Annotated in this window: 52 protein-coding genes and 2 tRNA genes (2 of these 54 only partly in view); 34 read left to right on the forward strand and 20 right to left on the reverse strand. The window is 66.7% G+C overall.

What is annotated here, in order from left to right; translation table 11 throughout:
• The 7 genes from HLAC_RS10950 to HLAC_RS10980 form a co-directional block, all read left to right on the forward strand.
• A protein-coding gene (locus HLAC_RS10950; protein WP_015910903.1) for a class II fumarate hydratase crosses the window boundary here: on the forward strand, positions 1-599 show its 3' portion. It extends 811 nt beyond the left edge of the window; 599 of the gene's 1410 nt are visible here — the last part of the coding sequence; its start codon lies beyond the left edge, outside the window; the stop codon is at positions 597-599.
• Positions 600-682: 83 nt separating this feature from the next.
• The gene (locus HLAC_RS10955) at positions 683-1189 is read left to right on the forward strand and encodes an OsmC family protein (protein WP_015910904.1); all 507 of its coding nucleotides are present in this window, start codon (positions 683-685) and stop codon (positions 1187-1189) included.
• Between the two features lie 103 nt (positions 1190-1292).
• On the forward strand, positions 1293-2438 hold the full coding sequence (gene sucC / locus HLAC_RS10960; protein WP_015910905.1) for an ADP-forming succinate--CoA ligase subunit beta: 1146 nt from the start codon (positions 1293-1295) through the stop codon (positions 2436-2438).
• On the forward strand, positions 2435-3304 hold the full coding sequence (gene sucD, locus HLAC_RS10965; RefSeq protein ID WP_015910906.1) for a succinate--CoA ligase subunit alpha: 870 nt from the start codon (positions 2435-2437) through the stop codon (positions 3302-3304). Before sucC ends, sucD begins: the two co-directional genes overlap by 4 nt.
• Before the next feature lie 361 nt (positions 3305-3665).
• Positions 3666-3983, forward strand: a complete 318-nt coding sequence (locus HLAC_RS10970) for a helix-turn-helix domain-containing protein (RefSeq protein ID WP_015910907.1) — start codon at positions 3666-3668, stop codon at positions 3981-3983.
• Between the two features lie 69 nt (positions 3984-4052).
• Positions 4053-5357 carry a tRNA (N(6)-L-threonylcarbamoyladenosine(37)-C(2))-methylthiotransferase gene (locus HLAC_RS10975; RefSeq protein WP_015910908.1) on the forward strand — a complete coding sequence of 435 codons (1305 nt, stop codon included), beginning with the start codon at positions 4053-4055 and terminating at the stop codon, positions 5355-5357.
• A 93-nt stretch (positions 5358-5450) separates the two neighbouring features.
• The gene (locus HLAC_RS10980) at positions 5451-5642 is read left to right on the forward strand and encodes a hypothetical protein (protein ID WP_049933562.1); all 192 of its coding nucleotides are present in this window, start codon (positions 5451-5453) and stop codon (positions 5640-5642) included.
• Between the two features lie 25 nt (positions 5643-5667).
• On the opposite strand, the gene HLAC_RS10985 is transcribed toward HLAC_RS10980, so the two are convergent.
• Positions 5668-7725 carry an AMP-dependent synthetase/ligase gene (locus tag HLAC_RS10985; RefSeq protein WP_015910910.1) on the reverse strand — a complete coding sequence of 686 codons (2058 nt, stop codon included), beginning with the start codon at positions 7723-7725 and terminating at the stop codon, positions 5668-5670.
• 134 nt (positions 7726-7859) lie between these two features.
• Between HLAC_RS10985 and HLAC_RS10990 the strand changes: the two genes are divergently transcribed.
• Together HLAC_RS10990 and HLAC_RS10995 are read left to right on the forward strand one after the other, a co-directional pair.
• On the forward strand, positions 7860-9785 hold the full coding sequence (locus tag HLAC_RS10990; RefSeq protein WP_049933563.1) for a helicase C-terminal domain-containing protein: 1926 nt from the start codon (positions 7860-7862) through the stop codon (positions 9783-9785).
• Positions 9786-10164: 379 nt separating this feature from the next.
• Positions 10165-10356 (forward strand): DUF7317 family protein, encoded by a 192-nt coding sequence (locus tag HLAC_RS10995; protein ID WP_015910912.1) that lies wholly within the window; start codon positions 10165-10167, stop codon positions 10354-10356.
• A 425-nt stretch (positions 10357-10781) separates the two neighbouring features.
• Here the strand turns inward: HLAC_RS10995 and HLAC_RS11000 are convergent, their stop codons facing one another.
• Entirely contained in the window at positions 10782-11888 is a 1107-nt protein-coding gene (locus HLAC_RS11000; protein ID WP_015910913.1) for a 60S ribosomal export protein NMD3, read from the reverse strand.
• A gap of 124 nt (positions 11889-12012) precedes the next feature.
• On the opposite strand from HLAC_RS11000, the gene HLAC_RS11005 reads away from it, so the two are divergent.
• The 5 genes from HLAC_RS11005 (at position 12013) to HLAC_RS11025 (ending at position 16101) form a co-directional block, all read left to right on the forward strand.
• Complete coding sequence (locus HLAC_RS11005; RefSeq protein ID WP_015910914.1) at positions 12013-12366, forward strand: DNA-binding protein; 354 nt, start codon at positions 12013-12015, stop codon at positions 12364-12366.
• A complete protein-coding gene (locus HLAC_RS11010; RefSeq protein WP_015910915.1) occupies positions 12367-12960 on the forward strand; it encodes an alpha hydrolase in 594 nt (197 codons plus the stop codon).
• A 94-nt stretch (positions 12961-13054) separates the two neighbouring features.
• Positions 13055-13510 carry a ferritin-like domain-containing protein gene (locus HLAC_RS11015; RefSeq protein ID WP_015910916.1) on the forward strand — a complete coding sequence of 152 codons (456 nt, stop codon included), beginning with the start codon at positions 13055-13057 and terminating at the stop codon, positions 13508-13510.
• A 101-nt stretch (positions 13511-13611) separates the two neighbouring features.
• On the forward strand, positions 13612-14940 hold the full coding sequence (hisS, locus tag HLAC_RS11020; RefSeq protein ID WP_015910917.1) for a histidine--tRNA ligase: 1329 nt from the start codon (positions 13612-13614) through the stop codon (positions 14938-14940).
• An 84-nt stretch (positions 14941-15024) separates the two neighbouring features.
• Entirely contained in the window at positions 15025-16101 is a 1077-nt protein-coding gene (locus HLAC_RS11025) for a CNNM domain-containing protein (RefSeq protein ID WP_015910918.1), read from the forward strand.
• Between the two features lie 29 nt (positions 16102-16130).
• Here HLAC_RS11025 and HLAC_RS11030 read toward each other — a convergent pair whose 3' ends face one another.
• The 3 genes from HLAC_RS11030 to pdxS form a co-directional block, all read right to left on the reverse strand.
• Entirely contained in the window at positions 16131-16538 is a 408-nt protein-coding gene (locus tag HLAC_RS11030; protein ID WP_015910919.1) for a DoxX family protein, read from the reverse strand.
• Positions 16539-16614: 76 nt separating this feature from the next.
• Positions 16615-17208: a DJ-1/PfpI family protein gene (locus HLAC_RS11035; RefSeq protein WP_015910920.1), complete on the reverse strand. Its 594-nt coding sequence runs from the start codon at positions 17206-17208 to the stop codon at positions 16615-16617.
• Positions 17209-17344: 136 nt separating this feature from the next.
• Entirely contained in the window at positions 17345-18253 is a 909-nt protein-coding gene (gene pdxS, locus HLAC_RS11040; protein ID WP_015910921.1) for a pyridoxal 5'-phosphate synthase lyase subunit PdxS, read from the reverse strand.
• A 173-nt stretch (positions 18254-18426) separates the two neighbouring features.
• Between pdxS and mobA the strand changes: the two genes are divergently transcribed.
• Positions 18427-19116, forward strand: coding sequence for a molybdenum cofactor guanylyltransferase (mobA, locus tag HLAC_RS11045; protein ID WP_015910922.1), 690 nt, complete (start codon positions 18427-18429; stop codon positions 19114-19116).
• A 37-nt stretch (positions 19117-19153) separates the two neighbouring features.
• Here mobA and HLAC_RS11050 read toward each other — a convergent pair whose 3' ends face one another.
• Complete coding sequence (locus HLAC_RS11050) at positions 19154-19729, reverse strand: J domain-containing protein (protein WP_049933567.1); 576 nt, start codon at positions 19727-19729, stop codon at positions 19154-19156.
• Between the two features lie 110 nt (positions 19730-19839).
• Here HLAC_RS11050 and mutS point away from each other — a divergent pair, with 110 nt between their 5' ends.
• The 3 genes from mutS to HLAC_RS11065 all read left to right on the forward strand — a co-directional run bounded on the left by mutS (position 19840) and on the right by HLAC_RS11065 (position 25066).
• Complete coding sequence (mutS, locus tag HLAC_RS11055; RefSeq protein WP_015910924.1) at positions 19840-22710, forward strand: DNA mismatch repair protein MutS; 2871 nt, start codon at positions 19840-19842, stop codon at positions 22708-22710.
• A complete protein-coding gene (gene mutL, locus HLAC_RS11060) occupies positions 22700-24454 on the forward strand; it encodes a DNA mismatch repair endonuclease MutL (RefSeq protein ID WP_015910925.1) in 1755 nt (584 codons plus the stop codon). Before mutS ends, mutL begins: the two co-directional genes overlap by 11 nt.
• Positions 24455-24547: 93 nt before the next feature.
• Positions 24548-25066, forward strand: a complete 519-nt coding sequence (locus tag HLAC_RS11065) for a hypothetical protein (RefSeq protein WP_015910926.1) — start codon at positions 24548-24550, stop codon at positions 25064-25066.
• Between the two features lie 34 nt (positions 25067-25100).
• On the opposite strand, the gene HLAC_RS11070 is transcribed toward HLAC_RS11065, so the two are convergent.
• Together HLAC_RS11070 and HLAC_RS11075 are read right to left on the reverse strand one after the other, a co-directional pair.
• Positions 25101-26321, reverse strand: a complete 1221-nt coding sequence (locus tag HLAC_RS11070) for a mechanosensitive ion channel family protein (RefSeq protein ID WP_170933363.1) — start codon at positions 26319-26321, stop codon at positions 25101-25103.
• Positions 26322-26427: 106 nt separating this feature from the next.
• On the reverse strand, positions 26428-27762 hold the full coding sequence (locus tag HLAC_RS11075; protein ID WP_015910928.1) for a DUF7115 domain-containing protein: 1335 nt from the start codon (positions 27760-27762) through the stop codon (positions 26428-26430).
• A 159-nt stretch (positions 27763-27921) separates the two neighbouring features.
• Between HLAC_RS11075 and HLAC_RS18800 the strand changes: the two genes are divergently transcribed.
• A tRNA-Met gene (locus HLAC_RS18800) sits at positions 27922-28075 on the forward strand.
• A 92-nt stretch (positions 28076-28167) separates the two neighbouring features.
• On the opposite strand, the gene HLAC_RS11085 is transcribed toward HLAC_RS18800, so the two are convergent.
• On the reverse strand, positions 28168-28437 hold the full coding sequence (locus HLAC_RS11085; protein ID WP_015910929.1) for a hypothetical protein: 270 nt from the start codon (positions 28435-28437) through the stop codon (positions 28168-28170).
• A 126-nt stretch (positions 28438-28563) separates the two neighbouring features.
• On the opposite strand from HLAC_RS11085, the gene HLAC_RS11090 reads away from it, so the two are divergent.
• Positions 28564-29058 carry a CBS domain-containing protein gene (locus HLAC_RS11090; RefSeq protein ID WP_015910930.1) on the forward strand — a complete coding sequence of 165 codons (495 nt, stop codon included), beginning with the start codon at positions 28564-28566 and terminating at the stop codon, positions 29056-29058.
• Between the two features lie 203 nt (positions 29059-29261).
• Here the strand turns inward: HLAC_RS11090 and HLAC_RS11095 are convergent, their stop codons facing one another.
• Positions 29262-30362: a zinc-dependent metalloprotease gene (locus HLAC_RS11095; protein ID WP_015910931.1), complete on the reverse strand. Its 1101-nt coding sequence runs from the start codon at positions 30360-30362 to the stop codon at positions 29262-29264.
• A gap of 148 nt (positions 30363-30510) precedes the next feature.
• Between HLAC_RS11095 and HLAC_RS11100 the strand changes: the two genes are divergently transcribed.
• Positions 30511-31575 carry a M20/M25/M40 family metallo-hydrolase gene (locus tag HLAC_RS11100; RefSeq protein ID WP_015910932.1) on the forward strand — a complete coding sequence of 355 codons (1065 nt, stop codon included), beginning with the start codon at positions 30511-30513 and terminating at the stop codon, positions 31573-31575.
• Between the two features lie 121 nt (positions 31576-31696).
• Positions 31697-31771, forward strand: a tRNA-Glu gene (locus HLAC_RS11105).
• 499 nt (positions 31772-32270) lie between these two features.
• On the opposite strand, the gene rdfA is transcribed toward HLAC_RS11105, so the two are convergent.
• Entirely contained in the window at positions 32271-32900 is a 630-nt protein-coding gene (rdfA, locus tag HLAC_RS11110; protein WP_015910933.1) for a rod-determining factor RdfA, read from the reverse strand.
• A 486-nt stretch (positions 32901-33386) separates the two neighbouring features.
• Here rdfA and HLAC_RS11115 point away from each other — a divergent pair, with 486 nt between their 5' ends.
• Positions 33387-34901 carry a phosphoenolpyruvate carboxykinase (ATP) gene (locus HLAC_RS11115; protein WP_015910934.1) on the forward strand — a complete coding sequence of 505 codons (1515 nt, stop codon included), beginning with the start codon at positions 33387-33389 and terminating at the stop codon, positions 34899-34901.
• 411 nt (positions 34902-35312) lie between these two features.
• On the forward strand, positions 35313-36068 hold the full coding sequence (xacR, locus tag HLAC_RS11120) for an HTH-type transcriptional regulator XacR (protein WP_015910936.1): 756 nt from the start codon (positions 35313-35315) through the stop codon (positions 36066-36068).
• Between the two features lie 438 nt (positions 36069-36506).
• Here the strand turns inward: xacR and HLAC_RS11125 are convergent, their stop codons facing one another.
• Positions 36507-37460, reverse strand: coding sequence for a mannonate dehydratase (locus HLAC_RS11125; protein ID WP_015910937.1), 954 nt, complete (start codon positions 37458-37460; stop codon positions 36507-36509).
• Between the two features lie 128 nt (positions 37461-37588).
• Positions 37589-39037, reverse strand: a complete 1449-nt coding sequence (gene xacF, locus HLAC_RS11130) for a 2,5-dioxovalerate dehydrogenase (RefSeq protein WP_015910938.1) — start codon at positions 39035-39037, stop codon at positions 37589-37591.
• Between the two features lie 167 nt (positions 39038-39204).
• Here xacF and gfo6 point away from each other — a divergent pair, with 167 nt between their 5' ends.
• The 3 genes from gfo6 to HLAC_RS11145 all read left to right on the forward strand — a co-directional run bounded on the left by gfo6 (position 39205) and on the right by HLAC_RS11145 (position 42856).
• Positions 39205-40290, forward strand: a complete 1086-nt coding sequence (gene gfo6, locus HLAC_RS11135; RefSeq protein WP_015910939.1) for a D-xylose 1-dehydrogenase Gfo6 — start codon at positions 39205-39207, stop codon at positions 40288-40290.
• Between the two features lie 199 nt (positions 40291-40489).
• Positions 40490-41728, forward strand: a complete 1239-nt coding sequence (locus tag HLAC_RS11140) for a mandelate racemase/muconate lactonizing enzyme family protein (protein WP_015910940.1) — start codon at positions 40490-40492, stop codon at positions 41726-41728.
• A 252-nt stretch (positions 41729-41980) separates the two neighbouring features.
• A complete protein-coding gene (locus tag HLAC_RS11145) occupies positions 41981-42856 on the forward strand; it encodes a fumarylacetoacetate hydrolase family protein (protein WP_049933571.1) in 876 nt (291 codons plus the stop codon).
• 521 nt (positions 42857-43377) lie between these two features.
• On the opposite strand, the gene HLAC_RS11150 is transcribed toward HLAC_RS11145, so the two are convergent.
• A complete protein-coding gene (locus tag HLAC_RS11150; RefSeq protein ID WP_015910942.1) occupies positions 43378-45306 on the reverse strand; it encodes an archaea-specific SMC-related protein in 1929 nt (642 codons plus the stop codon).
• A gap of 673 nt (positions 45307-45979) precedes the next feature.
• Between HLAC_RS11150 and HLAC_RS11155 the strand changes: the two genes are divergently transcribed.
• Positions 45980-46573, forward strand: a complete 594-nt coding sequence (locus HLAC_RS11155; protein ID WP_015910943.1) for a class I SAM-dependent methyltransferase — start codon at positions 45980-45982, stop codon at positions 46571-46573.
• A 13-nt stretch (positions 46574-46586) separates the two neighbouring features.
• Here HLAC_RS11155 and HLAC_RS11160 read toward each other — a convergent pair whose 3' ends face one another.
• The 4 genes from HLAC_RS11160 to HLAC_RS11175 form a co-directional block, all read right to left on the reverse strand.
• Complete coding sequence (locus HLAC_RS11160) at positions 46587-47219, reverse strand: Sjogren's syndrome/scleroderma autoantigen 1 family protein (RefSeq protein ID WP_015910944.1); 633 nt, start codon at positions 47217-47219, stop codon at positions 46587-46589.
• A 76-nt stretch (positions 47220-47295) separates the two neighbouring features.
• Positions 47296-47718, reverse strand: coding sequence for a Fe-S cluster assembly sulfur transfer protein SufU (gene sufU / locus HLAC_RS11165; protein ID WP_015910945.1), 423 nt, complete (start codon positions 47716-47718; stop codon positions 47296-47298).
• Between the two features lie 70 nt (positions 47719-47788).
• Positions 47789-49066 carry an aminotransferase class V-fold PLP-dependent enzyme gene (locus HLAC_RS11170; protein ID WP_015910946.1) on the reverse strand — a complete coding sequence of 426 codons (1278 nt, stop codon included), beginning with the start codon at positions 49064-49066 and terminating at the stop codon, positions 47789-47791.
• 301 nt (positions 49067-49367) lie between these two features.
• Positions 49368-49730 (reverse strand): FkbM family methyltransferase, encoded by a 363-nt coding sequence (locus HLAC_RS11175; RefSeq protein WP_088901234.1) that lies wholly within the window; start codon positions 49728-49730, stop codon positions 49368-49370.
• Positions 49731-49804: 74 nt separating this feature from the next.
• Between HLAC_RS11175 and HLAC_RS11180 the strand changes: the two genes are divergently transcribed.
• Positions 49805-51142 carry an ISH6-like element ISHla10 family transposase gene (locus HLAC_RS11180; protein ID WP_015910948.1) on the forward strand — a complete coding sequence of 446 codons (1338 nt, stop codon included), beginning with the start codon at positions 49805-49807 and terminating at the stop codon, positions 51140-51142.
• Here HLAC_RS11180 and HLAC_RS19980 read toward each other — a convergent pair.
• Positions 51099-51380 carry an FkbM family methyltransferase gene (locus HLAC_RS19980; protein ID WP_079892107.1) on the reverse strand — a complete coding sequence of 94 codons (282 nt, stop codon included), beginning with the start codon at positions 51378-51380 and terminating at the stop codon, positions 51099-51101. The genes HLAC_RS11180 and HLAC_RS19980 overlap by 44 nt on opposite strands.
• A gap of 498 nt (positions 51381-51878) precedes the next feature.
• On the opposite strand from HLAC_RS19980, the gene hemC reads away from it, so the two are divergent.
• From hemC to HLAC_RS11205, 4 genes are all read left to right on the forward strand, one after another.
• Complete coding sequence (gene hemC, locus HLAC_RS11190; RefSeq protein WP_015910949.1) at positions 51879-53036, forward strand: hydroxymethylbilane synthase; 1158 nt, start codon at positions 51879-51881, stop codon at positions 53034-53036.
• Positions 53029-53829 (forward strand): uroporphyrinogen-III C-methyltransferase, encoded by an 801-nt coding sequence (cobA, locus tag HLAC_RS11195; protein ID WP_015910950.1) that lies wholly within the window; start codon positions 53029-53031, stop codon positions 53827-53829. Before hemC ends, cobA begins: the two co-directional genes overlap by 8 nt.
• On the forward strand, positions 53826-54587 hold the full coding sequence (locus HLAC_RS11200; RefSeq protein WP_015910951.1) for a uroporphyrinogen-III synthase: 762 nt from the start codon (positions 53826-53828) through the stop codon (positions 54585-54587). The genes cobA and HLAC_RS11200 overlap by 4 nt, the downstream gene beginning before the upstream one ends.
• A gap of 174 nt (positions 54588-54761) precedes the next feature.
• The gene (locus HLAC_RS11205; protein WP_015910952.1) at positions 54762-55160 is read left to right on the forward strand and encodes a hypothetical protein; all 399 of its coding nucleotides are present in this window, start codon (positions 54762-54764) and stop codon (positions 55158-55160) included.
• A gap of 50 nt (positions 55161-55210) precedes the next feature.
• Here the strand turns inward: HLAC_RS11205 and glmM are convergent, their stop codons facing one another.
• Entirely contained in the window at positions 55211-56572 is a 1362-nt protein-coding gene (gene glmM / locus HLAC_RS11210; RefSeq protein ID WP_015910953.1) for a phosphoglucosamine mutase, read from the reverse strand.
• A 117-nt stretch (positions 56573-56689) separates the two neighbouring features.
• On the opposite strand from glmM, the gene HLAC_RS11215 reads away from it, so the two are divergent.
• Positions 56690-56710, forward strand: partial view of a hypothetical protein gene (locus tag HLAC_RS11215; RefSeq protein ID WP_015910954.1) — the 5' end (the start) only. It continues 582 nt past the right edge of the window; only the first 21 of its 603 coding nucleotides appear in the window; its start codon is at positions 56690-56692; its stop codon lies beyond the right edge, outside the window.

A 56710-nucleotide genomic window follows, 5' to 3' on the forward strand; every position in this document is an offset into this window, starting at 1 on the left:
ACGACGCCATGGCCGAAGCGCACGGCGCGCTCCGCACCATCGCGGGCAGCCTCAACAAGATGGCCAACGACCTGCGTCTGCTCGCCTCGGGCCCGCGAAACGGCCTCGGCGAGATCGAACAGCCCGAGAACCAGCCCGGCTCCTCGATCATGCCCGGCAAAATCAACCCGGTCGTCGCCGAGTCGGTCAATCAGGTCCACAAGCAGGTCGTCGGCAACGACGCCGCGATCTCCGCCGGCGCCGCGCGCGGCGAGATCGACTTGAACCTCTACAAGCCCGTCATCGCGCACAACTTCCTCGAGTCCGCCGAGCTGCTCTCGAACGCCGCGGCGACGTTCGGCGAGCGCTTCGTCGCGAAACTCGAAGCCAACGAGGAGCACTGCGAGACGCGCGTCGAGCAGTCGATGGCGCTGGCGACCGCACTCAACCCCGCGATCGGCTACGACAAGGCCTCGAAGGTCGCGAAGACGGCTCTCAAAGAGGGCAAGAGCGTCCGCGAGGCCGCGGTCGACGCCGGCTACCTCACCGAGGAGGAGGCCGACGAGGTGCTCGACCCCGAAGCGATGACGCACCGAGTCATCCTCGGCGACGACGACTGAGGACGCCGAGAGGGAGACGGCAAGAGGGGACCAGCGACCGAGGTCGGCAGAACACTTTTTGTGAACGCGAGTGAGTGCCACACATGGCTGAGAGTGACTTGCAAGACGATCAGGAACCGCTGAAGAGAGAGTACGACGAGAACCCCGAGGCGGCCCAGATAACGCTGTCAGCGACCGGAGAAGAGCAAGACGACGCTCGGTCGTGTAGCGTGGACATCGGTCGGGCGATCTACGAGGCGGAGTTACACGAGGGCGCCGGCGGCCCCGGCGGGGGCGCCTGCTCGGGCGACCTCCTGCTGGGCGCGCTGGCCGCTTGCTCCCAGTTGACCGCACAGGCCGTCGCCGAGAGCTTCGGCGTCGACGCCGACATCAGCGTCGACGCCAGCGGCGACCTCGATCTCCGCGGGACGATGGGCGTCGACGACGAGGCTCCGGTCGGGTTCGAGGACCTCCGTCTCGACGTCACCGTCGACGGCGACATCGACGAGGACACCCGCTCGGCGCTTCGGAAGTACACCGAGAAGTACTGCGTCGTCTACCAGACGCTGGCGGATCCCCCGGACGTCGAGACGAACTGGACGTTCGACTGAGGGAACACGCCCCGCACTCGGCGGCGTCCGTCGAGCGACGCCAGCCAGCCGTGCGAGCCGAATCGGCACCATTTAAGCCGCAGTCGACCCGGGTTGAAAACGGATGAAACTACACGAACATCAAGCGAAGACTATCTTCGCCGACGCCGGGATCCCGGTACCGGACTCCCGGCTCGCGACGACCGTCGACGAGGCGCTCGACGCGGTCGACGAGATCGGCTACCCGGCCGCGATCAAGGCGCAGGTCCACGTTGGCGGCCGCGGCAAGGCCGGCGGGATCAAGATCGCGACCGACCGCGACGAGGCCGAGCAGTACGCCGAGGAGATCCTCGGGATGGATCTGAAGGGGTACACCGTCGATCAGATCCTCGTCGAACAGGGCGTCGACTTCGTCGACGAACTGTACGTCGGCGTCACGATGGACCGGGGCGAGGGACAGCCGGTTCTGATGGTCTCGACCGAGGGCGGCGTGAACATCGAGGAGGTCGCCGAGGAGAACCCCGACGCGATCGCGCGCGAGCACGTCGACCCCGCGTTCGGGCTCCACCCGTATCAGGCCCGCAAGGTCGTCTACGAGGCCGGCGTCGACGCCGACGTGGCGCTGGACGTGGCCTCGATCCTCACGACGCTGTACGACCTCTACGAGGAGAACGACGCCTCGGAGATTGAGGTCAACCCCGTGATGATCACGAGCGACCGCGACGTGATCGCCGCGGACGCCGTGATGAACATCGACGAGGACGCGCTGTTCCGCCACCCCGACCTCGCCGAGATGGCCGAGGAGTCCTACGAGGACGACTTAGAGCGGAAGGCCGGCGAGTACGGCTTCGACTACGTCCGCCTCTCCGGGAACGTCGGCATCATCGGCAACGGCGCCGGGCTCGTGATGACGACCCTCGATCTGGTCGACTACTACGGCGGCAAGCCCGCCAACTTCCTCGACATCGGCGGCGGCGCGAAGGCCGAGCGCGTCACGAAGGCGCTCGACATGGTCTTCTCCGACGAGAACGTCGATGCCGTCGTGTTCAACATCTTCGGCGGGATCACTCGCGGCGACGAGGTCGCCAAGGGGATCAACGAGGCCCTAGAGCAGTTCGACGAGATTCCCAAGAAGGTGGTCGTCCGGCTCGCCGGCACGAACGCCGAGGAGGGGATGGAGATCCTGAACACGGATCTCGTGGAAGTCGAGGAGACGCTTGAGGACGCGGTCCAGCGCGCGGTGAAGAACGCAGAGGAGGTGACCCAATGAGCATTTTCGTCGACGACGACACGCGCGTCGTGGTACAGGGGATCACCGGCGGGGAAGGCAAGTTCCACGCCGGCCAGATGATCGAGTACGGCACCAACGTCGTCGCCGGCGCGGTGCCCGGCAAGGGCGGTCAGGAGGTCGAAGGCGTCCCCGTCTACGACACCGTCGACGAGGCCGTCGAGGCGGAGAACGCGGACGCCTCCGTCATCTTCGTGCCGCCGGCGTTCGCCGCCGACGCGATCTTCGAGTCGCTCGACACGGACCTCGATCTGGCGGTCGCGATCACCGAGGGGATCCCGACGCAGGACATGGCGAAGGTAAACAAGCGCCTGAGCGAGGTTGACACCCGCCTCATCGGCCCCAACTGTCCCGGGATCATCACCCCCGGCGAGGCGAAGCTCGGCATCCTCCCCGGCAACATCTTCTCGGACGGGAACGTCGGGCTCGTCTCCCGCTCCGGTACCCTGACGTACCAGGTCGTCGACAACCTCACCGAGCGCGGGCTCGGCCAGTCGACCGCCATCGGTATCGGCGGCGACCCGATCATCGGCACCTCCTTCATCGACGCCCTCGACGCGTTCGAGGCCGACGACGACACCGATGCCGTCGTGATGTGCGGCGAGATCGGCGGCGAGGACGAAGAGCAGGCCGCCCGCTTCATCGGCGAGCACATGGACACGCCGGTCGCCGGCTTCATCGCCGGTCGCACGGCCCCGCCGGGCAAGCGCATGGGCCACGCGGGCGCCATCGTCTCCGGCTCCGGCACGGGCACGGCGCAGTCGAAGATCGACGCGCTCAACGACGCGGGCGTCCCCGTCGGCGACACCCCCGAGGAAGTCGCCGACCACGTCGAAGACTTCCTGTAGAACGGCCGGGCGGTTCACCCCGCCGCTTCCGCCTCGCTTTCAGTGCCACCGTTCAGATTTCTAGGTTCAGTTTCGGACATCTGTGTGAAAAGTGAAATTACCCGTAGTCAGGTGTGGCGATGAATACCGGTCCCACTGGCGATCGGGACGGACCGGCGGTCGACGCCTTTCGGGATCGAAGCCGGCCGGAGGGGTATCGCGGCGGGTGCTCGTCGTCGACGGCGCGTGGTTCGAGTTCTGGACCGACCGTTGACGGGGTGCCACCGCGGTGCGGAACGGTATATATAAAACGGTCGTGGACGTGCGGCGGCGGCGCACACCCGGGCCACGGTTATGGTCGACTCGACCGTGTGTACCGGGTATGGACGAAGGTACCCGCGAGCTGCTCGAGCCGCTCCCGCCGAGCGCCAAACTGGTCTACTACGTCCTCGACGAGGAGGGCCGGTTCGACCAGACCGGGCTCGCCGAGGAGACCCGGCTCTCGACCCGAACCGTCCGGTTCGCGGTCGAGAAACTCACCGAGGTCGGGCTCGTCGAGGAGGGGCTCTGCCCCAAGGACGCGCGCCGGTCAGTGTACACTCCCGTCCCCGAGTCGGAGCGGTCGACCGGCTCCGAGCCAGAGGCCGCCTCCGAGCCTGACGCGGAGGCGCCGACGGCGACCGCGGTCGCCGAGGACTGAAGCCACCAGAATTTCTCCCTCCCCGATCCGTCGCGTTTTTGCCCGCGCGACCGGTAGTGAGCCCACTCGATGGCGACGTATCACATCGAAACGTACGGCTGTAGTTCCAACCGGGGCGAGAGCCGGGAGATAGAGCGGGCGCTACGCGACGGCGGCCACCGCCCGGCCGACGGTCCCGAAGACGCGGATGTCGCCATCCTCAACACCTGTACGGTCGTCGAGAAAACGGAGCGGAACATGCTCCGGCGCGCCGAGGAGCTGGAAGACGTAACCGCAGAGCTCGTCGTCACCGGCTGCATGGCGCTCGCGCAGGGCGACGCTTTCCGCGAGGCCGGCGTCGACGCCGAGATCCTCCACTGGGACGAGGTGCCCTCGCACGTGCTCAACGGCGAGTGCCCGACGGTCACCCCAGACGCCGAGCCCGTCTTAGACGGCGTCGTCGGTATCCTCCCCATCGCGCGCGGCTGCATGAGCAACTGCTCGTACTGTATCACGAAGTTCGCGACCGGTCGGGTCGATTCTCCCACTGTCGAAGAGAACGTCGAGAAGGCCCGCGCGCTGGTCCACGCCGGCGCCAAGGAGATTCGGGTGACCGGACAGGACACCGGGGTCTACGGCTGGGACAACGGCGATCGGAAGCTGCCGGAGCTGCTCGACCGGATCTGCGACATCGACGGTGACTTCCGAGTTCGACTCGGGATGGCCAACCCCGGCGGTATCCACGGCATCCACGAGGAGCTGGCCGAGGTGTTCGCCGACAACGAGGAGCTGTACGACTTCATCCACGCACCGGTCCAGTCCGGCTCCGACGACGTACTCGAAGACATGCGCCGCCAGCACCGCGTCGAGAAGTTCCGCGAGGTCGTGGAGACCTTCGACGACCGGCTCGACCACTGGACACTGTCGACCGACTTCATCGTCGGCTTCCCGACCGAGACCGAGGCCGACCACGAGCGCTCGATGGACCTGCTCGCCGAGGTCCGCCCGGAGAAGATCAACGTCACCCGCTTCTCGAAGCGCCCCGGTACCGACGCCGCCGACATGAAGGGGCTCGGCGGGACGATCAAGAAGGAGCGCTCGAAGGCGATGTCCGAGCTGAAGATGGAGGTCGTCGGCGACGCCTACGAGTCGATGGTCGGCGAGACCTTCGAGGTCCTCGTCGTCGAGGAGGGCACCGGCGACTCCGTGAAGTGTCGCGACGGCGCTTACCGGCAAATTATCGTCCAGAACGCGGCGGAGCGCGGCGTCGCAGTGGGTGACTTCCTGGAGGTGGAGGTGACCGGTCACAACACCGTCTACGCGTTCGGCGAGCCGACTGATGGCGGTCGACCCGTCGACGAGGACCCCGCCGAGTCGACCCCGTCGTCGGCGTAAGCTGTCGCCGCGCACGCCGGAATGCACCTCCGATCGGTGGCTGGAATGTCAATTCGACGGAATCTATTTATATCTCACACGAGTGTTAGAAATGTGAAACCAAAGGCCGAACGGCGGTGTCACCTGCTGCTGGCCGTCTCGTTAGTTCTCCTGACCGTCGGCATCGGGTACGATCTGGTCTTCGGCACCAAGTTGGCCGATTTCATGGTCATCATCGCGGGGCTGCTTTTCGGCTGGATCGCGTTCCTCTACTGTTTGGGGAGCACCGAGCTGTGGAGGGAATAAGTCGGCCGCCGCCGTCGGTTTTCGGCTACGCGTCCTCGTAAATGATCTCGATCTCGTCGCCGAACCGATCCAAGATGTTACGCCGCTTCTTTTTCATCGTCGGGGTGAGAAGGTCGTTCTCCTCGGTGAACTCCTCCTTGACGAGCCGGAACCGCTTGATCTGCTCGTACGACTCGAACTCCTCGTTGACGCGGTCGACCTCCACTTGGATCCGCTCGCGGACCCGGTCGTCGCGACAGATCCCCGTGGGGTCCTCGGGGATATCGATCCCGCGGGTGTCGGCCCACGCCGCCAGCTTCTCGAAGTTCGGGACGATCAGCGCGGAGACGAACTTCCGGCCGTCGCCGAGCACGACGCACTGTTCGACGAACTCGTTGGCGGCAAACCGGTCTTCGATCGGACCGGGCGCGACGTTCTTCCCGGTCGAGAGCACGAGCAGCTGCTTGGCGCGCTCGCGGAACGCGATGTACCCGTCCGGTCGGAGCTGGACGATGTCGCCGGTGCGGAACCAGGGGTCGTCCGGGTCGCCGCCGCGCTCCTCGGGCGGGTCGCCCGCCACGACCGCGTCCTCCGGGAGCCGGTCCGGGTCGGTGAACGCCTCGGCGGTCGCGTCCGGGCGGTTCCAGTAGCCGTCGGTCACCTGTGGACCGCGAACCAGCAGTTCGCCGACGTCGCCGGGCAGATCGGCGACCTCCTCGCCGACGACCGCGCCGTCGATCGCGACCTCGGTGTCGACCACCGGCGGACCGATGGTGCCGACCTTCGGCTCCTCGGGCGGGTTGACGCTGATGACGGGGGAGGTCTCCGTCAGCCCGTACCCCTCCAGGATCGGCAGATCCATCGCGTGGTACAGCGCGCACAGCTCCGCCGACAGCGACCCGCCGCCGGAGATGAAGAAGTCGATGTTACCGCCGATCGCCTCGCGAACCGACGAGAAGACGAGCCGGTCGGCGACCGCGCACTTGGCGTTGAGTACGGCGCCCGGTTCGTCGGCCTCGTGGTGGGCCTTCCCCACGCCGACTGCCCACTCGAAGATCCGCTCTTTCACGGGAGACTCGCCTGCCTGCTCGCGGATCGCGTCGTACAGCTTCTCGTAGACGCGCGGGACGCTCGTGGTCGTCGTCGGGCGTACCAGCCCGAAGTCCTCCCGAAGGGTGTCGGGGCTCTCGGCGTAGCCGACGGTCGCGCCCGCCGCGAACATCATGTAGTGGCCCGCCATCCGCTCGAAGACGTGCGCGAGGGGGAGAAACGAGAGCGTCGTCGACTCGGCGCTGATCCCCGGTACGTCGCTGTCGCGGTCCGGGCGATCCGCGAAGCGCCGGTAACACTGCGAGACGTTCTCCCTGAAGTTGGCGTGAGTGAGCCGGACGCCCTTGGGCTGGCCCGTGGTCCCGGAGGTGTAGATGAGGCTCGCAAGATCTCCGACGTCGACCGCGTCGATCCACGACTGGTAGGCGTCCTCGTCGAACGCCTCGTCGCCGAGGGCGTGGACCTCACCGAGGGTGTACACGTCGTCGGTGGACAGGTTCTCTGAATCGGTACCGATCTCCGCGTCGAGGTCGGTCGTGTCCACGTCGTCGAACGTCACGATCGCGTCGAGTTCGTGTTCGAGGTCGTCGACAACCGCGAACACCTCGTCGAGCAACTCGCGATTCTCCGCGACCACGACGGTCGCCTCCGGGTCCTCGATCAGGTAGCGGACCTGGTTCGGCGAGGAGGAGGCGTACACGGTCGTGACCGTCGCGCCCGCGGCCAGCACGGCGAAGTCGGTCTGGGCCCACTCCATCCGAGTCTGCGCGTATAGGGCGACGCGGGTGTCGTCGTCGACGCCGAGTTCGCGGAACCCGGCGGCGAGCCGCCGGACGATTGCGCGCATCTCGGCGTAGGTCACGTCGGCGTATTCGCCCTCCGAGGCGGGCGGGAGCACCCCGCTAGAGACCAGCGAGCGGTCGTAGATACCGCCTTTGTACCGCTGGGCAAGCCGGTCCGCGTTGCGCTCGGCGGACCGCTCGAACATGCGCGGGAGCGTCTCCCGGACGACCACGTCGTCCGCGAACTCCCGCTCCGCCTCTTGCCAGTTCATACCACGACCTTCCGCCGAACCCTCATAAACGATACGGTAGTTCTCTGTTTACTTCGCGGCGCGGTCGCCGGTTCGGCCGGCAGCCGACCGCCATCAAGCGAGGGTTTAATTCCGCGAGCGCGCCAGTGGCAGTCGTGGACCCCGATCGGATCCCCGCCGAGTTCCCCGCCCCGAGCTTTCGAGGGGCACAGGAGCAGGCGCTCGCGGACATCCGCGACGCGTTCGCCGCCGACAACGATGTGGTGTTGGTGCGTGCGCCGACCGGCAGCGGCAAGTCCCTGCTCGCGCGGGCCATCATGGGCGCGTCGGCCACCGTCGACGAGACGGCCCCGAGCGAGGCGACCGGCGCCTACTACACGACCCCGCAGGTGTCGCAGATCGACGACGTAGAGGCGGATGACCTGCTCGACGACTTGGCGGTCATTCGGGGAAAATCGAACTACGACTGCATCCTCCCCGGCGAGCACGACACGCCGGTCAACCGCGCCCCCTGCGTCCGTCAGCAGGGGTTCGACTGCTCCGTGAAACACCGGTGTCCGTACTTCTCCGACCGCGCCATCGCCTCCGGGAACCGCTACGCCGCCATGACCCTCGCGTACTTCATGCGGACCGCCGGCTCGGAGGTGTTCCGCAAGCGCGACGTGGTCGTGATCGACGAGGCCCACGGGCTCGCGGAGTGGGCGGAGATGTACGCGACGATCGAGCTCTCGCCCGGCCGCGTGCCGGTGTGGGACGAGGTTGGCGTCCCCGACGTGGCGGCCGACGCCGGCCCCGAGGAGGATGCGCTCGACCGCACCGCCCGATTCGCCGCGTCGCTTCGCGACACCGCCAAGCGGGCGAAAGACGAGCTGACCGGCCGGCCAGAGCTCGACCGCGAGGAGGTCGCACGCCGGGACCGCCTGCAGGAGCTTATCTCGGAGCTCGGCTGGTTCTTAGAGGACTACCGCGACTCGCAGTCGCCGACGACGTGGGTCGTCGACCAGCCCGACGGCGAGGGATCTGCGCTCGCGATCAAGCCGCTGGACCCGGCCCGCTACCTCCAACACACCGTGTGGGACCGTGGGAACAAATTCGCGCTGCTGTCCGCCACCATCCTCTCGAAGGAGGCGTTCTGCCGCGGAGTCGGTCTCAACCCCGCGAACGTCGCCCTCGTCGACGTCGAGCACACGTTCCCGCTCTCGCACCGGCCACTGTACGACGTGACGCAGGGATCGATGACCTACGAACACCGCGACGAGACGGTCCCGAAGATCGCCCGCCTGATCGTCCGATTGATGGCAGAACACCCGGACGAGAAGGGGTTGATCCACGCGCACTCGTACGACATCGCCGGTCGGCTCACCGAGTTGCTCGGCGAGTTCGGCGTCGCCGCGCGAGTCCGGCGGCACGACCGAGCGAACCGGGACGCGGAGCTGGCGGCGTGGAAGGCGAGCGACGATCCGGAGGTGTTCGTCTCGGTGAAGATGGAGGAGGCGCTCGATCTGAAAGGCGACCTCTGTCGCTGGCAAGTGGTGTGTAAGGCGCCGTACCGCAACACCAACGACTCTCGGGTCGCTCGACGACTCGCCGACGACCAGTGGGCGTGGTACCACCGGACCGCGCTCCGGACCGTCATTCAGGCGTGCGGGCGGGTCGTCCGCGCGCCCGACGACTACGGCGCGACGTACCTCGCGGACGACTCACTGTTAGACCTCTTCGACCGCGCGAAGGCCGACACCCCGCCCTGGTTCCGCGACCAGATCGACGCGATGACGACGCCGACGCTGCCCGACTTCGATCCCACCGCCGCGCTCGCCGGGATCGACGCCGAGCCGAGCGGTCCGTCACGGGCGGCCCGTCGTGGAGGAACGGCCCTCGGTGGAGGGTCGGCCGGGAGCGGCTTGGGCGGAAGCGGGAGCCTCAAGGGCGGCGGCTCGCATGCGGGCGACTCGACCGCGTCCGGCGAGGCGGAGACGGCCGACGGGACGAACGACGGGGGCGGAACGACGCGTACGCGCTCGGAGGCGGACGCCGAGCGCCGGGAGAACCACCCGCTCTCCGATATCTGGGGCGACGGCTAGGGACCGTCGGCGAGGAGAGTCGAAAGCGGTACCGGCCCTCGATCTGGACCGCGACCGTCTGACCGGTTCCGTTCGGTGCTTACAGGAACGCGAACGAGACGCCCCATACCACCATGGAGCTGACCATGAGGAAGGCGAAGAACAGCGCGAACAGCTGTGATCTGTCCATGCATCGCGTACGACCGCAGAGCGTGATAACTCCTGCGGGCGCGAGTCGATATCGGTCGACGCTGACCGGCGCCGCTCACCGATCGAGAGACCACCCGAAACACATTATATTCTCGCGGACTGATCAACTGTCAATATATATCGTATAAGGTGTATCAGGAACCTCAATCAATTAGTAACCTTCATAAACCATCACGTTGGTACTGTAGGTATGGCTACGAACGGGCTGTCGACCGCGCTGACGCTGTACGGTGCGCGAACGCTGACACTCTCTCAGGCCGCCGCGCAGGCCGGCCTCAGCGAGGCGGAGTTCGTCGAGCAGTTGGAGCGCCGCGGCATCGAGGTGACCGATTCGGAGCGCGCCGCCGCGCTCGGGAACGAACAGCCCGCCCGCGCCGACTGATCGACGGCGACACGCGGTGGTGCGGATTTTTGATCGTTCGGCGCTGTCGAAGTCTACTCTTCAGACATCGTTTCGTTCGAAACGGCTGGCCGCTGAACGGTTCTTCGGGATCGATAGCGGGAGTACGTGACGCAGATCGGCGGAGTGGTTGTTTATCCGTGATCGAGTGGGTTACTGGCGGACATTTATAAGCGATCGACGACTTCGCGGCTGCCCCTTTGAGTCCCTCCCCGCACAGCACCATCCCACACCTCACGCCTCTCCAGCCTCGCGGTTCGCGCTCTCCGAGCGCTCACCGCGTCCAGCGAGAATCGAAGATTCTCTGGCAGCCGGTGCGTAGCGCCGGCGACGCCATCGCCCAGTTCTTTATAAGCGAGCGTCGCAGTCGCTCACTGGCTTTTAAATACCGCATCGCTCCCGACGGACTACTCTTCGGGGACGAGGTGGACCTTTCCGCCGTGTTCGAACGCGAGCACCGAGTCGGCGTCGCCGTCGACGAAGTCCGGGTTCGGGACCGTCTTCGCCTCGTAGGTGACCGGGTCGAGCACCTGGATCGCGTTCTCGTCTTCCACCGTCACCACGGTCGTCTCCGCGGCGTCGTCCCGGCGCCCGAGCCGGGTCGCGTCGGGGGCCGCTGCGTCCTCGAACTCGGAGGTGTACTCCGCACCCGTGACGAGGCGGACGCCCCGAAGCCGGCCGGAGACGCTCGTGACGAGCACGGGGCCGTCGCCGTCCTCGGGGTCGATGACCTCGCCCGCGGCGTAGCGCGGGAGCCGGACCGCAAAGGTCACCCGGTACACCTCGTTGCCGTCGCCGTCCTCGGTGACGAGCGTCGGGTACGACTCGAAGCTCCCGCCGAGCGCCTCCGTGATCCGCGTCGCGACGTTCTGCGCGAGCCGGTTCGAGGAGAGCTTGATGTCCGGCCCGTCGTCGGTCTCTTTGACCTCCGTGATGAACGCCTCGCGGTCGCCGTCGGCCTCCTGGTCGGCGACGTACGTCTCGGCGATGTCGAGTGCCTCGGCGCGCTCCGCGGGCGTCAGATCACGTTCGTCCGCGCGCACCTGCACGATCCCGGCGTAGTAGCCGCCGGCGATCCGACCGCAGCGGTCGCAGGTCCCTCGTGAGATCTTCACGGGGACCGTCACCTCCGCGGAGCGGAGCGTCCCGCGGACGATCCCCGAGAAGCGGCAGTGCATCCGGACGTTGTTCTCGTCGACCTGCTCGGGCTCGACGCCCCACTCGACGTCTTCGGCGTCGACGTGGACCCCGAGCGCCTCCGCGACCTCGTCGACGGCGACGTCGGTGTAGTCGCGTGCACCCACGTCCCGCCACGACTCGCCGCGGCGGACCGCGCCGCAGCCGGAACAGACCAGCACCTCGATCCGGTCGGGCGCGTCGACCAGCTCGAAGTCCTCGAAGTAGCAGTCGTCACACAGCAGCGCGTCCCGTCCGCCGGGGTCGCCGGGAAGCGGCTCGCGCCGCTCCGGGACGGTGTCGCCACACCGGGGACAGAACTCTCGCGACTCGCTCATTACCGGCGGCTACGCCGAGGAGGCGTTTAAGCGGCGCGGACCGGCCCTCGTTCGGCACTGCTTGGGCCCCCTCAACACAGATCCCTCCGAAATCGTTTTTCGCGCGGACCGAGAACGGGTGCATATGAGTGAGAACCCCGACGACGAACGGCTCGAAGAGCTGCGAGAGAAGAAGATGCAGGAGCTTCGCGAGCGCGAACAGGGCGGCGGCGCCGACGCCGAGGCGCAACAGGAGGCCCAACAGCGCGCCGAGGCGCAACAGGAGGCCGTGCTCAAACAGTACCTCACCGACGGCGCGCGCCAGCGGCTCAACGCGGTCGCGATGTCGAAGCCGGAGTTCGGTGATAAGGTGAAACAGCAGGTCGCGGCACTCGCACAGAGCGGCCGGATCCAGGGACAGATCGACGAAGACCAGATGCGCGACCTCCTGAAGGAACTCCAACCCGACCAGCAGAGCTTCGACATTCGGCGGCGATAGATGGAGCTCGCGCTGCTGTACAGCGGGGGGAAAGACTCCTCGCTCGCCGCCCACCTGCTCGACCGGTTCTACGACGTGCGCTGCGTCACCGGCAGCTTCGGGCTCACGGACGACTGGAAGCACGCCGAGCGCGCGGCCGCGGAGCTGGGCTTCCCCTTCGAGCGCGTCGAGCTCGACCGCGGCGTCGCCGAGGAGGCGATCCAGACGATGATCGACGACGGCTACCCCCGAAACGGGATCCAGCGCGTCCACGAGCACGCCTTAGAGACGATCGCGAGCCGCGACGCTGACGCGATTGCCGACGGCACGCGCCGCGACGACCGGGTCCCCACGGTGTCGCGCGCGCAAGCGCAGAGCCTGGAGGATCGCCACGCCGTCGACTACATCTCCCCGCTTTCGGGGTTCGGTCGCCACGCCGTCGACCGCCTCGTCGAGGAGACGTTCGACGTCCAGCAGGGGCCGAGCGAGGAGGTTCCCAAGGCCGACTACGAGGACGAGCTCCGGACGCTCATCGCCGACGAACACGGTGAGGAGACCGTCAGCGAGGTGTTCCCGGACCACAACCAGACGTACGTACACGGCCGGAACGACTGATCGATCCGCGCGTCGATCCGGCACGCGACCGACAAGTTCTCGTGACCTCGGGACCGCCGGAACGACTTTTGGCCCCGCGCTCGTAGGGTCGAGTATGTCATCTGAACGAGTCGTCGAGCTGCTCAAAACGGCGTACGCCGATGAGATCGAGACCGTGATGAACTACCAGACAAACGCCATCGTCCTCGACGGCGTCCGCGCCGAGGAGATCAAAGAGAGTCTGAAACAGGATGTCCAAGAGGAGCTCGGACACGCCGAACAGCTGGGGCAGCGGCTCAAACAGCTCGATGCGCGGCCCCCGGGATCGGCCGAGTTCACGGCCAAGCAGGACTCGCTACAGCCGCCCGAGGACTCGACCGACGTACTGGCGGTTATCAACGGCGTGCTCGACGCCGAGGAGGGCGCGATCGCGACGTACCACGATCTGATCGACGCCGCCGAGGACGCGGACGATCCGGTCTCCGAGGACCTCGCCGTGACGCTCCTCTCCGACGAGGAGGCCCATCGGACCGAGTTCCGCGGATTCCAGAAGGAGTACCAACAGGACTAGACGAGGGAGCCGCGTCTCGTCGAGCGCGATCCGCGCATCAGCGACCGCGGCCCCCGCCCCGAAAGGATGCTTTCAAGCGGGCGCTCGCCGAACCGACGTGCATGTACGACGGCCTCAAGGGATTCCGCGATTTCTACCCCGGCGAGCAGTCGGCCCGCCGCGAGGTGACGGACGCGATCGAGGACGCCGCGAGTCGGTACGGCTTCCGAGAGATCGCCACCCCCGCGCTCGAACGGACAGAAATGTACGTCGACAAGTCCGGCGAGGAGATCGTCGAGGAGCTGTACGCCTTCGAGGATAAGGGCGGCCGCGGCGTCTCGATGACCCCGGAGCTCACGCCGACCGTCGCCCGGATGGTGGTCGCGAAGGGCCAAGAGCTCTCGAAGCCCATCAAGTGGATGTCCACCCGCCCGTTCTGGCGCTACGAACAGGTCCAACAGGGTCGGTTCCGCGAGTTCTACCAGACGAACATCGACGTGTTCGGCTCGTCGGCGCCCGAGGCCGACGCCGAGGTGCTGGCGGTGGCTGCCGATGCGCTCACGGATCTGGGGCTCACCAATGACGACTTCGAGTTCCGCGTCTCCCACCGCGACATCCTCGGTGGGCTGGTTCGGGCGCTCGCGGCCGACCCCGACGCGGTCGACACGAAGGCCGCGATCCGCGCGGTCGACAAGCGCGCGAAGGTCGACGACGGCGAGTACCTCGGGCTCCTCTCAGATGCCGGGCTGGACCGCGCGACCGCCCAGGAGTTCGACGACCTCATCTCGGACGTGGAGACCGTCGACGACCTTGACGCGGTCGCCGAGGCCGGCGGCGAGGATGTCGAGGCGGCAGTCGAGAACCTCCGGAACGTGCTCGCCGCCGCCGACGACTTCGGCGCCGGAGCGTTCTGTGAGGTCTCGCTGACGACCGCCCGCGGGCTCGACTACTACACCGGCGTCGTCTTCGAATGCTTCGACTCCACCGGCGAGGTGTCCCGCTCCGTCTTCGGCGGCGGGCGCTACGACGACCTCATCGAGAGCTTCGGCGGCCAACCCACCCCCGCGGTCGGGGTCGCGCCCGGTCACGCCCCCCTCTCGTTGCTCTGTCAGCGCGCCGGCGTGTGGCCCGACGAGGAGCTGACGACCGACTACTACGTGCTCAGCGTGGGCGACACGCGCTCGGAGGCGACCGCGCTCGCACGCGATCTCCGCGCGCTCGGCGACGACGTGGTCGTCGAACAGGACGTCTCCGGCCGGTCGTTCGGCGCGCAGCTCGGTTACGCCGACTCGATCAACGCGGAGACGGTGGTCGTCGTCGGTGAGCGCGACTTGGAGAACGGCGAGTACACCGTGAAGGACATGGCGAGCGGCGACGAGACGACCGTTCCGGTCGAGGAGTTCCCGCCCGAAGGGGGAGAGGAGCTCCCGACCTACGAGGACTACGAGTAGCGCTCCGGCGCGCCAGTCCGCCTCCCCGACCGCCGGTCGGCCGGCCTCAACAATTTTTAACCACACAGTGGGACCGTGGAGACGATGGTCCCGCCCGTGACAGCGATTCCTCCCGGCGAGATCGCCCTCCGCGTCGCCGCCGGCGTCGCCCTCATCCTGATCAACGCGTACTTCGTGGCGATCGAGTTCGGGCTGACGCGGCTCCGTCAGTATCCCGAGTCGGAGATGGACACGCCCGGACTGCGGCGCGCCTGGGAGATGACGGACGACCTGGAGTTCTACCTGACGACCTGTCAGGTGTGGATCTCCGGGACCAGCATCGCGCTCGGTATCGTCGCGGAGCCGGGGATCGCGGCGCTGTTCGCCCCGCTCGTCGAGAATACGACGTTCGCGTCCGCCGGCGCGGGCTCGCTGTTGGCGTTCCTGCTCATCAACATGGCCCACCTCACGCACGGCGAGCAGACGCCGACGTACCTCGGCGTCGAACGCTCGAAGCAGGTGGCCCAGTACGGCGCCCGGCCGCTGTACTGGTTCGCGTGGCTCATCTCGCCGGTGATCAAGTTCGGCGACTGGGTCGCGAAGGCGACGCTCCGGCTGTTCGGCGTCGAGATGACCGGCTCGTGGACCGAGACCGAAGGCGAGGTGTTGGAGACCCGCACCCAGCTTCGCGCCCGCCTCGGGTCGATGATGAAAGAGGTCGATCTTCCCGAGGAGCGCCGCGAGGAAGTCCTCAACGCGCTCGACGTCGACGAGCTCGCCGTGCGGGAGGTGCTGACGCCGGCCGACGAGATCGTCTCGCTGTCGACGGCGGCGTCAGTCGAAGAGAATCTCGACCGGATCCGCGACACCCCGCACAGTCGCTTCCCGCTCGTGGGCGACGAGATGACCGACTTCGAGGGGATCGTCTACGCTCCCTCGATCATCTCCAACTTCGAGGCGCTCCGGCGAGAAGAGACGACCTTCGCCGAACTCGCCGCCCCACCGATGGCGATTTCGGCGATGACGAGCGTTAGCGACGCCTTCGACCAGTTCCAGGCGGAGTCGCAGGAGCTCGCACTCGTCATCGAGGACGGCGAGGTGGTCGGGCTGATCACCGCGACCGACGCCATGGAGGCGGTGATGGGACAGCTCGAAGACCCGCTGGACGCGGACAATTTATAAGTAGTCCGGCGGCCGGCGGGTCGACGCCCTCACTTGAACGCCTCCCGGAGGAACACGAGCGCACCGCCTAACATCGCGAGGTTGCCGAAGAAGGCGAGCCGCTCGCCGCTTTTGTCGTCCTCGTCGGCGTTCCAGAAGTCGTGCATCGTCGCCGTCACCACCGTTAGGAAGGCGACGGCCGCACCGGTCGCGACTCGCGGGAGCCGCCAGAGGGCGATACCGACGCCCGCGGCCACCATCATCCCGGATGCGAACGGGGCCGCGAGGTCGGGCTCCGGCACCCCCGCCGACTCCGCGTACTCGATCGTGTCCTCCATGTCGCGGAAGTCCTCCGAGGCCTGCGCGGCGAGGCCGACTCCGAGCAGGACGCGGCCGATCCGCGAGGGCGCGCCGCGGTCGATCCGCTCCGTCTCCTCCGTGGTTTCGTCGTCGCTCATGGGTCGATCAACGGTAGCATGCACCATAAAAAGCGGTGCGGCCGGCGGCGACGGATGACTGCCACCGGAGAATCGGTCAGTCCGCGGTCGCGGCGGGCGCGTCATGCTCAATCTCGGTGCCGAGAAGGTCGAGGAACTGCGCGATCCACTCGGGGTGGTCGGGCCACGCCTGCCCGGTGACGAGGTTCCCGTCGGTGGTCACGCCGTCGACCCACGAGCAGCCCGCGGCCTCGACCTCGGGCCTGACCGCGGGGTACGCCGTCATCTCGTAGCCGTCGAGCACGCCGGCCGCCGCGAGGATCTGCGGACCGTGACAGATCGACGCGACCGGCTTATCGGCCTCGAAGAAGTGCCGCACTGTGTCGAGCACCTCGTCGTAGCCGCGGAGGTACTCGGGGGCGCGTCCGCCGGGAACGACGAGCGCGTCGTAGTCGGCCGGGTCGATCTCGTCGAACCCGTGCGTGAGCGCGAAGTCGTGGCCGCGAGTCTCCAGATACGTCTGGTCGCCCCGAAAGTCGTGGATCGCGGTCTTGACCGTCTCTCCGTCCTCCTTCTCCGGGCAGACCGCGTGGACCTCGTGGCCGACCGCCTGCAGCGCCTGAAACGGGACCATGATCTCGTAGTCCTCGCCGAAGTCGCCGACGATCATCAGTATCTGTTGTCCTGTCATGTATACAACACCACAGGAACGTACGCTTCGCGGACAGATAACGATACTGGCGAGCGGTACCACACGTCACGAACATCGGCGGAACGCGCGCGAGGAGGACGCGATCGCCTTCGTCGATCCGCTTATAAACCCATATTTAAACGCCGCGGCCCTGCAGCTTCTCCTCGTCGGGCAGGTCCTCGTTCGACTGGCCCTTCATCCCCTTGCCGATGCCGGAGGCGATGTCGGCGAGCTCGTCGGGGTCGTCCCAGTTGTTGACGGCCTCGACGATCGCCGTGCCCATCGCCTCGGGGTCCTCCGCGCCGAAAATGCCGGACCCGACGAAGATGCCGTCACAGCCGTGGTACATCATCAGCGCGGCGTCGGCGGGCGTCGCGATGCCGCCGGCCGCGAAGTTGACGACCGGGAGGCGACCGGCCTCGGCGGTCTCGTGGACCAGGTCACGGGGGGCGCCGTGTTCGCGGGCCCACTTCTCGCGCTCCTCGTGGTTGAGGCCGGTGAGCGTCCGGATCTGAGTTTTGATGGTGCGCTGGTGTTTGACGGCCTGATTCACGTCGCCGGTGCCGGCCTCGCCCTTCGTCCGGATCATCGCCGCGCCCTCGCGGATGCGCCGGAGCGCCTCGGGGAGGTCGCGTGCGCCGCAGACGAACGGGGACGCGAAGTCGCGTTTGTCGGTGTGGTACTCGTCGTCGGCGGGCGTGAGCACCTCCGACTCGTCGATCATGTCGACGCCGAGCGACTCCAGGATCTCCGCCTCCTTTCGGTGGCCGATCCGGGATTTCCCCATCACCGGGATCGACACTTCGTCGATGATCTCGGTGACGTTCTCGGGGTCGGGCATCCGCGCGACGCCGCCGCGCTTGCGGATATCGGCCGGGACGGCCTCGAGCGCCATCACCGCGACCGCACCGGTATCCTCCGCGATTCGGGCCTGCTCGCGCGTGACGACGTCCATGATGACCCCACCTTTTTGCATCCGCGCGAAGCCGCGCTTGACCAGGTCGGTTCCCCGCTTCAGCTCCTCCAGATCCGTGGCCTCTGGCATGTCCGATCGGTGGACCGCCGACCACTTAACGGGTCGCTTTACCGGAGGTTACGGCGCTACGGGGATCGAAAACGGGGCGCTTCGCTCGCGGTTTCCATCCCGGTCGCTGTCTCGACGACCACTCTGCTTGACCGACCGCAACCGCGAAGTCCCTCGGCACCGAGAGACGACCCGTGACCACCGGAGCCATCCTCGCCGGGGGGCGCTCGACGCGCTTCGGCGACCGAGACAAGGCCGTCGCCCCGCTTGCGGGGGTTCCGATGATCCGCCGCGTCGCAGACCGACTGGCCGGCGACGACGATCCCGTCCCGCCGGGCGCCGAGCGCGCCGCCGGCGGCGACCCGGTCGTCGACGAATTCGTGATAAATTGTCGGCCCGATCAGCGAGAAGCGATCGGAGACGCGCTCGACGGCCTCCCGCTTCCGCTCCGCTGGGCGGTCGACGACGAGCCCGACCTCGGACCGGTCGCGGGCATTCGGAACGCCTGTCGAGCCGCCTCGGGCGAGTACGTCGCCGTCGTCGCCTGCGACATGCCGTTCGTCGACCCGAGTTTTCTGGCGGGGCTCGCCGCCGACGCCGCGGGCCACGAGGCGGCGATCGCCCGGCTCGACGACCGCTGGCTCCAGACGACACAGGCGGTCTACCGCGCAGAGCCGATGGCGGCCGCCTGCGATCGGGCCCTCGCCCGCGGCGACCGGAAGGTGCTGGCGCCGCTCGACGACCTCGACTGCGTCGTCGTCGGCGACGCGGAGATCCGCGAGCGCACCACGGCACACACGTTCACGAACGTCAACACGCAAGCGGAGCTTGCGGAGGCGGAGACCGCGATCGGGGAGGCGCTCGACGATGCCGACGCCCGGTGATCGAAGGCCGGAGAAGTGAACTCGCGGAGGGCCGCGATCAGTTCGTCAACAGCTCGTACGCCTCGTTCAGCTCCTTGAACGCCGTCTCGTCGCCGTCCTCCCCGTCTGGATGGAGCCGCTTCGCCCGCTCTCGGTAGGTGGACCGGATCGTCTCTCGATCGGCGGTCCGGTTGAGCCCGAGCGTCTCGTAGGCCTCGCGTTCGGACATCCCGCTCGTCGGCGGGGCGCGATCGCGGGGGTCGCCGGCACCGCCGCCGGCTCCTCCGGCCCCAGCCGCCGACCGAGCCCTGCGACCACGGGCATTTCCCGCCGCCCCGCGGCCGAATCTATCGCCCGTCGCACCGGCCGACCGGTACGCCGACCGGCGGTGTTCGGCGGCTCTCGCCCGCTGGCGGGCCCGAGCGCGCTCTCCGGGTCCCGCTCGCGCGGCCTCGCGTTGAACGCGATCACGGAGCCGGCCGCTGGCGTGATACCACAGGAAGTACGCGACGATACCGAACGGAACGGCGACCGCCAACAGGACGGGGGAGACGACGACTCCGGCGACCAGCAACAGGGCCGTCAGCCCGATGAACGTCGCTGCCATGCCGACGACGATCGCGCGATTTGTCACGGGTTCTCTCGGGGTTCCAGCGTTGTAAGCGCTCGGGCGCGGCGGGTGGTTCGGCGCGGGAACCGACCGCCTCCGCACCGTTTATCCCCACGGGCGACCGGACTCGTGGTATGCCGACTGCGGACCACGAGACGGTGACCGGGCTCCCGCCGGGGATCGCCGCCGCCCGCGAGGAGCTGACACCGATGCTCTCGCAGTACGCCGACCTGTGTGCAGCCCACGAGGACGCCCTCGTGTTGTTCCAGGTCGGCGACTTCTACGAGGCGTTCTGCGAGGCGGCCGAGGCGGTCGCCGGCGTCTGCGAGGTGACGCTGACGGAGCGCTCCGACTCCACCGGCGACTACCCGATGGCCGGGATCCCCATCGACAACGCCGCGCCCTACCTCGGATCGCTCCTCGATGCCGGCTACCGCGTCGCCCTCGGCGATCAGGTCGAAGACGCCGAGCAGGCGTCCGGGCTCGTCGACCGCGCCGTCACCGAGGTGATCACTCCCGGGACCGTCGTCGAAGACGAGCTGCTGGAGGCGGGGACGACGAACTACGTGGCGGCGGTGGCGGGCGGAGGCGAGGACGGCGAGAGCGACGACGCCCCCGAGCCGGCCCCCGTCGGCCTCGCCGCCGTCGACGTCTCGACCGGCGAGTGTCTCGTCACCGCGGGCGACCGCGACACGGTCGCGGAGGAGCTCGACCGGATCGCACCCGCCGAGCTGATCGCGGGACCGGACACCCCCGACTTCAAGCCGGCCGACGCCGAGCGCGGCTGGACGGTCCACGAGTACGATTCCGGCGTTTTCGAGCGGCGAGCCGCGATCGAACGACTGGAGCCGTACCTCCCCGCGCCCGACCGCCGGTTTGACGGCGACGCCGAGCTACGTGCGGCTGGCGCCGTGCTCGCGTACGCCGAGTACACGCAGGGCGACGACGGCCCGCTCTCGTACGTTACCCGGATCCGGCGGTACGACCCGCGCGACCGGCTCCGGCTCGACGCGGCGGCCCAGCGCAGCCTCGAACTGTTCGAGAACCGCGGACTGGGCGCGAGCGACACCCTGTTCGACGCGCTCGACGAGACGAGGTGCGCGCTCGGCCGGCGGTGTTTAGAACGGTGGCTCCGTCGCCCGCTCGTCGACGCCGACGCGATCCGGAGCCGCCACGACGCGGTCGGCGAGCTGGCCGATCGCACCCTCGTCCGTGAGGGAGTCGCCGACGCGCTCGCGGCCGCCTACGACCTCGAACGCCTCGTCGGACGGATCTCCCGCGGACGGGCCGACGCTCGCGACCTGCGCTCGCTGCACGCGACGCTCGCGGTCGTGCCGGATCTGAAGGCGACGCTGGCGGGGGGGAACGGTGGGGACGATAGAGAGGGCGGAACCGACGCCGACCGCCCCCGCACCGACCACCTCCGCGACCTCCGCGACCGCCTCGACGAGCTGACCGAGGTCCGCGAGCTGATCGACGACGCTATCGCCGCAAACCCCCCGCCGGAGATCACCGAGGGCGGCGTGATCGGCGAGGGGTTCGACGACGACCTCGACGCCCTCCGCGCCACCGAGCGCGAGGGGCGCGAGTGGGTCGCAGACTTGGAGGCGAGCGAGCGCGAGCGCACCGGGATCGACTCGCTGTCGGTCGGCCACAATCAGGTCCACGGCTACTACATCGAGGTGACCGACGCCAACCTCGACCGCGTCCCCGACGACTACCGCCGCCGACAGACGCTGAAGAACAGCGAGCGCTACTACACGCCCGAACTGAAGGAGCGCGAAGAGGAGATCGTCGGCGCCGCGGAGCGCGCGGACGCCTTGGAGTACGAGCTGTTCGTCGACGTGCGCGAGCGCGTCGGGAGCGAGACGGAACGGATACAGGGGCTCGCGGACGCGATCGCCGAGATCGACGCGCTCCGCTCGCTGGCGACCGTCGCCGTCGAGTACGACTACGTCCGCCCGGAGATCGTCGACGAACCCGCTTCCGATACGAACGCCGGCGTCGAGATCGAAGGGGGCCGCCACCCGGTCGTCGAGCGCGCCGAGGAGTCGTTCGTCCCGAACGACGCGGACCTCCCGCGCGGGTCGATCGCGGTTATCACGGGGCCGAACATGAGCGGGAAGTCAACGTACATGCGGTCGGTCGCGCTCGCGGTCGTGTTAGCGCAGACCGGCTCGTTCGTCCCCGCGCAGGCGGCCTCGCTCCCCGTCTTCGACCGGCTGTTCACCCGCGTCGGCGCCTCCGACGACATCGCCGGCGGCCAGTCGACGTTCATGCGCGAGATGAGCGAGCTGACCGAGATCCTCCACGACGCCGGCCCGGACTCCCTCGTCCTCCTCGACGAGGTGGGCCGCGGTACCGCCACGACCGACGGGCGGGCCATCGCCCGCGCGGCCGCCGAGTTCATCCACGACGAGCTCGGCGCGACCGCCATCTTTGCCACCCACTACCACGACCTGACCGACCTCGCGGCTGAGCGCGAGCGCGTCTTCAACCTCCACTTCACGGCGACCCGCGAGGACGGCGACGTGACGTTCCTCCACCGGATCGTCCCCGGCGCCTCCTCTTCCTCGTACGGCGTCGAGGTCGCCGAACTCGCCGGCGTGCCGGCGCCCGTCGTCGAGCGGTCCCGTTCGCTGGTGACCGCCGACACTGCGGGTGGCTCCCCTGACAGCGAAGCCGCGTCGGAGGACGACGAGTCGGATGGGCGGGACGCACCGGCCGAGGAGGAGAAGCCGGACAGCGTTTCGCTCCGCGAGTTCCTCGCCGAGGAGAGCGCGGGCGACGACGCCGACGACACCCCGAGCGCGAGCGACGACGTTCCAAACGCGAGCGACACGGACGGCAATATCGACACCCCGACCGCAGACGATCGGGCCGGAGTCGACGCCGAAAGCGACCTGACCGCCGATCTCCGCGATCTCGACCTCGCCCGGATGACGCCAATAGAGGCGCTGAACGCCCTCCACGACCTCCAGTCGCGAGCCGACGATGACGGGTGAGGAGCGCACTGCCGGCGGGGGAGCGGGAACCCCGGACCGCGTCCGCCGGCTCGATCCCGCCACCGTCGACCGGATCGCCGCCGGCGAGGTAGTCACTCGTCCCGCCCGAGTCGTCGGCGAACTGATCGACAACGCGCTCGACGCCGGCGCCTCGCGGGTCGAGGTCGCGGTCGAGGGCGACGGCACCGACCGGATCCGGGTCGACGACGACGGCCGCGGAATGAGTCGCGAGGACGCCCGACTCGCCGTCGAGCGCCACGCGACGAGCAAGCTCGCACCCGACGGCGACCCGGTCGGCGTCGGCTCGCTCGGCTTCCGCGGCGAGGCGCTGGCGGCGATCGCCGAGGCCGCGCGGCTCGAACTCGTCACCAGCGACGGCGACCCGGTCGGGACGCGGGTGGTCGTCGGCGGGGCGGCGAGCGACCTCGATTCGGACGGTCCCGCCGTCACCGACGCCGGACGCGCCCGCGGCACCACCGTCGTCGTCGAGGATCTGTTCGCGACCCGACCCGCGCGTCGGGAGTCGCTGGCGGGGTCGGCGGCCGAGTTCGCGCGGGTCTCCTCGCTGGTCGCTGACTACGCGCTCGCGAACCCCGGAGTGGCGTTCACGCTGGATCACGACGGGTCGCGGACGCTGTCGACGCCCGGGTCCGGGATCACGGAGGCGCTGCTCGGCGTGTACGACCGCGAGACCGCGAGCCGCTCGACGGAGATCGCGGCGAGCGTCGAGATCGAGAGAGAGGGGGGAGGCGTCGGAGGAGACGGGGCCGCGTCGACCGCGGTCGAGGTCGCCGGCGCCCTCGCGTATCCCTCGGTAACGCGTTCTTCTCGGGACCACGTTCGAGTCTCGGTGAACGGGCGCCCGGTCCGGAACGACCGGCTCGCGGCCGCGGTCCGAGCGGGATACGGCCGCCTGCTCCCTGACGGCCGCGAGCCGGTGGCAACCATCGACGTGTCGCTGCAGCCCGCCCGCGTGGACCCGAACGTTCACCCGGCGAAGCGGGAGGTCGGGCTCCGCGACGCCGACGCGGTCGCGGACGCTGTCGAGTCGGTCGTCGCCGACGCGCTCACGGGTGCCGACCTCCGGCGGAAAGCCGAGGTCGAGACGGGACTCGACGGGGCGTTAGAGCCGGTCGGTGGCGAGGAGGGCGAGCGCCTGGCGACGTTTGCGGACGCGGACCCGATCGGGACGTTCTGCGACCTCTACCTCCTCGTCGAGGCCGGCGACGAGCTGCTCGTGGTCGACGGCCACGCCGCCCACGAGCGCGTGAACTACGAGTGGCTCGCCCGGGCGTTCGATGGCGAGGCGGTGCCGACCGCCGACCTCGACCCGCCGGTGGCCGTCTCGCTGTCGGCCGACGAGGCGGCGGCCGCGGAGGCGCACGCCGACGCCCTCGCCGCACTCGGGTTCGAGACGGAGCCGTTCGGCGGGGGGACCGTCAGGCTCCGGACCGTCCCGGCGCCGTTCGGGCACGCGGTCGACGCGACCGCGTTCCGCGATGCGCTCGCGACCCTCTCAGGCGGGGCGTCGCCGCGGGACGCCCGCGAAACGCTGCTCGCCGATCTGGCGTGTCACCCGTCGCTGAAGCGCGGCGAGATCGGGGATCTTGATGCGGAGGAGCTGCGATCGCTGCTCGATCGGCTCGGCGAGTGCGACCGCCCGTACGCGTGTCCGCACGGTCGGCCGACCGTTCTTTCGGTGGACGAAGCGACGTTCGCAGCCGGGTTCGGGCGAGACCGATAGCGGAACCGGCTTGGTTCGGGGACGACGTCGCACTCGGTCGATTCGGAATTGTCGACCGGTATCTATTAACACGACCGGAGCAGGAGTGTTCGCATGGACGAGCCGATCGAGCCGACCCGAGGGTCGCTGCCGCGCGAGCGGTCCGGCGGTCGGTTCGCGGCGCCGGACGGCCTCCGTGACCTCGTCAAGCGACTCCTCGACTGGCTCCGGAGTCGAGCGGGGTCGGACTTGGAGGCCGTCTCGACGGCTACGACGATGCGAAACGTCGTCGACACGGACGCGCTCGACGACCGGACGCCGCCGAAGTGGGACGTGCAACACGACATGGTCACCTACGGGAGCGACACGCTCACCGACGTGCTCGTCTTCCGGCACGGCCCCACCAGACAGGAGTTAGTGGTGATGCCGGAGCGGAACACCGATCCGGAAGGAGAGATCAGCTTCTATCACACCGACCGCAACCGAGGCGCCCGCCACCTGCTGTCGATCGGCGCGGACTCGCTCACCGCGGCGCTCGGCTACATCCTCCAACGCATTGACCGGTTCGAGCAGCTGTTCGCCGGGCGAGGCGTCGAACTGCCGAGCGGCTACACCGACTCCTCAGAGCTGTAGCCCTCCGAAGGGCCGGTTCCGGGCGGCACTGCCCTCAGGCGGGACGGTTGTCCACCCGCCCCTTGCCGTTCGCCGAGCGCTCGACACGCTCGACGGTCTCGTCTGTCTCCGCCGTCTCCGGCGGGTACGAGACGGTCCGCTGCGGGTACGGGATGGAGATGTCCGCGTCCGCGAAGCGGCGCTGGATCGCCTCAACGGCGGTCGCCTTCGAGCGCCACCGCGCCTGCGGGGTCGGCGGGTCGATCCAGAAACGGAGGTCGAGCAAGATTGCGGAGTCGCCGAAGCCGGAGGGGATCACGTACGGCTTCGGGTTGTTGGCGATGGTGTCGATCTCGTCTAACACTTCCTTGGCGATCTCGCTCGCCTCTTCGGGGTCGTCGTCGTAGCCGATTCCGACCTCCATGTGGATCCGAAGCCGACCCTCGCGGCTCCGGTTCGTGATCGCCTGGTTGGTGACTAGGTCGTTGGGCACCACGACGTACTCGCCGTCGAAGTTCCGCATGTGGGTGTTCATGATCGTGATCTCGGTGACGAGCCCCTCCTGATCGCCGATCTCCACCCAGTCGCCGATCTCGAACGGGCGTGCGAACATCAGCACGAAGCCGGCGATCAGCGATCCGAGCGTCTGGCGGGCCGCCATCCCGAGCACGATCCCGAGGAACCCGGCGCCGACGAGGAGGCCGCCGAGGTTCACGCCCCAGATCCCGAGAACGGTTATCCCTGCGATCACCAGCACCCCCACCTGCATGATTCGACTGAGCAGTTGCTCTTGGTGGGCGGTGATGCGGTCGCTGTCGGCCGAGAGGTCCTCGACGTACTCCTCTAACACGTCGCTCCCGACGTAGGCGGCGCCGAGAAGCACCGCGGAGAGGAGCGCCTGTGCGCCGATAGTGAGCGCGTTCTCCGCGACCGGAAGCACCGCGACCACGACCGCGAACTGCCCCCACAACGCCAAGATTGCAACGGCCGCAATCGCGAACAGCACAAGCTGGAGGAGCCCGACGAACAGCCGCAGCCCGAACGAGACCGGGACGGCCTCCTGTAGCGTCTCGATCGAACTCTCGGCCCGTCCGTCGAGGAACCGTTCCAGCCAGTGCGTCACGACCCGCTCTGCGGCCCGGACGCCCCGCGGGAGGAGCAGCCAGCCGACGGCGAGCGTCACGAGCAAGATTCCGGCGGTCACCGCGAGGCGGGCCTCCGTGGTCGCGACGCTCCCCAACAGCGCGTCGAGTCGCATTCCGAGTTGTGCGGTCACTGTCCGACGGTTCTCCCTCGCGTTTAAAAATGGTCCCCTGCGGCTATCGCCCAAGAGAACGGGGCGCAAAGCCCGGAGTCACCGATCCCGGAGTCACCGATCCCGGTCAGCGACCGCGCCGGAGCTCCTCGATCAGCTGTTCGATGAGCGCGGACTGTCTGTCGAGGCGTTCAGACTGCTGTTCGACAGTGTGACGCAGTTCGGCTACCTCCGTCGCGAGGTCCTCACCCTCAACGCCGGCGCTCTCGAACGGCGAGCCGTCGAAGGCGTCTGCGTCGACCGGATCGGCGTGGTCGACGTGGTCGGCCGGCGCGGTCGTGTCTTGGGATTCGGTCGCGTCGGTCGGAGCGATCTCCTCCCCCGTCGCCTCGCCCGTGGCGTCGCTCGCGAAGTCGGTCTCGGACCGCGCCGTCGGATCGGCGTCGACGGCCCGACCCGAAGCCGGATCCGCGTTCTGGTCGTCTGAGAGCGGATCGTCGGCGAGCGGATCGTCTGAGAGCGGATCGTTGGCGTCGACCGCGTGGCCGTCGACGGGCTCCTTGACGGACTCCGCGTTCGGAGCGGTCTCGGTGTCTTCCGCGACCGACGAGGCTGACCCTCCGCCGCGCGTCAGCCGCTCGTTGGCCATCGTCTCGCCTCCCGACTCCGCGTTCGGCGCCGACTCGCCCTCGGTCCCCGCCTCCGCTTCGGCTTCCGCGTCAGCGACCGGCGAGGCCGACAGCGGGTCGGGCCCTTCACCGAAGTCGGTGGTGCTCCCGCCGTCGTCTCCGGCGGCTACACCCCCGCTATCGTCGTCGCCCTGATCGGCGACGGTCACGCGGAACTCTTCGAGGCTGTCGACGCCGTGGTACGCGCAGACGGCGTCGACGAGCGTCTCCCGGACGGCCCGGGCGGACTCGTTGGGGGCTTTAAACCGCTCGGAGCGCCCGCCGTGGGTCAACACGACCGCGGTTGCAACGGTCCCCTCCTCGAAGTCGAGGTCGGTGATGTCGGCGTAGGCGAACTCCTCGAACTCCTCGTCCCAGACCGCGGAGCCGACGTGTTTGACGAGCCGCTCGCTGGTGACGACGAGCGTGAGCTCGGAGAAGCGGAAGGTTTGGATGACGGACTCGCCGGGATCGGTGACGCCCGTCGCGGAGAGGACGCCCGCGAGGACCGGGTGGAGCACGTCGTCGGCGCGTTTGGTCGGTACCGAGATTGTCTCGTCGCCGTTGAGGCCGTAGCCGAGGGTGAGTTTCGCCTTGCGGCGACCCGTCGAGACCGCGATGCGCTCGACGTCGTGGGAGTACTCCGCGACCGACTCGTCCGACAGCAGGCCGTCGCCGCGATAGACGAGCGTCCGCGTCGGCGTGACCGCGAGTCGGTCGGCTCCCCCGAGCGGGACCTCGGCCACGACCTCCTCGTCGCCGACGGTCCCCGCGAGCAGTTCGGGAAGGCTCATATCGCGGATATCCGACCCGTCGGCCATAAATCCGCAGGGTCCGCGTCGGCGACTACAGCGACCGAGCCGGAACCGATCGCCCGCGAGACTCTGTCACGGGTTCGCAACCCTCCGGCGGATGGGAAGGTTAAAGGGTTTCATCGCGGTACGGAAGAGTGAGGCCGGGTGGCTTAGCTGGACATAGCGCCGCACTCATAGGGTTCGGAGATTCGGTGCGGTGACGCCTTGGAAGCGTCCGCGTCCTTCCCGTGGCTCCGCCGAGCCTCGGACCTGGGACATGCGGAGATCGTGGGTTCGGAGCCCACCCCGGCCATCTTCTTTCCGTCGCGACCGAAATAATTGGACAGCGGCAGCGGTGCAAACCGCGGTTTGCACAGCCGTCGACGAACGCGCACAGTATCCCGATCACCGCAGTCTGACCGCCGACAGCGCCGCCAGAATGACCGGAAACACGACGAAAAAGGCGATGACGCCGGCGAACGTGCGTAGGGCGATAAACGCCGCGTCGCGCCAGTCGAGGGCGGCGAGACGACCATCGGAGAAGAGGATGACTGCGGTCACGGAGAGAAACGCGAGCGTCCACAGCACCGCCCCGAGTCTGCGGAGGTGCGCCTCGTCGACGCTTGCGGCGGGACCGGTGATCGGGTCACCACCGTGGAACTGCGCATCGTCCATACCGGATAATCATTTCGAACTGACATATACTGATCCGTTTGTTAACAGGATTATCGTCCGGATTCATCTCCGATCGCCGCGTGCCGGGTCGAAACGCCTACGGATCCCGGCCGCGACGGCGACCGTATGCAAGCGCGTGAGCTGATGGAATCCGACGTGAAGACGGTCGCCCCCGACGACGACGTGGCGGACGCGTTCAAGAAGTTCGCTCGCTACCCGTTCAGCGGGTTCCCCGTCGTCGACGAGGAGGATCGCGTGGTCGGCGTCGTCACCGAGTCCGACCTCGTGGACCTGTTCGAGCCGGACGACGAGACGCTGTGGATCCCGATCGGACTCCCGCCGTTCGTCGACACGCTCACTTATCAGGTGAAGGCCCCGTGGGCCGACCTCGATCTGGGCGTCGACATGGTCCGGAACGCCGACCGCTTGATCTCGGACGTGATGAGCACCGACGTGGCGACGGTGACGCCCGACACCGATGTCGACGAGGTACTCGATCTACTCTCCGGCGACGATCCGAACATCAACCGTGTGCCGGTCGTCGACGACGATGGACGGCTCGTCGGCATCATCGCCCGTCAGGACGTTATTCGGGCGTTCCGAGACAAGCGGCTGGCGTGAGTATCGGTGGTGCAGTCGAACCGCGGTGGAGTCTAAGCGGCTCGTTTATAAGTGATAGACTTCTCCGCGGTGAGCACCTCCAAAGTCCCAGTCGTCGGCGGCGAAGCCGCCGGCGACGCCGCTCCTCGTTCACTTATAAATAGTCGTCGCTATCGCGGTTCGAATCGCTCACGTACTGAGAGTCGATCGATCGCCCGCCCCGTTCAGGGGTCGACTCGAACCAGCCACATGTCGGGATCCTCAAGCTCGGCGCTCGTCGGAAGGTTCTCGGGACGTTCCCAGACGGCGCCGGCCGCCTCGATCCCCCGGGCGTCGGCGACGTGTCGGAAGAAGGTGGCGCCGCGCTCGTACTGCCGGCGCTTCAGTCCGAGCCCGAGCAGCCGGCGCGCGAGCCGCTGGACCGGGCCGCCTCCGCCCCGACGCTCGTCAAGCTTCCGGCGGAGGTCGGCGTACTCGCCGTCGAAAGCACGGTCCATCAGCACCTCGGCGTACCCCTCGACCGCCGTCATCGCCGCCTGCAGCTCCGCAAACGGCTCGGTATCGAGCGCGTCGACCGGCAGCCCGCCCGCGGTCAGTCTGTCGCCGCCGGTGAGCCCCTTGATCCCGCGCTCAACCCGCGATTCGAGGTACTCGGGGAGCCACGGCGCCGCGCCGAACTCCGCCGCGTGCGTCACCTCGTGGAAAGCGATCCAGCGCCTGAACCGAGGGTACTCGACGTCGAGCGACGCCGCGACCGCGACGATGTTCGGGTGGACGAAGTAGAGCCCGTGGTCGGCGTCGGGCTCGTCGGCCAACAGGAGCGGGTCATACTGGCCGAGTACGTTGCGCGCTAAGAACCCGAGCGTGAACGCCATCGAGCCAGTGTTAGCGATCCGCGAGAGGTCCTGCGCGAACCCTCGCGTCAGGTCGCCGGTCGGGAAGCCCACGGGCCCGCCGGTCGGCTCGACGATCCCGCCGATCGGCTCCTCGCCGCCCCCGATCACCGCCCCCTCGTTGTCGGAATCGGTCGTCGCCGCCTCGATCGGCGCCATCACGTTCCGGAACGTGTCGACGCTGGCGTCGATCCAGTGGTGCCGGTTCTGCACCTCGATGCGGTCGGGCACGTCGAACTCGATACCGGCGACCTCGCGGAGACGGGAGCGCGCGTCGCGCACGTCGGCCGCGTACCCGGCTCGCTCCGCCTCGGTGAGGGCGATCGATCCGGAGTCGGTACTCGCCTTCGCGGCCGCCGCGGCCCGGTCCCAGTCGACGACGCCCGGCCCGCTGGCCTCGGAGACGGTCCGGAGGCTTCGGAGGATGTCCATGCGGACCGGAAGGGAGCACGCCTCAAGTCCCTTGTGTCAGTGGCGATAGCGGTATCGGAGCGACCCTCCGCCCCGCCACCGTCCCGCCGTCGCCTCGCTGCCGTCCCGGTATCGGCGACTTCTTGCCGCTCGCCGGACAGCTACTGGTATGCGTGACTCACAGCGAGCGTTCCTCAACGACCTACTCGCCACCGCTAGCCCCTCCGGCTTCGAGACGCCGAGCCAGCGAGTCTGGACCGACTACGTTCGCGGCTTCGCCGACGAGGTCTCCGTCGACGCCTACGGCAACGCCGTCGCCGTTCACGAGGGCGACCCCGACGCGCCCACCATCGCCCTGACCGGCCACGCCGACGAGATCGGATTCATCGTCCGCGACGTGCTCGACGACGGTTTCCTGCGGATCTCCCGGATCGGCGGCTCCGACCGCACCGTCTCGAAGGGCCAGCACGTCACCGTCCACGCCGACGAGCCGGTGCAGGGCGTGATCGGTCAGACCGCGATCCACCTGCGGGACCGCTCGGAAGACGAGTACGAGAAGATCGCCGAGCAGTTCGTCGACATCGGCGCGGCTGACGCCGAAGAGGCGCGCGAGTGCGTCGAGATCGGCGATCCCGTCACATTCTCGACCGAGGTGGAAGAGCTGGTTGGCGACCGGATCGCCGCCCGCGGTATCGACAACCGGACCGGCACGTGGGCAGCCGCGGAAGGGCTCCGCCGCGCGACCGAGCGTGACATCGACGCCACCGTCTACGCCATTTCCACGGTACAGGAGGAGGTCGGGCTCCAGGGCGCCCAGATGGTCGGCGTCGACCTCGAGACGGTGGACGCGTTCGTCGCCGTCGACGTCACTCACGCCACCGATAACCCCGATGTCGACGGAGAACACCGAGGCCCGGTCGAGCTCGGCTCCGGACCCGTGATCGCCCGTGGCAGCGCGAACCACCCCGTCCTCGTCGACCTCGCGCGCGACGCCGCGGCCGCTGCCGACATCGACGTACAGCTACAGGCGGCCGGCACGCGAACTGGTACCGACGCCGACGCCTTCTACACCGTTCAGGGCGGTGTCCCGTCGCTCAACGTCTCGATCCCGAACCGCTACATGCACACCCCGGTCGAAGTGGTCGACATCGCCGACCTCGATGCCGTCGCCGATCTCCTCGCCGCGATCGCCGACGGCGCGGGCGACGCCACGCCCTTCGCCGTCGACGTGTGAGCGACGCGTTACGCCGGTGAGAGCGCAACGGCTGGCCACGGTAAACCGAGGCATGGCGGGGGCAAAACGGAACTGTTTTACAATATCCATCCATACCCGTAATTGCGTCAAAGAGACGTGCGCTCTGGTGGTGTAGTCCGGCCAATCATATCACCCTCTCACGGTGATGACCTGGGTTCGAATCCCAGCCGGAGCATTTCTGCGACGAACTGACCGTTGAGCGACAGCGTCTGCGACAGTCGTATTCTACCGCGACAGCGACGAGTGATCTCGCCGCGTCGATCAGATATCGGGTTCGGACGGCACGATAGCGAGCAATTACTAATCCCACATATATACAAGAATAGTGGTATGTTGGGCACAGAAAGTACTCCGTGGCTCAAATTGAGTGTCACGACACCGGTAGAGATCGTCTATCAGCGCGATTTCGACTCTCGCCATAGTTGAAAAGGCGTGATTCGGATCAGTTTAAAATCGAGTGAGTAAGTGTAGTACTAGTTATGAATAGAGTGTGAAATAGAGAGTATAAACACAGCACTTGCTTGTGCGGATATTCGTTCTTCGAACCGCAAGCCTGCGGTTGATCTACAAAAAATACCAGATCTCAATGATAAATAGTATTCTGATAGCTTGGCAGATAGACGATGCGTCGGGCGAGCTGTGGCGGTCATGTCGTGAATCACCATTTCACCCACTCACTCGTCGTCGGTCTCGGCCTCGCTCGTGCAGCCGCAGCCGCCCCGCCGGATCAGTTCCCCGACCGGCGCGTCGGTCCCGCAGTTCGGGCAGACAGCGCGCACGTCGACGAGCACGTCGTAATCGCCCCGATCCAGTTCTCCCGCGTTCGCGAGCGACGAGATGGCCGACTCGGCGACCGCCGAGACCCGTCCCTGAAGCTTCTCGATGGTCTCGACCTTTCGGTCGGCCATGTCGTCGTCCGCCGCTGGGAGGCTCGCCTCGCGCTCCTGCGTGAGATACGTGTGGATCGCCTGATGAGTGACGAAGTCCCCGGTCAGCTCGTCGACGTCGACGCCTTCGCGTTCGAGACGGCGACGCGCCCGTGTCGCCGCCGACCCGGATTCGCCTCGCAGGGCCTCGTACGTGGTCGACACGTCGACGCTGAGCGACGAGATCCCGGACTCGCGGAGGGCCGCCTCCAGCACTGCCTCGTTGAACTCGTCGGCGAGGTCCCGCAGGCTCGTCCGCTCGCCCGCCTCGCCGGTCCACGCCGCCTCCAAGTTCGCGCCCATGCCGTCGAGGTCGTACTCCCGAATCACCCGTGCAACCTTTGTGTTCATGTTCGTGCCACTCGCTTCGGTGGTCATGCTCGGACTTCGACCCCGAGCGTGACAAAAACATCGGTGTGGCGACCCACCGAGCCGGCGTATCGATCCGTCGAATACCCGGAGCGCGATCGAGCTGGAACAGCCCTCGGAGAGGGCCGGCCGCCGCTGGTGGGATCCGAGATTCACGGCACCGAGTAGGAACGATTAATCGGCCGTTTGAATATATTAAATAGAATAGACAGTTCGAGATAACCATACGATATATTATATTCTTTGAGTGGGGGGGGGTTGAGCATCCGTCGGCTATCTCCAACACGGTGACTGCCGCGCGGGTCCGGGTGGAACAGGGACGCCGCCCGCTCATATGTGCCGTCACACTGAGGGACGCCGCCCGCTCATGTGTGCCGTCACACTGCGGCGGATCCAATCTCACCACCCGAGTGAATACCGGCGACGGGAGGCCAATTTCTGGACAGTGTTCCACCGTTCAGTACGCTTATTATACTCTCGCTCGGAATGCCGTACATGGCTTCTCATACGGTGGTTCCGGAACCCGCAGAATACCCGGATCCGGCGACAACGGACCACATCACGTACAACCCCTCGTTCGTGGAGTTACGCGAGCTATCGGCAGACGACGAAGTGACGACGGAGTACGGGTCACCGTCGTACGTGAGCGAGTATCGGTCGCGGAGTGCCGACGCGACGGCGAACGCCGTCGACGACGACTTCGGCGACGCGGATTACGACGTGTTCGATCGCGGGGTCGAGTGGGTCAACGATCCGAACAATGACGTCGTCTGCGTCGACCGGGTCGTCGGTCGGCACGCGGAGACTTCGTACGTGTGCCGGCTGTACCTCCCTGCCGAATACGGACGGATCGCGCTCTCGTGGGCGAAGCTCCTTGAGCCGGCCCACGGCCAACCGCCGGAGTTCGTCACGGTACAGTTGCCCGATGCGACAGCCGATCCGCAGATCCGCGTTCATCCGGAACACGGCGTCACGACGGTCCTCGGCAGCGATTACACCGGTGAAGCGAAGAAGTCGTTCCTCCGGCTGTTCATGCACCGCGCGAAGCGACAGGGCGGGTTGGGCCTTCACGCGGGAAGCAAGCGCGTCACGCTCGCCGACGGAGACGACACCCGTGACGTGGGACAACTGTTCCTCGGCCTTTCTGGTACTGGAAAGTCGACGTTGACCAGCCACGGCCTTTGGCTCGACGATCCAGAGGGCGTCGAGATGATCCAAGACGACGTCTGCGCGCTCCTCCCCTCGGGGACGGTCACCGGGAGCGAGGGCGGCGGCCTCTACGTGAAGACGATCGGACTCGACGCGTCGGAACAGCCGGAGCTACACCGCGCTGCGACGAACGAAAGCGCCGTCTTAGAGAACGTCGCCGTTGATGACGACGGCACCGTCCACTTCGATGAGCCCCGCTACGGACGCAACGCGCGGGCGACCATCCGGCGGGACCAGCTGGAGAGTTCGGCGGATGACATCGACCTGGACCGCGTGGATCAGGTGTTTTTCATCACCCGGAACCCACTCATGCCCCCGATCGCGCGCCTCAGCACCGAACAGGCCGCGATCGCGTTTATGCTCGGGGAGTCCGTCGAGACGAGCGCGGGCGACCCCTCGCGGGTGGGAGAGTCGATCCGGGTCGTGGGTACCAATCCGTTCATCGTCGGCTCCGAGGGCGAGGAGGGGAACCGGTTCCGCGACCTCATCGCTGACCTCGACATCGAGTGCTACGTCATCAACACGGGCGCGGTGGGGACCGACGATCCGATCGACGTCGGCGTCGAAGAGACCGTCGCCGTGCTGGAGGGAGCCGCCCGGAACCGTATTGAGTGGGGGTACAACGACGATCTGGGGTTGACCGTCCCGAGCAGTGTCCCGGGCATCGACATCGGGCAGTTCTCCGTTGCCGATCGCGTCGACGACTTCGAGGCGGCCCGGGACGCGCTCCGTGACGACCGTCGCGACTACCTCGACCGCTTCGCCGACCTCGACGACGAGATCCGCAACGCGATGTACTAGCGGGGCGCTTCGGGCGGCATCGGACGCGACGACGAAAGAGATCAGAGCATCAGTCGGCGCCGTGTCGCAGCGTGCGGCCGCAGTTACGGCAGACGAGCGAGCCGTGGTCTCTCGCGACTGTATCGCTACACCGGGAGCATGTCCATCGCATACCCAAACAGAGGTTCGGTAGACAGATAACTATTACCCGGCGATCGTCACGTTATGTCACGCTTACCACGACCGATCACGAATTACCACGGTGATAACTCGAAGATACCCTTCTACCTCACCGCCGACGACGCTCCCTTGGCGATCCTCGACGGACAGCTCGACGTGTGGCGGCCCGCGACGTGCCAGGCGGCCGTGCAATCCCGGTGCCTTTCTATCATTCAGAACATTTATGTTTGTTGTCTATATTGATCAATCAGGATGGACACCAAACATCCGGTGCGAACGACCGAGAAGACCCTCGCGCTGGTGGAGGAGCTGATGGACCGTGGGCCGTGTGGGGTGACGGAGTTGGCAGAGGGCTTAGAGATGGGGAAAAGCGCGGTCCACAACCATCTCACGACGCTCCAGAAGCACGGGTACGTGTTGAAGACCGGCGATACGTATCAGCTCGGGCTGAAGTTCCTCGAAGTCGGCGGCTCCACCCGAAAGTCGATGGAGTTCTATCAGGTGGCCGAGCCGGAGGTGAAATCGCTCGCAAACGAGACCGGCGAGCTCGCGAATCTCCTCGTCGAGGAGCAGGGAATGGGCGTGTACCTAATGCGATCGAAAGGCGAAGTCGCCGTCGACCTCGACACCTACGCCGGGCTCAGGACCCACCTCCACGCCACCGCACTCGGGAAATCCATCCTCGCGCACCTGCCCGGATCCCGCGTCGAGGAGATCATCGAGCGGCGCGGTCTGGAACGGAAGACTCCACGCAGCGTCGGCTCTCGGGAGGAGCTGTTCGAGGCGTTGGAGTGCGTTCGCGACCGAGGATACGCGATCGACGATGGGGAGCGGCTCGAAGGACTACGCTGTATCGCGGCCCCGGTCAAGAATTCCTCGGATGAGGTGCTGGGAGCGATCAGCGTGTCGGCGCCCGCCAGCCGCGTCAGCGACGACGACCTCCACGGCCGACTTCCCGAACGGGTGCTCAGCGCAGCCAACGTCGTCGAACTAAACATCAACTACTGAATCGGCGTTCTGTAACACAGAACGCACCCCGGGCAGAATTTGAACACCGATACGAGGATTTTAAAGGCTCAGACGCCTGTTTCTGGCCGATCGCGATCGGTCTTGTGGACATGATTACATACTTATAGACGTAATGTAACTAGACAGACCTTCGGACAGTACGTTCTGTAAAACAGAACAATGAGGGTGCCATCCGGAACACAGACGCGATCGGCGTTCCATTCGATCGTCGCTCGACGAGGCGTGCAGTTCGCGACCCGAGCGCGAGTGTATCGTCGAGGCAGTGTCGGGATGATCGAGACCGCCACTGGTCGCCCGCACCCCAGCCGTACGCCTGCCAGTCGCCGTCGGCGTACCGGTGCCGCCGTCGTCCTCGATGGAGTCGGCGGCCTCGTCGTCGCGCTCCTGAAAGCGCGACCGTAATAGCTCGGACCGCGGCTACTCGTCGGTCTGTTCCAGCAAGCCCGTCATATACCCGATCGCGAACAGCCGACCCATGTCGGTGTAGCCCGCCTGCGCCTCGTCGCGGTGGTCTTCGTCGAGCATCCGCGGGACGTGATCGGGGCGGATCGGCCCGTCGAAACCGGCCTCGCGGTACGCCTCTATCGCGGCGAGCATGTCTGTGGGCCCGTCGTCCTGCCACGTCTCGACGAACGACTCGGGTGTTCCGTCGACATCCCGGAAGTGTACGAAGTGGATCCGATCGCCGAACCGCCGGATCGTCTCGGGAATATCGGCGCCCATCGCGGCGTAGTTGCCCTGACAGAACGTCAGCCCGTGGTTCGGGCTGTCGTGGAGATCGAGGATGCGCTGGACGTTCTCCACGGAGTTGACCAGCCGCGGAACGCCCCGCACGGAGTCGACGGGCGGGTCGTCGGGATGAAGCGCGAGGTCGACGCCGGCCTCCTCGGCCACGGGGACGACCTCGTCGAGGAAGTATTCGAGGTTCTCCCAGAGCTCCGCTTCCGTCACGTCGACGGGGTAATCCGACGCGCGTTCCGATTGCTCGTGGTTGTAGGCCGTCGTTCGGGAGTCGCCGCGCAGCGGGACCTCGTCGGCGGTGCGCAGGACGCCGACCGGGTTCTCCGTCCAGACCCAACAGTAGACACCGATACCTGCTCGTCCCATGTTCCGGATGAGCCGCTTGACCGTCTCGATCTCCTCGTCGCGACCGTCTCGTCCGAGCACGACATTCGTCATTGGGGGACGGTCTTCCACCACGTCCAGCGAGAGCCCGTGGTCCGCGAACCGGTTTTTGGTCCGGAGAAGCGAGTCGTACGTCCACCACTCGTCTTCCCCCCAGAACCTGACGACGGCGGTCGAGACGCCGAGCTGACGCGCGAGGGTCCACCGACGGTCGGGACGCGGCGGCAGCATTATTGTCGTGTCCATACGTCGCCTTCGCGGCCTATCGCAATAGCGGTTGCGCGAGCTCATCGAGGACCCGCCCCGTATGAAACTCGTCTCTTACCGAGAGAAGTCGGACGGTCGCCCGTGGGACAGACGGGACAGCGACCGGTTCAGTAGTTGTCGTAGACGGTCTTCTCGATCGTGTAGAACTCCATCCCTGCGTCGCCCTGCTCGCGCCAAGTCTCCGACGAGGAGCGCTTAAACCCGCCGAACGGCACGTGGAGTTCGAGCCCGGTCGTCTTCTCGTTGACCTTCACGACGCCGGCCTCTGCCTCGTCGATAAACCGGTTGGCCTCGGTGTGGTCGTCGGTGACCACACTGGCCGAGAGTCCGTACTCCACGTCGTTGGCGACGTTGAGTCCCTCGTCGAAGTCGCTGACCTCGATGACGGCGACCACCGGGCCGAACACTTCCTCACACGCGATCGTGTCGTCGTTGTCCACGTCGGTAAAGACGGTCGGCTCGACGAAGTGCCCGCTCTCGACCGCGTCGCCGGTGGGCTTCTCGCCGCCCGCCGCGACCGTCGCGCCCTCCTCGCGGGCTACGTCGATGTATTCGAGCGTCGACTCCAGTTCGTCGGCGCTGACCTGCGGCCCCATCTCGTGGTCGAGCCCGGGGCCGATGTCGATGGCCTCGGCCCGGTCGACGAGCTCGTCGACGAACTCGTCGTACACGTCCTCGTGAACGACGGCGCGGGAACACGCCGTACACGACTGGCCGGTCGTCCCGAAGCCGCCGGTCGCGACGATCTCGGCGGCTTCCGCGGGGTCGGCCGAATCGGTGACCAGCGTGGGGTTCTTCCCGCCCATCTCGGTCTGCACCCGCTTGCCGGCGTCCGTGGCCTGATCGTAGACCATCTCGCCGACCTGTCCGCTGCCGGTGAAGGAGACGGCGTCGGTGCCCTCGTTCGTGATGAACTCGTTGCCGACCGAACTCCCCGGCCCGGTCACGACGTTGAGCACGCCGTCGGGGAGCCCCGCCTCGTCTAAGGCCTCCGTGACAGCGAACACGACGCCCGGCGCAGCGCTCGCGGGCTTGATGACCACGGAGTTGCCCGCCGCGAGCGCGGGGGCGAGCTTCCACACCGGGATGGCGATGGGGTAGTTCCACGGCGTGATCAGGGCCGCGACACCGACCGGCTCCTCGCGCGTGTAGAGGGTCGTATCGCGGCTGCTCGACCCTTTCATCGTTCCACCGAGGTCCGAGGCCTTGCCCGCGAAGTAGTGGAAGATGTCGATCGCGCGCTGTACCTCGCCGGCCGCCTCGGGACGGGCCTTCCCCTCCTCCTCGACGAGCATCGCGGTGAGCTCGTCCTTCCGATCGGCGAGGATCGTCCCCGCCTTCCGGAGGATCCGACCGCGCTCTGGACCGGGCGTGGTCGCCCACTCATCCTGTGCGTCGGCCGCCGCCTCGACCGCCTCGGCGGCGTCCGCCGCGCTGGACTGTTGATAGCTCGCCACCGTCTCGTCGGGAGCCGCGGGATTGTGAACCTCGAACGTTTCTCCCGTCTCCGAGGAGACCCACTCTCCGCCGACGTAGTTCTGATTAAGGTCAGCCACGTACCCGTCCTCGCGATCAACGTATACTATTCTTACGGTTTCAGCGATCCAAGAGATGTCGCCAGAATCCGTCGAGAGACATCGCCGGCACTCGTCGAGAGTATCGCGGGTGCGTGCTGAGGGGTGTCGTCCAATACACTTTTGCAGATAGCTGCGAACGTCGAGTCATGTCAGCCGCCGATTATCTCAAAACCGTCAGGGACCGGGACTGGGAGCAGTTGGAGTCGGGAACGCTCCGTATCGCGATTATCAGTCTCGGGTGGTGGACCCGCGAACAGGCGATCCCCGCGGTCGCCGACTCGAAGTTCTGTGAGACCACGGTCCTCGTTAGCAGCAGCCGTGAAAAGGCGTCCGCGGCCGCCGAGGAGATACCGACCGTCGAGGCCGCGCTCACCTACGAGGAGTTCACGGACGCGGAAGCGACCGACGAGTACGACGCGGCCTACATCTGCACGCCGAACGCGCTCCACCTGCCGTACGCGGAGGCCGCCGCCGAACACGGGAAGGCCATACTCTGTGAGAAGCCCGTCGAGGCGACCCGCGAGCGCGCTGAACAGCTCGTCGAGGCCACCGAGAACATTCCGCTGATGGTCGCCTACCGGATGCAGACCGACCCGCAGGTCCGCCGGATGCGCGAGTTGATCGCGGAGGGCGCCATCGGCGACCCCGTGGCCGTTCACGGGAGCATGAGCCAGCAGATGCTCGACACCGTCTCCGATGACACCGATCAGTGGCGCCTCGATCCCGACCTCGTCGGGTACGGCGCGAGCGTGATGGATCTGGGCATCTACCCGCTCAACACCGCGCGGTTCGTCCTCGATGCCGACCCCGTCAGCGTGACCGCCCAGATGCAGTCCGTCGACACCGCGTTCCGCAACGTGCCCGACCAACACACCGCCTTCACGATCCGGTTCGACGACGGGACGCAGGCGGCCTGCACGGCCAGCCAGCACGCCGCGTACACGGGCCACTTCCGCGTCATCGGCACCGACGGCGAGCTGGTCCTCGAACCCGCCTTCCTCGGACAGCCCGAGCAGACGCTGACGCTCCACAGCGACGGCCGGCGTCTGGAGGTCGCCGACGGCCGGCGGGACGTGATGCAAGACGAGATGATCGAGGAGTTCGACTACTTCGCCGACCGCGTGATCCGCGAGGCACCGATCCACCCCGACGGCGACCACGCCCTCGTCGACATGCGCGCGCTCGAAGCGATCTACGACGCCGCCGAAACCGGGACGACGGTGTCGGTGTAGGCTTCGCCGTCTCGATGGGCGGTCACACCGGCGCTACGCTGTCCAGCCCGCCCCGACTTTCTCTGCCCGTCGAGGATGTCCAGCACCTCGTTCGCGAACAGGACGATCGGAGCGACAGACCGTATCACCCCGCCCCCATGTCGTGCTCGCGAAGTTCCCCACAAACTTTACTATCGGGTTCAGGAATATGTAGACGCTAATGGTCGATCACGACAAGCTCCGCGACCCCAACGCGGAGTACACCATGCGGGACCTCTCGGCGGAGACGATGGACATCACGAACTCGCGGGGCGGTGTCCGTGACGCCGAGATTACGGACGTACAGACGACGATGGTCGACGGCAACTACCCGTGGATCCTCGTCCGCGTCTACACCGACGCGGGCGTCGTCGGCACCGGGGAGTCCTACTGGGGCGGCGGCGACACCGCCATCATCGAGCGCATGAAACCGTTCATCGTCGGGGAGAACCCGCTCGATATCGACCGGCTGTACGAGCACCTCGTCCAGAAGATGTCGGGTGAGGGCTCGATCTCGGGGAAGGTCATCTCCGCCATCTCCGGTATCGAGATCGCGCTCCACGACGCCGCCGGGAAGCTCCTCGACGTGCCCGCCTACCAGCTCGTCGGCGGGAAGTACCGCGACGAGGTCCGGGTCTACTGCGACCTCCACACCGAGAACGAGGCCGACCCGCAGGCGTGCGCCGCCGAGGCCGAGCGCGTCGTCGAGAACTTCGGCTACGACGCCATCAAGTTCGACCTCGATGTGCCGTCCGGCCACGAGAAAGACCGCGCCAACCGCCACCTCCGCAACCCCGAGATCGATCACAAGGTCGACATCGTGGAGGCGACCACCGAGGCCGTCGGCGACAAGGCCGACGTGGCCTTCGACTGCCACTGGTCGTTCACCGGCGGCTCCGCGAAGCGCCTCGCGGAGGCCCTCGAGGAGTACGACGTGTGGTGGCTCGAAGACCCCGTGCCGCCGGAGAACCACGACGTGCAAGAGGAAGTGACGAAGTCGACGACGACGCCCATCGCGGTCGGCGAGAACGTCTATCGGAAGCACGGCCAGCGGACCCTCCTCGAACCGCAGGCCGTCGACATCGTCGCGCCCGACCTGCCGCGCGTCGGCGGGATGCGCGAGACCCGCAAGATCGCGGATCTGGCGGACATGTACTACATCCCGGTGGCGATGCACAACGTCTCCTCGCCGATTGGCACGATGGCGTCCGCGCACGTCGGCGCCGCCATTCCGAACTCGCTCGCACTGGAGTACCACTCCTACGAGCTCGGCTGGTGGGAAGATCTGGTCGAAGAGGACAATCTCATCGAAGAGGGCCGTATGGAGATCCCGGAGGAACCCGGTCTCGGCCTGACGCTGAACCTTGACGCCGTCGGAGAGCACATGGTCGAAGGCGAGACGTTGTTCGACGAGGCGTGAGCCGGAGTCGAGCTCGATAGACGAGGGGAGCGAGTCTATCGGTGTTCGACGAGGCGTGAGCCGGAGTCGAGCTCGATAGACGAGGGGAGCGAGTCTATCGGTGTTCGACGAGGCGTGAGCCGGAGTCGAGCTCGATAGACGAGGGGAGCGAGTCTATCGGTGTTCGACGAGGCGTGAGCCCGATCGGGGACAGCCGGGCTCAACGGTCGCGTTGGCGGTACTCTTATAATGGCGTCTGCGCATCAACAGGGTATGCGGTATTACCGACTCCCCGGCGGAGAGCACAGCGAGGGGTCCGGCTCGCTCGTCGTCGTCGACGACGGCGACGCCTACGACCTGTCAACGGCATCAGACGATCTCGGGTCGTTCACCCAGCTCGCTCGCGCCGCGAACGCGTGCGACGAGTCCATCGATTCCATCGCTCGGGACCGGATCTCCGACTCGGAGTCGGTGGCGTTCGACGACGACGACGTACTCCTGCCGGTGACGGCCGACGAGGTGTGGGCCGCGGGGGTCACGTACCAGATCAGCGAACAGGCGCGCGAGGCCGAGAGCGGCAAGCCCGAGGTGTACATCGACGTCTACGACAGCGAGCGCCCGGAGCTGTTCTTGAAGGCGACGCCCTCGCGGACAGTCGGCCCCAACGAGGCCATCGGGATCCGCGGCGACTCCACGTGGGACGTGCCGGAGCCGGAGCTCGGCGTCGTGCTCCACCGCGAAGAGGTCGTTGGCTACACGATCGGCAACGACGTATCGAGCCGAGCCATCGAAGGCGAGAACCCGCTGTACCTCCCGCAGGCGAAGGTGTACGACCGATGCTGTTCGGTCGGCCCGTGCGTGGCGACAGCGGATGTCGTCGACGATCCCCACGACCTCGAGATGGCGCTCAGCATCGAGCGCGACGGCGAGGTCGTCTTCGAGGACTCGACGTCGACGAACGAGATGGCGACCACCTGCGAAAACCTCGTTTCGTACCTCCGGCGGCACAACAACCTCCCGGAGACCGTCGTCCTGCTGACCGGCACCGCACTCGTGCCGCCGGAGTCGTTCACGCTCACCGAGGGTGACCAGGTCACGATCGACATCGACAAGATCGGACAGCTCGTCAACGACACTATCGTCGTCTGACGGCCCTCTAAATCGAACCGGAAGTACGCGTCGCCAGCGACCGGCATCCGATCGAGGAGCTCGTCGTCGCGGACCCTCTCGGCGACGCCGATGACAGAGTCGTTCTCGATATCAGAACAGATGTTCCGCTCGTCGATTCTCGACGTTTTGATATATCTCGTGTAAACCGTCCGATCGGAATTTCTCAGGCGTGCATAGACATCTGTCCGAGTCGTAAAGATGGGACTTCTGTTCTGGAATAGAGAACACATGGTCTCGGCAGTGACGCGGCTCAGAGGGAGCGCCCCACACAGAGACTCGCCGTATCAGCCGAAAGCAGCCGCCGCAGTACGTCTAAACAGCGCCGACTCTCTACCCGCCCCCCGATCGACATCACTCGTTCTGACATTGCGAACGGAAATCGTGTTACAAACGTATTGCTGTAATTCTACTATCTCCTCGGATGCTCCGGAAGGACGAGAAACAGAGAACGGGGAGCGTCGACCGCGGGTCCGAGACCGCGGCCGACAGTCGATCGGTCGTCAGTCGATGTTCTCGACGTAGGCGTACTCCTCGGGGAGGGCGTCGGCGTCCTCCGGCAGCAGCGCAGCGACGAGGTAGTCGGCGTGCGTCCGGAAGTAGTCGACGACGCGCGCGATTCGATCCGAGTCGATAGCCTCCAGTGAGTCGAGCAGGATGAATGGGACCGTCTCGTGAACGTCGTGGACGAGATATCCTGCGAGCGCGAACACGAGCCCCGTCACCTCCCGTTCGCTCTCCGAGAGGTGGTCCACGGTGTCCTCGTAGGCCGTTCCGTCCGGCGACGAGCGAACGATGTGGAGGTCGAATCGAGTCCGCATGACCTTGCGACGGCCCTCGCGGACCTCCGTCTCCCGGCGCTCGATCCAGATCCGGTCGAGGTTCTCGTACTCCAGAATGTCGAGGACGGTCCCCATGTGCTCGTTGAACTCTTCGACGGCGTTCTCCTCGATGCGGTCGACACGCGTCCGCAGCTCTGTCAGCCGGTCGGCGAGCTCCTCGCGCTCCGCCTTCAGGTCCTCGCGGCGTTCGATCGCGGCCTCCCGCTCATCGATCTCGTCGTCGATCTCGTCGATCTTGTCTTCGATCCGCTCGATCCGGAGCTCGATCCCGTTCGCCTCGCGGTGGAGCTCCAGCGCCTCGTCGTAGCCGTCGACGTCGATCGACTCGGCGTCCGCCTCCAGCTCCTCGATCTCCTCGCGCTTCGATGCGATCCGGTCTTCCAGATCCGCGATCCGCGACTCGGTCGATTCGATCTCGGTTTCGACCGCGTCGAGCCGCTCCTTAGCGCGCTCGATCTCGCGTTGGGCCTCGCGGATCGCCGACTGCTCGTCGGTGAGCTCCTGTATCTCAGCGCGGATCTCGTTGCGCTCGTCGAGCTTGTCGGAGCGGAGTTCCCGGAGTCGATCGAGGGTCGCCTCGATTTGATCGGTCTCGACCTCGGATCCGCAGGTCCAACAGACCGTCTGGTCGCCCGCGGTCAGCGCGTCGGTCGGTTCGTCAGTAGTCGGTTCCCCGTCGATGTCGATCCCCGAGCCGTCCACCATGTCCTCGTTGAAGCCGATGACGCTCCCGAGTTCGTTGACGTCGTCGTCGAGGGAGCGCTTCCGGCGGCGCAGCTCGTCTATGCGCCCGGCGAGGCGGTCCGGGTTCTCGTCGGGGTCTTCGGCCTCCTCGACCGTCTCCCGAAGCTCTTCGCGCTCCGACTTCAGCTCGGCGAGCGTCGAGCGCTCCGTTTCGAGGTCGAACTCGAGGTCGTCGAGGGCGGAACGGGCGTCGCGGACCCGCTGGAACGCCTCCTCCATCTCCTGTTTGCGCGTCCGGCTCTCCTCCACCCCGGTGTCGAGATCGTCGAGCTTCTCGCGTACCGACTGGAGGTCTTCTTCCGCCGCCTCCAGCTCCTCGACCTTCTCGCGGCGATCCGCTTCGAGGTTGGGCAGGTCGCGTTCGAGGCTGTCGAGTTTCTCGATCTCGGTCTCCAGATCGTCGCGCTCGCGCTTGCACTCGCGGATCTCCGCGTCGATCGAGTCGGTGTCGATCGGACGCATGATGATCTCGCGGAGGTCGTCACCGCGCGCAACAGCTTGGCGCGCCTCGTTGTTCTCCAGCAGGAACGCGAACAGGTCGGCCAGTTCCGGATCGTCGAGATAGGGATCGCCGCCGAACGCGACGGAGTCACCGCGGCGTTGCAGCGTCCGTGTGTACGTCTCGTCGCCGAGTTCGAGCGCCACCTCGCCCTCCTCGGCGTCGCCCTTCAGCGAGCTCTGCCGGCTCCCCAGTCCGGCCATCAGCGCCTGCAGGAAGGAAGTCCGATTCGTCGCGTTTCGCCCGGTCAAAATCGATACGCCGTCGGGGAGCGTCACCGATGCCTCGTCGATCCCACCGATGTTCCGGACATCGACGCGAACGACAGGTTTGGAGATATGATCCATCGATATGATCAAAAAAACGGTACTAGCGGTGTTAAATCTATCCTTCGCCGTCGAACGCCGAGACACCGAACCGCCCCGTCGACGTCGACGCGTCGGATGGCTACCGAGAGACTGGGAGCGGCGCTGGTCTCGATCGGCTGGTGCCGCCACGACATGTATGTCGATTATCGTAGTATTCAAAAGAACCATAAGAGAATAGAAAGATCTACGGACTCCAAATTTTGATATCGTTTTAATTGGGTTATCAAGATATTTTAGTCGAATACGGTCAGTTTTCTCCGAATATAGTGGCAGAACGGAGAATATGTGCAAGACATACACTCCATTTTCAGCGTTCTGTAAACATAATTAAGACATATTTAAACAAGCGGGGGAGAATTGGTGTGCCGATTGTGTACCTCTAAACCCGACACACATCCGTTTTAAACGACGATTTCCGTCCTCCTATCGTTTCCCTGCGATCCGGTTGGAACTCTCTGTGACTTCGGTTCCGTGGACGAAATCGGACACCACCATACCGGTTTAATACCAATTTACGTGTTAGTATTTGAAATTGGTGTGTTGGCGATAATCGGTGGCCGATCGGAACCAGTTGGAGTCGCTCGGAGACCGTCGAATACACCCGGAGACTGCGATCCCAATCGCTAACTCGCGCTGTGTCCCACACCCGGACATGGACCGCTTCCGGAACACGGGACAGCCGGACTGGGACTGGTGGGGACGGGTGTGGCCGACGCCGGGCGCCACCCTCCGCCAGCTCGGGCTCGTGCCTGGGGACCGCGTCGTCGAGATTGGCAGCGGAAACGGCTACTTCGCACTGCCCGCGGCGCGGATTGCCGACCCGGCGACCGTGTACGCCGTCGACGTCGATAGGTCGCTGCTCGCCGAACTCGACGCGCTCGCGACGGAGCAGGGGATCGACAACATCACCGCCATCAAGGGGGACGCTCGGGCGCTCTCGGAGCTGCTCCCCGAGCCCGTGGATTTCGCGCTGCTCGCGAACGCGTTTCATGGTATCGAGGACCGTACCGCGTTCGTCGAGGCCGTCGCCGCTGCGCTCGCCGTCGACGGCCGGTTCGCCGTGGTGAACTGGCGCGACCGGCCGCGCGAGGAGACGATGATCGGCGGCGAGCCTAGAGGGCCGCCCACCGATCTGCGCCTCTCGCCGGAGGCGACGCGCCGGGCCGTCGAGGAGGCGAGTGACCTACGCCTCGCGCAGGAGGTCGACCTCCCGCCGTACCACTACGGGCTCGTCTTCGAGCGCTGAGAGCGAGGTCGCGTCAGTCCAGCGCCGCCAGCGCCTCCGCCGCCTCGCGCGCCGCCTGCAGGTGGTCGCGAGCGCGTCGCGGGTCGTCCGTCTCCTCGGCCGCGCGGGCGAACCGCGCCAGCGTCCGCGTCAGCGACGCGCGGGCGTCGGCGACGGTCTCCGATCCGGCGGACTCGGCTGGCGGGGTCGTCGTCGGATCGTCACGCGATTTCTCGGTGGTCGGCTGGGGTGAGACCGCGTTCGAGGTGGCGGAGTTCTGACTCGCGCTCGCGGGAGCCGACTGATCCGCAGCCGGGGACTCCGACGCGTCTCGCTCTTTCTGCGGCGGGCTCTCATCGCTGTCCCCGGTCTTCACGACTGTTCGGGGCGCGTTCCCCGCCTCTTCCAGCGCCGCGGTCTGCGCACTCTCCTGCGACTCGCCCCGCGCGCCGTCGCCCGAGCCGATCGCCTGACACGACGGGCAGAACTCCTGCCCGTCGTGGCGGAAGATGGGATCGCCGCAGTCGTCGCAGTGGCGGTTCGTCATCGTCGCTCCCTGCAACAGTAGCTCGGACATCCGCTGGGTGTGTTCGCGCTTCTCGTCGTCGTCCGCGAGCTTCTCGCGGAGCTTCTCGCGTTCGGCCTCCTTGTCAAACCCGTCGCTCATGCGCGGACGAACGTGACTCACGAGCAAAAGTCCGGTGGGCTCGGGACGGTCGGAATCGGTTGGCAGAGAAGACGACCTATTCCTCGGTCTTCGTGCGGTCGTCGGGGTCGAGCTCGTCGCGGTGGATCTTCGAGCCGTCCTGCGCGACCTGCCGGCCCAGCACCGCGCACTTTACGCGCATCGGAGAGATGTCGACGCCGAGCATCTCGGTGATGTCGTCGGTGTCGAGCGCGTCGAGCTCCTCGATGGACATCCCGTGGAGCCGCTCGGAGAGCATACTCGCGGAGGCCATGGAGATGGCGCAGCCGTCGCCGGTGAACCGCACCGCCTTGATCGTCTCGCCCGCGTCGTCGAGGGCGACCTGCATCTGGATCGTGTCGCCGCAGGAGGGGTTCTCGCCGACGTGAGTGAAGTCGGGGTCCTCGAGTTCCCCGTAGTTGCGCGGGTTCTTGTAGTGGTCGAGGATCTGCTGCCGGTACATGTCCGAGCCCAGTCCCATATTGGTCACGAATAGACCCGTGTGAGTCAAAAGGGTTCCGTCGATCCGCGGACACGAGCGCCCCGCCGGCCTACGCGAACAGGTCGCGCGCCTCACCGACAGCCTCGACCAAGGCGTCGATCTCCTCGACGGTGTTGTAGAGGTAGAAGGAGGCGCGCGCGGAGGCGGCGACGCCAAGCTCGTCGTGGAGTGGCTGGGTGCAGTGGTCGCCGGCACGGATCGCGACGCCGTAGTCGTTGAGGATGCTGGACAGATCGTGGGCGTGGACGCCCTCGACGTTGAACGCGACGAGACCGCCGCGGTCGTTGCCCGGCGGCCCGTAGATCTCCACGCCGCCGAGGTCAGTCAGCTCGTCGTACGCGTACTCCGCCAGCAGATCCTCGTGGGCCTGCACGTTCTGCATGCCGATCTCTTCCAGATACTCGATCGCGGCCGCGAAGGCGATCCCCTGCGCGATCGAAGGCGTGCCGGCCTCGAACTTCCACGGGAGGTCTTCCCACGTGGAGTCCGTAAAGGAGACGCGTCGGATCATGTCACCGCCGTAGAGGTACGGCTGCACCTCGTCGAGGATCTCCTCGCGGCCGTACAGCGCCCCGATACCGGTCGGGCCGCACATCTTGTGCCCGGAAAAGGCGAGGAAGTCCACGCCGAGGTCGTCGACGTCGACCGGCCGAGTCGGCACCGACTGCGCGCCGTCGGCGAAGACGTACGCGTCGTGGTCGTGCGCGAGGTCGGCCAGCTCCGAGATCGGATTGATCGTGCCCAGCGTGTTCGAGACGTGGACGACCGACACCATCTGCGTGTCGTCGTCGATGAGCTCCGCGGCGTGTTCCATGTCGAGCCGGCCCTCGTCGGTCACCTCGATGAACCGCACGTCGGCGCCGGTTCGCTTCCCGATCTGCTGCCACGTCACCAGCGACGCGTGGTGTTCCATCTGCGAGAGGACGACGTTGTCGCCCGGCCCGAGTTCTTCGAGCCCCCACGCGTATGCGACGAGGTTCATCGCCTCCGTGGTGTTTTTCGTGAAGACGATCTCCTCGCGGCCCGACGCGCCGATGAAGTCCGCGACGGTGTCGTGGGCCTCCTCGTAGGCGACGGAGGCCTCCTGACTCAGCTGATGGATCCCGCGGTGGACGTTGGCGTTGTAGCCGCGGTAGTAGTCCACAATCGTGTCGACGACCGGATCCGGCGTTTGCGAGGTCGCCGCGCTGTCGAGATAGACGAGCGGCGTGTCGTCGCCGGGACCCTCGCCGGGCGACTCCGGATCGCCGCCGACCAGCCGATCGAGGATCGGGAAGTCGGCGCGGACGGCCTCGACGTCGAACGGGTACTGTTCCTGAACTCCCATTACCCGGATCTGGGTCCCGAGCACTAACACACCTTCGGTCCGGTACGTGTTGCCAGTATCTGGGAGGCGAATCCGTATATAAATCGTCGTCCGGACGGTGAGACGGTTGGACAGCCTCGTCGGTCGATTGTAGTATTTGCGGCCGCTGGTGACGCGGTGGATTTTTCCAGCCATTCGGTCGGTCGTTTATAAATATGCGTCAGCGGATCGACGCCGATCCAGTCGCCGTCGCTGAGCGTGACGATACCCGGACGTCTTTCATAGCGGTAGCTTCCCGTGACAGGTGAAGACGATACCGCACTTACTGTGGAGAACTCTCTGCGCCGGGTGTTGTCGCCCACAGAAACTCCGTGTTACCTCGCTCTTTCAGTGTCGTTACGTCGAAACCGGCGTCGGTCAATCGTGAGATGACCTCGTCGACGTCGACGTGGTCAGTGTGGACCTCGATGAACAGTTCTCGGCACGAGTAGAGCGTTTCTTCACCCCCATCGAGTACCTGCAGTTCGGCACCTTCCACGTCGATTTTAGCGACGGTGGGCTGTGGGAGGTCTTCCTGTTGGACAATTGTGTCCACCCGCGTTACGGGGATTTCGGCGACATCGGTCGCGTCGTCCATGGGTACGACCGAGAACTCGCCGGTTCCAAGTTCTTGGTCGTGTCGCAAAGTCCTCTAGAGTTCAGTAGTAACTGACTCCCGTGAAGGCGGGGTTGCCTCTGGTGTCCAAACCGAGGTACCCCATGCACGCCACAATCGACGTGCGGTTCGAACTGAGTATCGACGACGACAAAACGCTACCGCTCGCCACGCTTGCCGAGGCCGTCACTGACCAGAACCTCGAAGCAGTCCTTCTCGAATCGCTGGTCGAGAGCCTCGACGCCGCCAGCGTCGAGGCGCTCTGTGGTGAGAAACACGCACATGGCAACGGTGACCAGCGCTTCCAACGCGCCGGCACCGACACCCGCACAGCTGTCACAACTGCCGGAGAACACGAGTTCTCTCTCCACTACGTCGAAGATACAGCCGCTTCCCCAGACGAATCCAGCTACTTCCGGCCCGTCGAAGACGTTCTCGACTTCGACGGGCAGAACCGCTATCAGCAGGACATCGCCGCCAAAAGCGTCGATCTCGCTACCTCGCTCAGCTATCGAGACGCTGCCAATCACGGCGACAGCTTCGTCTCGATGCCGTCGCCGACCACCATCAACCGCCATGCCAAGAAATACGGCCACAAGCTCAAACAGTTCCTTCCAGACTGTGTCGCTGGCACAGACGCTGACGCCGTCATTCCTGACGGGACAAAGTGCCACAGCCAAGACGACGACCGCTCGTCCCACTCCGTCCAAGCAACGCTCGGCGAAGACACCGCCGAAGAGTCACGCTCCCTGCTGGATCTGTCGGTCAACGCTGACTGGGACGAAACTGCCGCCGAACTCGATGATATCGGCGCAGTCACTGACGACGCGACGGTCGTCAGTGACGCTGATAGCGGCATCGTCACAGCCTTTACCGACGAAAACCGTGACCACCAGCTCGATCTCGTCCACGTCGGCCGAACGCTGGGTTACACCCTCTGGGACGATGGCGTCTTCTCCTTGGACCGTCGGAAGGAGATCGTTTCGGAGGTGATCGACGAGGTGTTCCATCTGAAGAACTCTGTGGCGAAGCATCGTCCAGCGGAGGAGTTCGCGGCGATCCGCTCGCGGATCGCGCGAACGAGAGAGCGATTAGAGAAGACAGCGTGGCAACTGGAGCAGTTCGGGTCAGCAAAGGCTGCAGGGTATCTTCGGCGGTGGCTGCCGTCGATTGTGACGTTCGCCGAGCACGCTGTCGAGGGGTTCGAGGTTCCGTGGACCTCGAACCCCGTCGAACGACTGATGGGCGAGGTCAGCAAGCGGTGCAAGAACCAGTGGATGCGCTGGACAGCAGAGGGATTGGAAGCGATACTCCAACTTCGGTTGGTGAAGTACGCCGACCCCGAGTACTACCAAGCGTTCCTCGACGAACTGCTCCAACGTTCGACCAAAACAGCAATCAACTGTGACCTCTCAATTGAGAGTACCAGCGGCAAAGTCTAGACCGCTTTGCAACACGACCAAGTTCTTGAGGGGACCGTCGTGGGTGGGCCAGTGATGCGGTCCCCTCGTAGTCAGCAACCGCAGTCTGATACACCGTAACGTCGATATCGTTTAAATCGACGTTTTCGCGCAGTCGAGTTGCCGTCCCTTCGTGCGGTTCAAACGCAACAACGCGGTCTGCGTGCTGACCAGCGAAACAGGTGTAGACACCGACATTTGCTCCGATATCATAGTACATCGTCGTCGGCTATCGATTCCAAGACCGCCTTCAGGATATCCGTCTCGTACATCAGCGTCTGAATCCGTCGAGACTCTCGACTCGTCCCGATATGAAATACCGCTTCGGTATCGTTGACGGTCTGATCGAGTGTCTCCACTTTAAAGAGCCAGCCCAGGAGCTGTTTCTGTGCTTCCGTACTGGACTGTTGTTCGGGGGAGGACGTGTCCACAATACGAACAACAACCGTTTCCCGACGCTTTGTTAGAAAGGACGTATTCGGAGAAATAGTGGCTTACTCTCTGGGACGGTGTTGGTCTACAGTGTCTTTGCGGAGTGCACCTCGAGCGTTCAGACGTACAAGTACGTTACCGTGCTTAAACGATAACGTGCCACACAGTCACCGACGCAGACCGGCCCCAGTTATAAATGGTCGTGTCGGCGTTCCGCGCTCCGTTCGTATTTCGACGCGACGACCGAACTAGTGCGCTTTTGAACGCGGAGGACCTCAGTCCGGGTATGACCGATACACTCAGGCTCGCTACGCGCGGGTCGGATCTGGCCCTCCGACAGGCCGGAACCGTCCGCGACGCGCTGTCGAGCCGCCGACGCGACGTGGAACTCCGACGCGTCGAGACCCGCGGCGACCAGATCCCCGACGAGATGATCCACCGCCTCGGCAAGACGGGGGCGTTCGTGCGAGCACTCGACGAGGAGGTACTCGGCGGCGACGCCGACCTCGCTGTCCACTCGCTGAAGGACGTGCCCACCGAGGGGATGGACGACATGGTGATCGCCGGCGTTCCCGAGCGCGCGCCCTCCGGCGACGTGCTCGTCCACCCCGACGGCCTCGGCATCGAGGACCTCCCGTCCGGCTCCGTCGTCGGGACCGGATCGCTCCGACGAACCGCACAGATCAAGGCCGCGCGACCGGACCTCGTCGTCGAGCCGCTGCGGGGCAACGTCGACACCCGGGTCGAGAAGCTGCTCGCGCCCGACCTGCAGGCGGAACACGAGCGGCGGTTGATCGCGTCCGGCGAGGCGAGCGCGGCGACGGCGGAAGGAAGCGACGATGACGACGCGGACGACGAGAGCGCCGACGCCGACGAGATCGACGAGGAGTTCGATCGCACCGTCGAGGAGTGGTTCGACTCGCTCTCGGACCTCGAGCGCTCGGCGATGGAGCGGAAGGTCGAGACGGAGTACGACGCCATCGTCCTCGCGGAGGCGGGGCTCCGGCGTTCGGAGCTGTTCTACGAGGTGCCGACGACCAGACTCCCCCGCGAGGAGTTCGTCCCCGCGGCCGGACAGGGCGCCATCGCCGTCACCGCGACCGACCCGGACGTGATCGAGGACGTGCGCTCCGCGGTCGACCACCCGCGGACCCGGGTAGCCGTCACCGTCGAGCGCACGATTCTCGGCGAACTCAACGGCGGCTGCGTCGCTCCGATCGGCGTCTCGGCGCTCGTACAGGGCGAGCACGTCCACACCCGCGTTCGCGTGCTCTCGACCGACGGCACCGAAGAGGTGGCCGACACCCGAGACCTCCCGATCCGGTCGCACGCGAAGGCCGCCGAGGAGTTCGCGGCGGACTTGGCCGACCGAGGAGCCGCCGAACTGATCGAGGCGGCGCGCGAGGAGACCCGCGCCGATGAAGAGGCCGACACCGATGAGTGAGGGAGACGGCGCCGCGGGCGACGGTGTCGGTACGGTCTACCTCGTCGGTTCCGGTCCGGGCGACCCGGACCTGCTGACGGTGCGGGCCGCCAAACTGATCGAGTTGGCCGACGTGGTCCTCCACGACAAGCTCCCCGGCCCGGAGATCCTCGGACGGATTCCGGAGGCGAAGCGCGAAGACGTGGGGAAGCGCGCCGGCGGCGAGTGGACCCCGCAGGAGTACACGAACCGGCGGCTGGTCGAACTGGCGCGCGAGGGGAAGTCGGTCGTCCGCCTGAAAGGCGGCGACCCGTTCGTTTTCGGTCGCGGCGGCGAGGAGGCCGAACACCTCGCGGAGGCCGGGATCCCCTTCGAGATCGTTCCCGGCGTCACCTCCGCGATCGCGGGTCCCGCGGTCGCCGGAATTCCGGTGACGCACCGCGACCACGCCTCCTCCGTCTCCTTCGTCACGGGCCACGAAGACCCGACGAAGGAGGAGTCGGCGGTCGACTGGGACGCGCTCGCGGCCACCGGCGGCACCATCGTCGTGTTGATGGGCGTCGGCAAGCTCCCGGCGTACACAGCCGAACTCCGCGACGCCGGCCTCGACGGTGACACTCCGGTCGCGCTGATCGAACGCGCGACGTGGCCCGACATGCGCGTCGCGACGGGCACGCTGGACACCATCGTCGAGGTCCGCGACGAGGCGGGGATCGAGCCGCCAGCGATCACCGTGATCGGCGACGTGGCCGCGACGCGCGAGCGGGTCGTCGAGTTCCTCGAAAACGACGATACGCAGGGTGACGACGAGTGAGCGACGGCAACTCCAATACCCCCCGCGTCGCCGTCTTCCGCCCCGCCGACGAGCGGATCGAGGACGCGAAGGCGCTGTTGGCGTCGCTCGGTGCCGACCCGGTGGCCGACCCGATGCTCGCGGTCGAGCCAACGGACGCGACGCCCGAGGATGCGCCGTACGTCGTCCTCACGAGCAAGACGGGCGTCGAACTCGCCGCCGAGGCGGGCTGGGAGCCCGGCGACGCGACCCTCGTCGCCATCGGCCCTGCGACCGCCGAGGCGGCGCGGGCGGCGGGCTGGACCGTCGACCTCGTGCCGGACGAGTACACCTCCGCCGGGTTGGTGGCGGCGCTGGAGGATCGCGTCGACGGCGAACACGTCGAGGTAGCGCGCTCGGACCACGGGAGCGACGTGCTCTTAGCGGGGCTCCGTGAAGCCGGCGCGACCGTGACCGAGACGGTGCTGTACCGGCTGACGCGCCCCTCGGACGCCGGCGAATCCGCGGCGATGGCCGCCGCGGGCGACCTCGACGCCGCCGCGTTCACTTCGTCGCTCACGGTGACGCACTTCCTCGACGCCGCGGCGGAACGCGGGGTCCGCGAGGCGGCGATCGAAGGGTTGAACGACGCCGTCGTGGGCGTAATCGGGCCGCCGACGGCGGAGACCGCCGCAGACAGTGGGATCGACGTCGACGTGGTCCCCGACGACGCCGACTTCGAGGCGCTCGCGCGAGCCGTCGCCGACGCGGTCGTCGAACGCTCCTCGGCGAAGCGGTAGGTTTCAGTACCGATACCGAGCCGGTTATCGGAGATCGTGTCCCGGAGATGCCGGGAAGTTCGAGATGATGAGAGTGGTTTTCGTGCGACCTCGATCTCGCTTATTTCTGCTCTGAATATCATATCCGATATCTAGGTGCGTACGTTTATTAGCCGACAGGTGAGAACGGTTAGCATGGAACCGAGCGACCGATGGTCGATCCGAGTCGACGACGGGGTGCTCGTCGTCGAATTTCCACACGGGACGGGCCTCTCGCCGTCAGACAGCGAGGCGCTGCTCGACCGGTGGCGGACGCTCGCAGTCGAGCGGCGGATCGACGCCGTCGTGCTCGTCGTGCGGACGTCGCGCCCCTGCTCGGACGCCGGCCGACAGATGCTTCGGCTCGCAGCGCAGGCCGCCGCCGCCCGCGGCGTCGGGCGGTTCGCGGTGGTCGCGGAGCGTCCCAAGCGGCGATACCTCGAACGGACGATGGACGTCAAGGGGATCGACGCCGAGCCGTTCAACGACGCCGCGACCGCAGTTCGATGGGCGAAGTGCCCATCGGAGCCGACCGCGTCCGTCGTCACCGAGTGAATCGGCGTCGCTGACAGCGTTATAACCAACAGCCGTGAGCAGCAGCCGCGCTACCGTCCGCTCTCGACTGCGACGTACATGTCTGTCGCCAGCCGCTCGGCGCGGTCGGCGTCGGCGGACTCGGCGTAGATCCGGATCTTCGGTTCGGTGCCGGAGGGGCGCACGAGCACCCACGCGTCCCCGTAGTCGAGACGGTAGCCGTCGGTGGTGTTCGGCTCCGCGTCCGCGGTCTCAACGTAAGCTCGCGCGGCTGACAGCATCTCGTCGCGCTCGTCGTCGTCCGCGTACTCGACGTTGCGCCGCACGAAGTGGTAGTCGGCGTAGGGGGCAACCACCTCGCTGACCGGGTCGCTGGCGGCCGCGAGCAGCTCAAGGAAGCGCGCGCCGATGTACGCACCGTCGCGCGAGAGCCGATACGGCGGGAAGAACACCCCGCCGTTCCCTTCGCCGGCGATGGGGACGTTCGTCCCCTCGTCGTGGAGGTCGCGCGTTCGCGTGATGATGTTCGTCGCTCCGATGGGGGTCAGCTCCAAGTCAGCATCGTTGGCGTTGCAGACATCGACGAGCCGCTGGGAGACGTTCACCGCGCTGACGACGGCATCACCGGGTTCGAGGCAGGCGTCTGCCATCACTGCGAACGAGGTGTCACCGTCGACGAACTCCCCGTTCTCGTCGACGAACACCGCTCGGTCCGCGTCGCCGTCGTGGGCGATCCCCACGTCGGCGTCGGTGGTCGCGACGAGCCGTTGAAGGTCGTCGAGGTTCTCCGGGACCGGCTCCGAATCCCGGCCGGGGAAGTGACCGTCCGGTGTCGCGTTCACGGTCAGCACCTCACAGCCGAGCTCTCGGTAGATCCGCGGCGACGACACTGACGCCGCGCCGTGGCCGGGGTCGACCGCGACCGTGAGGTTCGCGTCGGCGATCGCCTCGCGGTCGACCGCGTCGAGCAGCTGGTCGACGTAGTCGTCGACGGCGCACTCGACGCGGGTTGTAGCGCCCGCGTTCCGCCAGTCGGCGTGGTCGTACTCGTCGTCGAGGACGCGACGTTCGACGCGTTCGAGCACGTCGACCGACAGCTCCACGCCGTCGTCGCCGACGAGCTTGATCCCGTTGAACTCCGGCGGGTTGTGCGAGGCCGTGACGAGGACACAGGGAATGCCGGCCGACTCGCAGTAGTTGCCGACCGCTGGCGTCGGGACGACGCCGAGCCGGTCGACGTCGCAGCCGACCGCGGCCAGCCCGCTCGCAGCGGCGTTGGCGAACAGCTCGCCGGTGGTACGGGTGTCGCGGGCGACGGCGACCCGGTCGGCGTCCCAGGTCGTGCCGGCGGCCTTCGCGATTCCGAGGACGAGTTCCGGCGTGAGATACCGGAGCGCGACCCCGCGAATGCCGCTAGATCCGAACAGCTCCATGAGCGATCATGCGCCGGCCGACGGGAAAGCGGTTCCGAACCGGGGCGGGCGGGATGCATGCTGACACGGGCGGAGCCGACGCGTGCGGTTCAAACCGGCCGCACCCCAACGGGTCGCATGGAGCGCACGCGACGTGAT

This window comes from Halorubrum lacusprofundi ATCC 49239 (genome assembly GCF_000022205.1).
Lineage (GTDB): Archaea > Halobacteriota > Halobacteria > Halobacteriales > Haloferacaceae > Halorubrum > Halorubrum lacusprofundi.

Coding starts and splice junctions, on each gene's coding strand:
- HLAC_RS10955 (WP_015910904.1), top strand. CDS start 683: ATGGCTGAGAGTGACTTGCAAGACGATCAGGAACCGCTGAAGAGAGAG.
- gfo6 (WP_015910939.1), top strand. CDS start 39,205: ATGTCAGCCGCCGATTATCTCAAAACCGTCAGGGACCGGGACTGGGAG.
- sucC (WP_015910905.1), top strand. CDS start 1,293: ATGAAACTACACGAACATCAAGCGAAGACTATCTTCGCCGACGCCGGG.
- HLAC_RS19980 (WP_079892107.1), bottom strand. CDS start 51,380: ATGTACTATGATATCGGAGCAAATGTCGGTGTCTACACCTGTTTCGCT.
- HLAC_RS11015 (WP_015910916.1), top strand. CDS start 13,055: ATGTCATCTGAACGAGTCGTCGAGCTGCTCAAAACGGCGTACGCCGAT.
- hemC (WP_015910949.1), top strand. CDS start 51,879: ATGACCGATACACTCAGGCTCGCTACGCGCGGGTCGGATCTGGCCCTC.
- HLAC_RS11180 (WP_015910948.1), top strand. CDS start 49,805: ATGCACGCCACAATCGACGTGCGGTTCGAACTGAGTATCGACGACGAC.
- HLAC_RS11140 (WP_015910940.1), top strand. CDS start 40,490: ATGGTCGATCACGACAAGCTCCGCGACCCCAACGCGGAGTACACCATG.
- HLAC_RS10995 (WP_015910912.1), top strand. CDS start 10,165: ATGGCTACGAACGGGCTGTCGACCGCGCTGACGCTGTACGGTGCGCGA.
- HLAC_RS11205 (WP_015910952.1), top strand. CDS start 54,762: ATGGAACCGAGCGACCGATGGTCGATCCGAGTCGACGACGGGGTGCTC.
- hisS (WP_015910917.1), top strand. CDS start 13,612: ATGTACGACGGCCTCAAGGGATTCCGCGATTTCTACCCCGGCGAGCAG.
- HLAC_RS11085 (WP_015910929.1), bottom strand. CDS start 28,437: ATGGACGATGCGCAGTTCCACGGTGGTGACCCGATCACCGGTCCCGCC.
- sufU (WP_015910945.1), bottom strand. CDS start 47,718: ATGGGACTGGGCTCGGACATGTACCGGCAGCAGATCCTCGACCACTAC.
- HLAC_RS11115 (WP_015910934.1), top strand. CDS start 33,387: ATGGCTTCTCATACGGTGGTTCCGGAACCCGCAGAATACCCGGATCCG.
- HLAC_RS11025 (WP_015910918.1), top strand. CDS start 15,025: ATGGTCCCGCCCGTGACAGCGATTCCTCCCGGCGAGATCGCCCTCCGC.
- rdfA (WP_015910933.1), bottom strand. CDS start 32,900: ATGACCACCGAAGCGAGTGGCACGAACATGAACACAAAGGTTGCACGG.
- HLAC_RS11125 (WP_015910937.1), bottom strand. CDS start 37,460: ATGGACACGACAATAATGCTGCCGCCGCGTCCCGACCGTCGGTGGACC.
- mutL (WP_015910925.1), top strand. CDS start 22,700: ATGACGGGTGAGGAGCGCACTGCCGGCGGGGGAGCGGGAACCCCGGAC.
- HLAC_RS11065 (WP_015910926.1), top strand. CDS start 24,548: ATGGACGAGCCGATCGAGCCGACCCGAGGGTCGCTGCCGCGCGAGCGG.
- HLAC_RS11095 (WP_015910931.1), bottom strand. CDS start 30,362: ATGGACATCCTCCGAAGCCTCCGGACCGTCTCCGAGGCCAGCGGGCCG.
- HLAC_RS11160 (WP_015910944.1), bottom strand. CDS start 47,219: ATGAGCGACGGGTTTGACAAGGAGGCCGAACGCGAGAAGCTCCGCGAG.
- HLAC_RS10975 (WP_015910908.1), top strand. CDS start 4,053: ATGGCGACGTATCACATCGAAACGTACGGCTGTAGTTCCAACCGGGGC.
- HLAC_RS11170 (WP_015910946.1), bottom strand. CDS start 49,066: ATGGGAGTTCAGGAACAGTACCCGTTCGACGTCGAGGCCGTCCGCGCC.
- pdxS (WP_015910921.1), bottom strand. CDS start 18,253: ATGCCAGAGGCCACGGATCTGGAGGAGCTGAAGCGGGGAACCGACCTG.
- sucD (WP_015910906.1), top strand. CDS start 2,435: ATGAGCATTTTCGTCGACGACGACACGCGCGTCGTGGTACAGGGGATC.
- HLAC_RS11090 (WP_015910930.1), top strand. CDS start 28,564: ATGCAAGCGCGTGAGCTGATGGAATCCGACGTGAAGACGGTCGCCCCC.
- cobA (WP_015910950.1), top strand. CDS start 53,029: ATGAGTGAGGGAGACGGCGCCGCGGGCGACGGTGTCGGTACGGTCTAC.
- HLAC_RS11150 (WP_015910942.1), bottom strand. CDS start 45,306: ATGGATCATATCTCCAAACCTGTCGTTCGCGTCGATGTCCGGAACATC.
- HLAC_RS11075 (WP_015910928.1), bottom strand. CDS start 27,762: ATGAGCCTTCCCGAACTGCTCGCGGGGACCGTCGGCGACGAGGAGGTC.
- HLAC_RS11035 (WP_015910920.1), bottom strand. CDS start 17,208: ATGACAGGACAACAGATACTGATGATCGTCGGCGACTTCGGCGAGGAC.
- HLAC_RS11155 (WP_015910943.1), top strand. CDS start 45,980: ATGGACCGCTTCCGGAACACGGGACAGCCGGACTGGGACTGGTGGGGA.
- xacR (WP_015910936.1), top strand. CDS start 35,313: ATGGACACCAAACATCCGGTGCGAACGACCGAGAAGACCCTCGCGCTG.
- HLAC_RS10970 (WP_015910907.1), top strand. CDS start 3,666: ATGGACGAAGGTACCCGCGAGCTGCTCGAGCCGCTCCCGCCGAGCGCC.
- HLAC_RS10985 (WP_015910910.1), bottom strand. CDS start 7,725: ATGAACTGGCAAGAGGCGGAGCGGGAGTTCGCGGACGACGTGGTCGTC.
- HLAC_RS11000 (WP_015910913.1), bottom strand. CDS start 11,888: ATGAGCGAGTCGCGAGAGTTCTGTCCCCGGTGTGGCGACACCGTCCCG.
- HLAC_RS11005 (WP_015910914.1), top strand. CDS start 12,013: ATGAGTGAGAACCCCGACGACGAACGGCTCGAAGAGCTGCGAGAGAAG.
- HLAC_RS11010 (WP_015910915.1), top strand. CDS start 12,367: ATGGAGCTCGCGCTGCTGTACAGCGGGGGGAAAGACTCCTCGCTCGCC.
- mutS (WP_015910924.1), top strand. CDS start 19,840: ATGCCGACTGCGGACCACGAGACGGTGACCGGGCTCCCGCCGGGGATC.
- HLAC_RS11030 (WP_015910919.1), bottom strand. CDS start 16,538: ATGAGCGACGACGAAACCACGGAGGAGACGGAGCGGATCGACCGCGGC.
- HLAC_RS11100 (WP_015910932.1), top strand. CDS start 30,511: ATGCGTGACTCACAGCGAGCGTTCCTCAACGACCTACTCGCCACCGCT.
- HLAC_RS11145 (WP_049933571.1), top strand. CDS start 41,981: ATGCGGTATTACCGACTCCCCGGCGGAGAGCACAGCGAGGGGTCCGGC.
- glmM (WP_015910953.1), bottom strand. CDS start 56,572: ATGGAGCTGTTCGGATCTAGCGGCATTCGCGGGGTCGCGCTCCGGTAT.